Genomic DNA, 56298 nt, shown 5'->3' with positions numbered 1-56298 from the left:
TGTCCAGATAGTCCAGTATCATGTCCGAGAGCTCCTTGATGTTGTAGTACTCTTCGCCAGCGATGTTGTAGACCTCGCCTGGCTTGAAGTTTTCAACAATGTTCGCCAGTGTTCGGACGGTATCCCCGATGTAGGTGAACGAACGGTGGTGGTTCTCGTAGACGTGATAGGGGTTGTCGTGCAGTGCGTGATAGCAGAACTTCGCGATGACGCTCCGGTACTCGCTGAACTTCTCGCCGGGCCCGTACGTGTTGAAGAAGCGGACCCGAATGGTCTCGTTGCCGTGTCGATCCGCCGCGTTCAGGATTTGCTGTTCGTTGACCCACTTTGAGATTGCATAGTCATTGAGCTGCCGAGGACCTTCCTCCAACGGTACCGCCTCGTCCATTATATCGTCGTAGTCACCGTAGACCTCACTGGATGAGGAGAAGATCATCCGGAACCCGTGTTCCTTCTGCAACCGAAGCATATGTTTGGTCCCGATAGCGTTCGACTGCCACATCGTCTCGTAGAAGTCTTCACCGTTCTTCCGACCGAATTCCGCCGCCAAGTGGTAGACGTAATCGAAGGAGTGGTCCTCAAAGATCGACGCTAACTGTCGATATTCACTGACGTCGCACTTGTAGTACTTCTCGCGTTCGCTCCACGGGAGGTCCGCGACCCACACGTCGTGGCCGCGTGACTCCAACTCTTCAGTAAGTGGTGCTCCAACTGCGCCCAGGCCGCCTGTGACTAGGATAGCTGCCATGTGTAATTGTCGTGATTCGAGTATTATATCGAAAGCGGTTCAATCATGCTGAGATATCTGGTCTCGTGTCTCACCTTTAGCGGTGGCTTCGTCGATAATCCGTTCAGCAGATTGACCATCACCGAAGGGATTCTCCCAGTGGTGGTCCTCCTGTAGCATACTGGACGATTCGGATACTATCGAGTCCGGGTCCGTCCCGGCGAGGGTGTTCGCCCCGACATCAACTGTCTCGGACCGTTCCGTATTCTCTCGTAGTGTTACGCAAGGAATCCGCAACACACAGGCCTCCTCCTGTACGCCTCCGGAATCGGTCAAGATAAGGCTTGCCTCCGCTTCGAGCTGGAGGAAGTCCAGGTAATCCTGCGGTTCGATCAGTGTGATGCAGTCGGGAATCTCCAGTCCGAACTCGTCGATCCTGGATTCAGCCCGTGGATGGATTGGATAGACGACCTCAACGTTATGTTCCGCGGCAGCTGCCGCGACTCCCTCAAGGAGACCGCGAAACCGTTTCTCGTCGTCAACGTTCTCCGCACGATGGGAAGTCATGAGGAAGAACTCCTCGCCTTCTAATCCGAGGTCGGAGATGACGGTGCTCTTCTCGCGAGCGAGTTCCCGATTCCGATATAGAGCGTCGACGATTGTATTCCCGGTCACCGAGATATTCTCCTCAGGTCGTCCTTCGTCGAGCAGATATTCGCGACTTTGCTCTGTGGGTGCGAACAGGTAGTCGGAGACGTGGTCAGCGAGGACCCGGTTCGTCTCCTCGGGCATCCCTCGGTCGAAGCTCCGAAGGCCGGCTTCTACGTGCGCCAGTTCGCAGTCGAGTTTGCTGGTCGCGATAGCGCCAGCAAGCACGGAATTGGTGTCACCCTGGACGAAGACGACATCGGGTTCCTCATCGAGCAGCACCTCTTCAATCGCGATGAGCATCTGGCCGGTCTGTTCACCGTGGGAGGCTGATCCGACACCAAGGTGATAATCCGGTTTTGGGAGTTCGAGCTGCTCGAAGAACACGGAATCCAGCGAGTCCGAGTAGTGCTGGCCCGTGTGGATGAGAACGAACGATTGACCCCGCTCTTGACACTCCCGGATGAGCGGTGCCATCTTGATGATCTCCGGTCGTGTCCCGAGTATAAACGCAAGATGTGATGAAGATTTATTCATGTGTTCCATCCATGTGTGTACTCAACGAATGCAGCATAATCGCAGTAAATCCAGAGAAGACTCCGAGGAGGATAAGGAATACTGAGACGAGAGCCAAACCCAGAGGGAATGTCTGTGACGTAAGGTAGTTCGCCATCGTCCAGTATCCGAAGCCAGAACCGACTAGCACCATAATGACTGCAGGAACACCCAGGAATTTGATGGGATGATCCTTTTCCACAGTCCGGAGAATTGTACTGATTAACCGAACTCCGTGCGTGACTGGATTCTGACTGTGCCCGTTCTCCACATCGTAATTTACAATAGTGGGCATCTCCTCGATGTGGAAGTCTTCCTTGTGAATATGGTAGAGAATATCTAGGCTCGCATCCATGTCGTCACCGAGATTGGCGTCAGCCAACGTCTCGATGGCATGGGGATCGTAGGCCCGGAATCCACTCTGGGTGTCGCTGACCCAATCTGCTGGATTCAACGTACCCATACTAAGGTTCGACATCACGTTGATCGCGCCGATCCCGAACCGCCTGTAGGCAGGAATGGCACTCCGGTTCTCACCGGCAAACCGGCTCCCGATAGCAACGTTCGCCTCCCCCTCGGTCACCTTCTCGGCGAGGACCGGGATGTCACTTGTATCGTGCTGGCCGTCGCCGTCGATGATGACGAGGCAGCCGACGTCGTGGAGCTCCGCGGTCTCGAACGCGGTCTGGAGTGCTGCACCGTAGCCTCTGTTCCGTTCGTGGGCAACAACGGTCGCACCAGCTTCTCGCGCCCTAGCAGCCGTCTCGTCGCTACTCCCGTCGTCGACGACGATCACCGAGTCGGCCATCCCCTGGGCATCTTCAACCACCGACGCGATTGTGTTCTCCTCGTTGTACGCTGGGATGGCGACTAGCGTCCCCACGTCAGCATCAAGGTCGGTCGGAATGGCCCGTTTGATGTACCCCTCGTCGGCCACTGAACTCCGCTCGAAGTCCACGCGCTGGCCAGTGTTCTCGACGAAGATGAGACCCGAGAAAGCAAGGGCACGAGCCGCTGCAGCGAGGCGATGACACGCACTGAGCTCCGATGAGGTAGCGTCGGTTTCCATGTCGACGGGGATGTAGTGGACCCCTTCGATGTTGGTTAGTTCGAAGAGCCCGGACTCACCGCCTTCTGGCGTCGTAATTAGGACGGGATAATCGGCGCTCTTAGCACGCATGACGACACGTGCGACTTCGTCCACGTTCTTACTTGTCGCGACAACGCCGACAGCGGGTTTGTTGTAACCCTCAGTCGGCGTGTCGATCTTGACCGGTAGAGAAATATCAGATCCGTTTATAACTGCTGATCGGTTCTCTTCACCGGCCTTGGAGTCGTCTGTCTGTTCCCCGCTTGAGCCGCTCATTGTTGCCTCACTTGTGTCTGGTGAATCCTTTGCTTGAGTATCTCCCTTGAACTCTTGTTCGAGACCGAATCTGCTGTGTAATCCATAGTTGGGAGCCAGCTCGTCATTCCGTAGATGGATGTCTCATTTCCCCACCTCGATTCCCCAGACCCGTTGCCGTACGATGATTCAGACATACAGTATCCCATGCCCCCGTGAGTGGACCGATGCGTCCGGCCCTTGAGGTATCTGTATAGGCTCTCGTTTAAATCTCTTCCCACCATCGGTAATTGTTGCGTGAGTGTCACTCTTGGTCTAGTCGTCTCCTCGCGTCCCTATCCCCGTTTTGCGACGAATATTCGGTCTATTATTAAACCCAACCCATTACTAACTTCTTACATCGGGTAACAACTCCTGTTGGCTGAAGTACGTTTCGGTTGCAACCCCGACACCGATCGACCAGTAAACTGGGTGAATCGAAATCGTTACTGCTGGCGCTCTCACTGGAATCGCACTGGATACACCATCCCTGCTCTATCTCGCATATTTTTGTCGCTCAGTCCTGTAATATTCCGGTAGCTTAATCCGGGAACTGTTCGATGGCTACTGTGTGATGCGTTCACAAGGGGAGGAAACGCGTATCGCTATCTGTAACGCCTGCCAGCAACCGATCGGAACCCGGTCTACCGGCCCCGATGGCGAACTCTACCATCGGCGCTGTATGGTCCGCCTGAAGTAGCTCACGGCCACGGTCCGACATCGCAACCATCCATTTTTCGCTGCCGATTCCACGCCGAGCTGCTGGCTTAATACCCCTGCTACTCCCGGCGGTAGGCCCTTCGTGACAGCACCCACTCTACGTACCATGACTGGTGGTTGGGATTCCTCGTCGAGACAGCAGACGACTCCCGGGTCCTTCCAGGGGCGACAGCGGATACGGGACGACGAGTGGTGGTGGTCGGCGAACAGCTACCTCCGCTTCTACGGGATGGTGTTCCTCATCGGGACGAAGACGGCCGACGCGATCACGACGGCTGTCGGGCTCCGCTACGTCCCCTCGATCGTCGAGCGGAACCCCTTCGCCGACGCCGTCTTCGCCGACAGCGGCACGCTCGCCGGGCTGGCGTTCCTGAGTTTCCTGACGGTCATCATCACCGTCCTCACGACGGAGTGGCTGGCGCTGATAATCCATCGCCGCCTCCGGATGGACCGCCTGGCCCTCCTCTCGAAGGCCTTCATCTACGGTAGTCTCTCGCTGCTGTTCGGCGTGATCGCCATCAACAACAGCCTCTTGATATCCCAGCAGATCCAGGTGTACTTCGCCGACCTCCTCACGCTCACGGTCTAACCCGGAGGCATTGACTCTGAATCGGGATCCGCTGCGTATTCATCGCCACCGACGACCCCGAGGCGAGAGCCGAGGCTGTCGTCCGCTTCGAGACGTATCGGGATGAAGCCGACTTCGTAACCCGGCTCAGCGATTCAACGTAATGGGGATCGAGCAGCGGCCCGATTCGGGTGATCGTCGACTGGATTGCGATAGCAGAACGGGTCCTACGACTTGCTCTACTGCGACGGATCAACGATGTTGCTGCTCTGGAAGACAGACCCAGCGACTCAAAATGGGTGTGGAATTACATTTTGAACAATAATTTCCCATCTAACCATTTCAGATGGTTAGTAAAGGCGTTCACATTGTTCGAATGACGTGTTCTGGCGGGTAATTTCGTTAAGATTACTCTGTGGGATAGAACGATTCTGGTGCTTTATGCCACTCTCTCACATGCCGACTCACGTCCCCAAATGGGGATGGGAGCGCCGCTCCGGCGCAATGATACGAAACAGGGGGGAGTCAACTATGGAACGACGAGATGTCTTGAAGACGGTCGGTACGATCGGCACAGCAACTGTAGCAGGTGGGATAGGTGCCCTCGCATTCTTCGGCGGCTCAGCCGCAGCCAAATCGACGCTCGAAGTCCATGAACCGGAGGCTGTCACGACCGACGACGGCACGATAGAACGTGTCTCCTTCGGGGGCAGATTCAAGTTCGAATGGGATGGCCTCGATCAAGACGCCAACTACGGCTGGTACCAGACCGAAACACGCGTCCGCCAGCAGGGGGAAAGCGAGTTCAGCAGCTGGCGGAGCCATGGTACCGACTACGGCCAGCTCGGTGCTAGTTGGGGTGGCGGAAATGACTACACCCAAGATACGGGCACTGACGGATACTGGCAGTTCAAGTTCGGTGCCTACCACGACAACGAGGATTACGTCCTCGCCGGGAGTGTCCCTGACAACATGCGCCCGGTCGAGAATCCCTACGACACGTCCGTCTTCAATACCGACGAAGACGGCGCCGAGAAGGACACGGTCGTCGAGTTCCGATACACGGGACGTGTCTACAACGGAGAACCCGGTAACGGGGGGACCCGTCTCCAGGAAGACGTCGCCACCGGCGAGATGATTATCACGGTCGGGAATCGTGCCGCCACAGCCACCACGTCTGGATCTGTCCGCGGCAACGTCGACGCGGACGAATCGTAATTGGCCCGTCCAGTAACCAGCCTGGCTGCTATCTACTTTTTTGCTTGCTCCACGGAAGGAGGACAGACACCAGATGCGAGATGTCGAGACGACGCCTATCGACCAAAATCGGTTCGGAAAGGATCGAGATAGGGTGGGGTGGGGGTGGGGATGCAAACTGGTCCAGGGGGGTCGGACCAGTCCGATCCTATCGGGAACTCGATCGATGGCGTCGCGAGCCAACCGACCCACCTCGAGACGATCGAGTCCCAGTGTGGAGAGGCATACTCTCCCTTCCGGTGCCCATCGCTTGATGGACACCCGAACCCTCTCGTCACACCCTATTAGTGTTTTACCCTCTTTCGAACGGGCGTAAGAAAGGCGTCGATGTATACCGTTCGCCCGAGTACGGCGTTCTCTCCCCGCGAACATCCACGGCGATGGTTCTCGTATAGAATCGTCGACAAGACGGTGAACCGCCTCAGAGTCAAGTCCCGAGGCACTCGGCCTGCCCTGCCTGTAGAAATCAGCGTCCAGGTTTTTATTATAGGTACTGGCGTACAACTGGATATGGACCCGACGCAAACGCCGCCGGAACACGCGGGGGATGGCGAGTTCCAGCCATGGCTCGCCCTCCAGAAGGCGACCGACGAGAAGCGGGCGAACCTGCTTGCGGACGTCGTCGGGCATCCGAAGGGCGCACCCAGCGTCGCGGAACTCGACTACATGAACCCCGACCTCGGTGAGGATGCCATCCGCAAGCACATCCAGATCCTGCGGGAAGTCGGCGTCATCGAGGAGTTGGTGGTGGAGCCGGGCGACCGGGTGCGCGGCTACCCCTACAAGTTCTACACGCTGACCGACGACGCCCGCGAACTGTTCGACCGGAACGACCTGTTCCCTCGGGAGGCGTGGCAGCGACAGTACGGCCGCGTCGAGAAGTCCGCCGAGATCAGCCAACTGGAGGAGATGCCTCGTCCAGAAGATGTGCCGGCCACGTGAAGATTGCAAAGGAACGCGAACACCCACACGAAGCAGTTCTCGTCGGCCGTCGATTGCACCGCTGGATGGATGTACACTGTACCAAATGTGGATGGTAGTCTTCTGGCTGGATTCCGTTCCACGAATGGGAACCGAGTAGCGAAGCGAGGGGTTCCAGGCTATCCAGGGTCCTGGAATGCGCCGGTCGCCTCCCCATCAGCGTAACTCAAGGTGGAGCCCCCGACCTCAAGGAGTGAACGGAGTGAGCGAGTAGGTCGGGGAGGAAACCGACATGGTACGACACAACCTATACACTCCGACCGGACGACTCCCGAGCGTATAAGTAACGTCGGCCTGTCTCTGAAGTATGGATGTGCGTCGAACGGCCGTCGTGAAACTCGCCGTTTCTGACGAGCAACGCGACGCACTCCACCGAACCGCCGAGCAATACCTGTACTGCGCGAACCGAACCGCCGACTACTGTTGGTCGGACACCTCCTACACCGAGTGTAAGACCAATAAGCGGGAGGTTCGTGACGCGATCTACTCCGACCTCCGCAAGGAGACAGACCTACAGGCACAACTCGTCCAAGCCGCAATACGTCGCGCCGTCGAAGCCATCAAAGGCGTTATAGAACGCTGGAAGAAGGGACAGCGCGTCTCCCGTCCAACGTTCACCGCCGAGACAATGGACTACGACACCCGAAGCGCGACATTCTACCGAAAGAAGGTGTCGCTGGCAACCGTCGAGGGGCGGGTCGAACCCACGTTCGTTCTCCCGGCCGACAGCCCGACTCCTTACGAACGGTACGTCCTTTCCGAGGACTACGAGTTCCGCGAGAGTACGCTTCGGTACGACGCGGCCACCGACGAGTTCTACCTCAACATCTCGACACGGCGGGTTGACGGCGACGACGCAGAGGTTCCGGCAGATACCGGGCCCCCCGACCAAACGGTCCTCGGTATCGACCTCGGCGTCAACAGTCTTGCTGTCTCCTCAACCGGCACGTTCTGGCAGGGTGACGAGTACGACCATTGGTGCCGTGAGTTCGAGAAGCGACGTGGAGAGATGCAACAGCGCGGCACGCAAGCCGCTCACAACGCATTGCTTCGCCTCGGCAAGCGCGAAGAAGCGTGGCGGAAACAGTACATCCACACCGTCGCCAATGAACTCGTCACGGAAGCCGTCGACCATGACTGCGACGTTATCGCGTTCGAGGACTTAACCGACATCCGCGAGCGACTGCCGCAGGCGAAGTGGCACCACGTCTGGGCGTTCCGACGCCTGTTCGAGTACGTCTCCTACAAAGCACCTGAGAAGGGTGTCTCCGTGAAGCAAGTTGAGCCGAACCACACGTCTCAACGCTGTTCTCGGGCTGACTGTGGGTTCACGCACGACGCGAACCGCGACGGCGAACATTTTGAGTGCCAGAAGTGCGGCTACGAGGTGAACGCGGATTATAACGGTGCGAAGAACATCGGGCTCCGGTACGCCCGGAAGCGGATACACAGCCTCCGTTCCTCGCCCACGTCGGGGAGCGGAGACGCAGAAGTAGACCTGCGTATAAATGGTGGGACGTTGAACGGCGAGAGCCACCGGCCTATCGCCGGGGACTGATTGCCGGGAGTCCACATCAAAGCCCCACCCTCAAGGACCGAGGCGCGGAGCGCCGAGGGAGTAGGGTGGGGTAGTTTACGCGTCCTGAAGCCTCTCCCAGCGAGCCCGGAGGGGCTGGAGCCCGGGCATCTCGAGATGCACCCAGACGGCGACCGCGAGGACGAGCAGCCCGGCTTCGAAGACCCCGGTCGGTGTGAGCGCCCCGTCGACCAGCATCTGCAGGATCGTGTAATCGGCATCGTCGTACGGGAACGTGGCCGCGGGCCAGAGCAGGAAGACCAGTTCTGCCCATTCCCCACGGAGCAGAGGATACAGTGCGTCACCGCCGAGGTGGGTCAGGTAGCCACAGCCGAACGCGGCGCCGACGAGCGGGCGATCGTAGCGGCGTGCCACCACGTACACGAGCCCGACGAGGAGCACACTGACGAAGATGGAGTGACTGAACGAGCGGCCGTTCGGAAGGACGTGCAGGTACCACGCGAACGGCTTGTCGATGAGGTCGGGAAGTTGCGTCCCGACCGCGACGGCGACGAGCGTGCCGAACGTCTGGGGCGTCTGGTATCGGACGTCGGTGAAGAACGTGAAGACGAGATAGCCGACTGCGAGGTGGCCCCAGGGAAGCATCAGCGAGTGCTCGGGGAGCCGTCGAGAAAGCCTCTTTGGAAGGTCGCTTCAAGGACCGCTCTGAACTTCGGGTCGCTGAACACGAACGGCGAGTACATGCCGACCGCTGGCAGTGGCGCCCTGAGCGATCGTCCACTGCCATCCCCCGACGACGCGGATGGGTGGACGCCCCTTCTTCACCGTGCCACGCGTGGGGAACGGGATCGAGTCGCGCCGCGCCGCATCGGTCAATCGGCACTACTGTGAAGCCGGAACTGACTCCTCAGCAGTACTCAAGGCAGTTCTCCCGTTTTGCTCGCACGAGGTTTGCTCGAATCGATTCTAGACACATAGACCTGTGTGTGAATATCTTCCAGTGGAAGGCGTAATCGACGGCCACTCCCGGTTACCTGCCATAACTAACCACCGGCCGTCTTTCTGGGACCGGCACGTCGATCAGTATCCCATTCCCGTTCGACCGTCAGATAGTGGCCGAAGGTGTGGTGGCGTCTCTACGCTGCATCTCCAGTGGCCCTGTTTGTACCACCGGGACCCGACCTGACCAGATCGACGTCAGTCACAGTTGACTCTGGGCGTTCGCTCGCTATCCCGTGGTCACAGCGTTACAGCGCGGAAGCCCACCCCTTCAGGGGTGGGTAGCTAACAAAGCTATGCTCTCAGTGCCAGCAGCTCTCGAAGAGCTCGCCTGGGCGCTGATCGGGAACGTTCTCACCGGCAGCTAGATATGTCGGGTTCACGATATCTGTAACATCACTCGAAATATCTTTATATAATAGCTTCATACTATGTTACACCGTGCTTCGGCGCATCGAACTCGAGGTGCTCGCCTCCGTCAATCGCGGCGACACGATCTCCGAGCTCGCGACGAAGCTCAACCACAGCGAGAGCTACCTCTCTCGTGCCGTCGGCGACCTCGTCGAGAAAGGGCTCGTCTACACGGAACGCGATGGCCGGCGAAAACGAGTCGTCCCGTCGGATGCTCGCGCCGTCGAACTCTATCAGGACCTCGTTCGCCAGCACTCCCACATCGGCTTTCCTGAGCTGCTGACCGGCAAAGCACTCGAGGTGCTGTACTACCTCGACCAGCCGCGGACCGTCTCCGAGATTGCCGACCGGAGCGACAACTACCGCAACACAGTCAACCGAGTTCTCAAGCGGTTTCGCGACCGGGGTCTCGTCGGGACAGACGACGGTCGCTATGACTTCAACGCCGACTTCAACCGCCTCTACGAGTTCGCACGTGAACTCGCACACCATCTGCATCGCCACCGCCTCGAATCAGTCACCCCGAAGGGCACGATCCTCTGGGAGGACTACGACGAATTCCTCGCTCAGACCGAGACGGAGATCGACGCGGCGGGGTTCCACGAAACCGGCCTCGCTCGATTCGCGGCCTTCGACCTCCAGTTCTTGCTCACCGGCCACCGCTACTACTTCTACTCCGAAGAGCTCGACGCAGTCTCGCCGGCGGAGCTCTGCTGTCACACCCTTTTGATCGACGACGGCAGCCGCCACCGCTCGTACTGTCTCCTCCTGCTCAGCCACGTCGACGTCGACGAGGAGGATCTCCGGGAGCAGGCGGTGAAGTATGACCTCGAAGACGAAATCGACGCCTTGCTCCGCTACCTCGAGACCCACGGCGAGGTCGACGACGACCGGCTCCCGGAGTGGGACGAGTTCCAGGGGCTGGCGGCTGACTACGAGGTGGCACTACAATAATGAGACCAACATTCGGAAGCGAGTACATCGAGAACGAATTCCAGCGAATCGGGGACGGCCTCTCAGCCCCACTTACGGTCTACTTGATCGGAGGTGGTGCGATGTCGCTGCGCGACCTCAAGGGGGCGACGAAAGATATCGACCTGGTCGTCCCGGATGGCGACGCATATGGTCAGCTGTGGGCCGTCCTGATGGACCTCGGATATGTGGAGGTCCAGCCGCTGGATCCAGATTACCGGGCGCTGGGGGCGACGAGCTGCGTCGAGAACGACGATGGATGTCGCCTCGACATCTTCAACCAGCAGGTCGCGAACAAGCTCGTGCTCACCGACGGCATGCAAGAGCGCAGTGAACCGTTCCTCGACACGGATCGACTGACGGTCCGGCTGGTCGGCAACGAGGATATCTTCCTGTTCAAACTGATCGCAGGCCGAGACGACGACATCGAGGACATGAATATGCTCGTGCAGACTGGTCTCGACTACGACGTCGTCCGAGCTGAACTCGAAGCCCAGATCGAACGCCTGGGTGACGATCAGTTCGCTACGTTCGCGAACGAGGCCCTGGTCGAACTCGAAGAACGGTACGGGGTGACCACGCCGATCGAAGACCGCATCCAAGAGCTCACGGATAAGTACTATCGGGGAATCGAAGTCCTCCAGTCACTCGACGAGCCGATGACCGTTGACGAACTGGCCGTGGAACTGGAGCTGGATACCGACGAGATTCACGACCGGATCGCGTATCTCTCAACATTCGACCGGGTCCGTCAAGATGGCGCCACAGTCCGTCCCGTAGAGTAGCTCAATCGCTGCCCTACGTAGAGGGAAGGCGGCCATCTAGTCGGGGAACGCGGCCCTGTTTGATCTCATGATCGACGTGACGTCGGTGTTTGCAGCCGCCTTCGGGTGAGCGCTGCTACCAGTCGAGACAGGTACACGACCCGTCGATGACGTCGACTTCGTACCGGTTCCCGGACGCGGACTGTACCTCGTAGCGGCCACCTTTCGAGAGTAGTGAGACGTCTATCGTTTCGGCGACGGCACGTTCCCTGCGGGGCTCAAGATATCCTGCCATTAGAGCAATTGTGGTCCCGAGGATACCGGAAATGTAATCTCCCACGGAATCAGCCATTGGGGACGAGTGCACTCCACATATACAGGCTAGTTTGCGAGATGCTCTTGGTGCTGTCAAGGCCTGGAACTTAGAGAACGAATCGTACGATTCATACGACGGACGAGCGGCGGTTGATAATGCTTTTTCTGGGTTTACATTCACGGCTCGGGGCGTCCGCTCGCTATCCCGCGGTCACCACGACGCCGGGTCGTCGATCGCCTGGAACGTGAGCGTGACCTCGCTTCCGCGTGAGGTGGTCTCGGCGATATGCATCGACCCGCCGTATTCGGTGACGAGCGAGTCGACGAGATAGAGCCCGATCCCGTGGTTGCCGGTCACCTCGTTCTCGTTGATACCTCGCCGCACGGGCTCGGCGATCCCAGGGCCGTTGTCCGCGATGGTGACGGTGACGCGGTCACAGCGTCGCTCAGCGGTGACCTCGACGCGGGGCGTCTCGGCATCGTTGTGCTCGATGGCGTTGTGCAGGACGTTCTCGAAGGTGTATCGGAGCAACCCGTCCGCACGGACGACGAGGCCGGCTGGGACCTCCGCCCTGATCTCGGCGTCCTCGAACGACTGGGCCAGCGACTTGAGCTCGGAGTTCAGCGCATGAGAGAGGTCGACCGGGTGCTGGGACAGCTGCGACGAGAACGACGCCACGAGGACTCGCACGTTATCGACGAGTTCAGCGGCGTCCTCGCTTTGATCGAGGATCGTCTCCAGTGCCGGGTCGTCGATGTCGTACTCCTCGTCGAGCAACGCTGCGTTGCCCTTGATGATCGCGATCTTGTTGAGGACGTTGTGGCGGAGGAGTTGATTGAGGAACTCGATGCGGTCCTGTTGTCGCTCCAGGCGCGTCGACTTCCGGGCGGCCTCGATGCTCTGGCCGCGACTGTAGCCGACGAGCAGGCCGGCGATGCTGCCGAACCCCATCATGAACAGGAGGAGCTGGAGCCCGGTGGTCAGGGAGGTCTGTTTGACGACGATGATGCTGCCGATGAAGCCGCCCAGCGAGAACAGACCGAACAGCGTCCACCGGAGCATCTCCGAGTACACCCGCACCGGGTACGTACTGCGATGGACGACACCCATGATGGTGATGATGAGGGCGGCGGGCAACCCGACGAGCAACGCGTCGACCGGGTCGATCGCCAGCCAGTACCAGGTGAACAGGGTGGCGCCGACGAGCAGCAGGCCGACCAGCACGATGATCGCCTCGACCATCGGCCGCGTGAGGCTGCCCAGCCGCGTGTCTATCCGCATGCTGGCCCCCTGATACCCTGCCATTGGACTGGAGTTGAAACTAATAGGTAATAAAATGTCCCTCCTGTTGATGGTTCTGCGTCGATGTCAGGACAGTCCGCACGACAGCGGTACCTTTGAACCCACCCTCCAGCTACGATTCCGGAACGGCCAAACAAATTATAACTAAGTAATAAATACCTACACTGGTATGGATGGGTGGCGGCGGCAAGTTATCAATGGGTCTGCGCTCGTCGCGCTCTTGGGGTTGGTGTACGTGATCGGGGGTGTCGCCCTCTGGGTGACCGAGCTCGCTCCGAACGCCGGGTCGACACACCAGGCGCTGTACGAGCTTACGATGCACGTCCTCTTCGGGGGCGTCATCCTCGCACTCGGCGTCCACGTCGAACGCAGCGAACTCCTCCCGGAGGAACGGTTCTCGGTGATGGTCTGGTGTTACGGTGGGTTCACACTCATGTTCCTGCTGAGCACCTGGGGGCATCTCGGGGCGATCCTCGAGGGGCTGTTGACCGTGGGGTTCGTCAGCGACTTCGTGATCTTCACGAGCCTCGGCGGCGCCTTCGGCGTCATTGCTGGCGTCAACCGCGGCCGGGCGACGAAGAACAAGCTCCTGGCCGACCGGAACGAGGAACAGCGAGAGACCCTCGCGTTGCTGACCCGACTCGTGAGTCACGACATCCGCAACGACATGGCGATCATGGACGGCTACGCAGAGATCGTCGCCGAACACGTCGACGAGGAACTCTACGCGATGGAGGTCATCCAGACGCGGATCGACGATACGATCGAACTCCTCGAGGACGCCAGCACCCTCGTGAAGACCCTCGACGACGACCGCGAGTTCGAACCCGTCGACCTCTCGGGCATCCTCAGCTCGGAGGTGCGCTCGCTCTCGGAGACACATCCCGATGTCGACCTCGACACCGAGATCACCAACGGGCTCGCTGTGACGGCGGATTCGCTCCTTCGCCAGCTGTTCTCGAACCTCCTGAGCAACGCCGTCGCCCACAACGACACCGACGACCTCACGGTCTCCGTTCGCGCCGCGCGCGAGGGAGCCTGGGCGATCGTCGAGATCAGCGACAACGGGAGCGGCATCCCACCCGAGGTTCGAGAGGAGTGCTTCGGACTCGGCGAACGAGGCCCCGAGAGCGAGGGCGACGGAATCGGTCTCTACTTAGTCTCGCGACTCGCCGAGATCTACGGCGGCTCCGTAGACCTCGAGGAGTCACCAGTTGGGGGCGCACAGTTCCGGATCAAGCTCCCGACGACCTCCAACTGACGGCTGGGTTCGAATCGATCGGCATCCGCTTCTCCAGGCAGCGATCACGCGTGTACGTAGCGCGATAGACGGCACGAGTGCGCTTGCTGCTCCAGCGTCGAGGAATGCTCCCGGTCCACCTCAGAACTTCCAGCAGACGTGGTGGATGGCCGCAACCGACGTTTCACTCGTCGCGCCGCTCGCCGCCATCGGTCGTCGAGAGGCAGCGTTCGGCGTCGTCCACGGCGTCGCTCGCGCGTTCGCTATCGACGCCGCCGGGTGAGAACGTCGCCGCCTCGAACGTCTCGGTGATGGTGCGCAACGCGGCCCTGCGGTCCTCGTCGAGGCTCTCGCTGGCGGCCTGATAGACCTCCCAGTGGGTCCGTGAATCGGCCATTCCGAGTGCCGACCGGACGGTCGCGAACGCCAACTGGACGGCCGTCGAGGGCGCCTGCTCGAGCTGGGCGCGGGCCGCGGCCAACCCGCCCGTCTCGTCGGCCACCGCCGAGGCCGGCGGATCCACCTCCGCGACGCCGTCGCCACCGGCCTCTGCTTCGTCCGCTCCACCACCGAAGCGACGCCAGGCTGCGTACACCCAGAACGCGGCGTTCAGCAGGAACAACACGCCCAGGAACGTCATGAGAATCGGGTGGCTCGCCCACAGCGACTGGAGGGTCTGCCCGACGGTCGGCATCCCGAGTGACTCCGAGAGGTCGCCGAACCCGGCGAAGCTGTCATCCGACCGCGGCTCGATCGTCACGTCGGTCTGGCTGCCGTTCAGGTTCCCCCCGTTACTGGGATAGCCCACCACCGCCTCCTGGCGTGAGGCGGGCCGGTCGACAGTGATGCTGTAGGCGCCGTTGGCATCCGTCGTTGCGAGCCGGCTCGAGCCATCCGCCTCGAGCCGCACCGTCTGTCTGGCGACCGGCTCACCGTCGGCCGTCTCCAGTCGCCCCGAGACGTGTGCCCGGTCGTCGTCGTAGTCGACTTGCGCCGAGATCGATGTCGCCGTCGCCGACACCGAGAGCGGCTGGGATTCGTTCGACGGGGCCAGCGCCGTCCCCGGGGCGCCGCCGTGGACGCCGAGTGTCGCGTTCCCGGCGGGGGCCGCGGCTGGGAGCGGCCCCGTGACCTCGAACCGACCCTCGCTATCGGTCCGCGTCGTCCCCACCACCTCGTCCTGGACGCTGATGTTGACCGTGACGTTTTCGGGCTGTTCACCGCCCGCCGTGAGTGTCCCGGTGGCCGTGACGTTCTCGCCGTATGCGGCCTGCGTCGTCGCGTCCTCGACCTCGAGTGTCGTCGGCGTTTCGGCGACCGAGAGCGCCGTCGTCTCGTTCACCCCCATATACCGCGAGGTGTTGCGGGGGACGTACCGGACGGACAGCGTCGTCTCACCGGTCTCGATAGCTGTCGGCCGATACGACACCGACCAGCGGCCGTCCTCGTTCAGCGACGTGTTCGCCTGGAACCCGGCCGCGTCTTCGACGACCACCACACCGTCGGTGACCGCCGACCAATCGCCCGTCCGGACCAGCCCGGAGACGGTCGCGGGACTGGCGTAGGACGCCTCGTCGTCGCTATCGACCGCGAGCTCGACGGGCTCGAGGGAGGCGGACTCGGCCTCCGTGGCGGTGTCGTTCACGCCCGCGGCCGTTCCCTCGATCTGTTCGGCCGAGCGCGTCAGGTTGGCCGACGAATCGTCGTCGAGGGCACGGAGGCCACCGGAGACGTTCTCGCTCAGTTCGTTGATCCGGTTGGCCTGCCGACGCATCTCTCGGGCCCGCGCCCGGGCGCGATCGTCGTCACCGGCCTCTCTGGCCGCCTCGTACTCTTGGCGGGTCTCGTTGAACGCCTGCAGCCGTTCGGCGAGTTCCTGCTGGTCGTTCCGGGTCTGATTGAACGTCTCGGCGTCCCGTTCGGATTCGTTGCTCGTCGTCTCCCGCTCGACGGTCACGTACCGTTCCAGATACGATTCGTACTCCGAATCGAGGTCCTCGCAGGCGTCGTAGTTCCCGACCGTGATGCCCTCGGTACAGTCGGCGTGGATCTCCCCCATCCGCCCGCCGAACCAGCGTTCGAGCTCCTGCAGGTCGCTGTCGTCGTCGGCCTCGTCGGGGTTCTCGTGTTGGGGGCCCTCTGACGGCTGGGCGACTGCCAGGCCTGCCCCTCCGAGCACCAGTATCATCACGAGAAGGACGACACCGATGCGTCCGATCCCGTCGAGGTTCCGCACGATATCCGTGTTTCCGGAACGCAGACTCATAAAACAGTTGCTAGCCAGGCCACTCGCCAGGGGCCGTCCTCCATCTCTGCGGACCGGAGACAGCCGCTATACCCGAATACAGGGACGTCTGTTCGTCTACCGGGTCGGTGTCGGCTGGCTGCCACCAAGCCCGACAGCGGCTCTTCACCTCCCTAGAGCAGGCTTCGCTTCTGCACCAGCTCGAACGCCGACCCGGCCTGCGCGGGAGCGGACAACAAACCTTCAACACCCCGACCCCCGAAGTGATGGCCAGTGCAGCCGACTCGTCGGTTCTGGGAGACGCTCGCGGTCGCCGGGGTGCTCTGTGCGGCCGCCGTCGCGTTCGCCCAGCCGCTGTTGCTGCTGGCGCCGGCCGGGATCGCCGCCTGGTTGCTCGCCGCACAACTCGGCTTCGTCTACGCCGTCGGCCGCCTCGATGACTCACTGGCTATCGGCCAGACGCTCGACCGCGAGGCGGCCGCGACCGGCGACCCCGTGACGGCGACGCTCACCGCGAGAGGTGACGCCCCCGGTCTCCGCACCACCGTCACGGCAGCCACGAGCGCTGGTCTCGATGCGTCGGGCGACCGCGAGATCACTCTCGGTGAGTCAACGTCGTTTACGGTCGAATCCGATATCGCCGGCACCCATCACCTCGCGGTCCCCGAAATCGAGGTCCGTGACCCCCTCGGGCTGTTCCGTGAGCGGTTCGAACGAGGCATCCAGCGATCGCTTCTCGTCGAGGCACGCCGACCCAGGAACGTCCACGTCGGCCAGGGCGGCCGCTCCCAGCCGACCACCTTCGGCGAGCACAGCGTCAAGGCAGCCGGGCCGGGGCTCACGCCGACGGAACTCAGAGAGTACGTCGCCGGCGAACCCGCTTCCAACATCGACTGGAAGGCGACCGCACGCCTCTCGAGACCGTACATCCGGAAGTACGAGGCGGAATCGAACCAGACGACGCTCTTCGTCGTCGACGCTCGCTCGAGTCTCGCGACCGGCCTGGCGGGCGAGACCGCCCTCGATTACCTCCGGACGGTCGCGCTATCGAACGTCACCGCCATCCAGCGGATGGGCGACCCGCTCGGCTGCTACGGCATCGACGACCACGGCGTCCATCGATACGTCTCGCCGACCAACTCCGCCCGCGGGTACGACCTCACCAGACGACGACTCCGCGGTCTCACGGCCTCGACCGGTTCCTCGCGGCCGCGCCGCACAGCCTCCATCCAGCGTCGACCGACCCAGTACGACACCGAGACGCGATTCGGCCGACTTCTCGATCCGTACGCGACGGCCCGGCCAGCGACCGACCCGGAATCGAACCCGTTGCAGACCGCCGTCCGGTCGGCAATCAAGACCCTCCCCGAGTCGGCACGGATCGTCCTGTACACCGACGATACCGACCGCTCGGGGATCCGCGAGATCGTCAGGGAGGTGCGGCGCAGCGATTACTTCCTGGAGATCTTCCTGGCGCCGACAGTCCTGTTCGAACCGGATACGCTCGCCGACCTCACGGCCGCGACCGAGCGCTACCGCGACTTCGAGCGGTTCCGACGCGAACTCGCCAACCTCGATCACGTCACCAGCTACGAGGTCGCCCCGCAGAGCCGCATCGAGACCGTTCTCGAACAGGAACGCTCTACTGTCGCCGACTAACCGAGAACCAGAGACGCAGGCGCCACCTCAGTTCGAACGAGGTGACAATGCCCACTCCGGGGGTCCGTGATTGCAGGCATCGGGCGACCTGATCGCCAGGCCTCCGTCCGGAATCGGCCCTCGGAATCTTTTTCCCGCATTCAGAGCACATCCCTTCCATGCAGGACCAGCGTGTCCTCGTCACGGGGGGCGCAGGATTCATCGGCTCGAATCTCGCGAACGCACTCGCGGCGGACAACGACGTCATCGCACTGGACGATTGCTACCTCGGGACGCCGGAGAACCTCGATGACAGCGTCGAGTTCGTCGAGGCCAGTGTCCTCGACGACGACCTTCCCACCGACGTCGACGTCGTCTTCCACCTCGCTGCGCTCTCGTCGTACGCAATGCACGAGGAAGACCCGACGACGGGCGCACGCGTGAACGTCGAGGGGTTCGTCAATACCGTCGAGCAAGCCCGTGATGACGGCTGTGAGACGGTCGTCTACGCCTCCACGTCGTCGATCTACGGGAGCCGGACCGAGCCCTCCCCCGAGGACATGGATGTCGCGGTCAACACCGGCTATGAGGCCTCGAAGCTCGCTCGCGAGCGCTACGCGGAATACTTCTCGAACCACTACGAGATGACGTGTGCCGGGATGCGGTTCTTCTCGGTCTACCAGGGCTACGAGGGCGCCGAGGCACACAAGGGCGAGTACGCGAACGTCATCGCCCAGTTCGCCGACGACATCGCCAACGGCGAGGCCCCAGTCCTCTACGGCGATGGCACCCAGACCAGGGACTTCACGCACGTCTCCGACATCGTTCGCGGCCTCGAGCTCGCCGCCGACCACGACCTCGACGGCGTCTACAACCTCGGCACCGGCGAGAGCTACGACTTCCTGACCGTCGTCGACATGCTCAACGACGAACTCGGGACGGACATCGACCCGGAGTTCGTCGAGAACCCCATCCCTGAGGACGTGTACGTCCACGACACCTGCGCGGACGCCTCGAAGATGCGCGCGGAGACCGGCTGGGAGCCACAGATCGACTTCGAGACCGGTATCGAGCGCGTCTGTCGCCCCTACCAGAACGAAGCCCGATAGCTGGCCTCGAACGGCCGCCCCGCGAACCGTTCCCTACACGATACCGAGATCCTTTGCTCTGCGTGTGGCGCCATCCAGCACCGACCGGCCGCTCCTCGCGCTTCGGATCGCGACGAGGCATCCCTGCCGCTCGTGGCGACGGCTGGCGGCGCGAACGCGACGCTCGGGGACAGGTCGCTGACTGGTGAGAATCAGTCGGAGGTGACGGACCGCACGCTGGACACCGAGATCTCGGTGTCGGGTTCGGGCCGAGCGTTCCGGACGGCTGTCGCCTGGGCGTTCGGCAACAGCGCCATCGCCTGACTGTAGGGGACCCAGCGGAACGCATCGTGTTCCTCGCTCAGCTCGACGTCTCGATCGGCCGTCTGGCACCGATAGTAGACCGCCATCCGCCCAGCGTCATCGTCGTTCCGCCAGGTGTTGGCGTGGACCGTGTCCTTGACGGCAACTTCGAGCGCTGTCTCCTCCTGCAGCTCTCGCTGCAGCCCCGGCACGATGTCCTCGTCGGGACCGAGGCGACCGCCCGGGAGCTCCCATTCGCCGTCACTTCGCCGCTTTACGACGAGCGTCTCGCCACGTCCCGTGAGCAGGACGCCACGAATACTTACCGTCGCGTTGAGCAACTCTTCGGTCATTCGTCACTCTATTCACACGTATCCAGCATAGTCCTGCTACCTAATTAGCTAGCCGTGCGCCGCTCTGCCAGGCGACCTGGATCTCCCGCATCCTGGCTTGCATCATCGGCTCCCGCCGTATTGCTGCCCTGGAATCTCACCGGCCACCCCGGGCGCGGCGACCGCGCGAACCAGTATAGCTTAGTCGCCGCCTCGAGACGTGATGGCTAACTGATGGCACTCGTGTCTGATCGACGACTCACGCATACCGCCCTCGCGGTGGCCATCGTTACGGCTGCCCTGGGGTACGCACTCGGCGTGATCGGCTTCGGCGTCGCCGCCATCGTCGCCATCGTCGGCGTGGTCACGTCGGCCGTCTACGCCTTCGGCGTCGGCCAGCTCCTGTTCGCCGTCCTCGCGACGACCGTCGCGGGCGGCCTCCCGGATGCACGCCTCCTGGGCGGGCAACTCGGCCTCGGCGCGTTCCTCCTGTTCGCGCTCGTTGAGCCGTGGCCACGACGGACGGCGGCCATCGCCGCGCTCATGTTCGGTCTCGCCGCGACCGGTCTCGCGACCGTCTACGCTCTCGAGACGCTCTGGCACGGCGCTGTCTTGCTTGCGGCCATCTACGCCCTTACCGCCTACACGCTCCATCGATACGAACTGGTCCGCCTCGACCTGATCACGGAGGCCGACGCATGAGCGACCAGCAACCAGCACCGGCGATCGACCGATCCACCAGCCAGTCGGCTGCCGACCCCGAGACCGCCGAACTGACCGCCCGCATCCAGGAACTCGAAGCACAGAACGAACAGCTTCGACAGGAGGTCGCCGCCGCGACGCGCGCCCGCTACCGCCGAAGTGCCCTCACGATGGGCGCCGTCGGCGTCCTCGCGCTCGTCGGTGCCGTGGTCTTCCCAGACGTCCGAACCGTCCTCGTCGCCCTCGGCGGCACCGGCGTCTTCGCCGCGATCCTGACGTACTTCCTGACGCCCGAGCGGTTCGTCGCCGCCAGCGTCGGCGAAGCGGTGTACGCGACGCTCGCCGACAACGAGGCCGCCATCATCGACGACCTCGATCTCCGAGGCGACCACCACATCATTCCTGCCACAGGCGGTGCAGCCCCCGCGCGCCTATTCGTCCCCCTCGACGACACCGTCGACGTCCCCGAGTCGACAGCCCACGTCGCCCCGTTCGCCGTCGAGGACCGCCTCGGGCTGTTCCTCCAGCCGACGGGCCTTCAGCTGTACCAGGCCTTCCAGGAGGCCGCGGGCACGCTTCCCGAGGAGCCGGCCGCACTCGGCCGGTCTATTGGAGACGCCCTCGTCGAGCAGTTCGAACTCGTCGACGGTGTCGACGTCGACGTCGATGCCAATGCAGATGCCGGCGCCGGCCGCGCCATCCTCGCCGTCGACGGCAGCGTCTACGGCCCGCTCGACCGGTTCGACCATCCCGTCGCCTCACTGTTCGCGACGACGTTCGCGGTCGAGCTCGACGAACCCGTGACCGTCACCGTCTCCGAGAGCGACGCCGACGGTGAATGGCGGGTGACCTGTCGCTGGGGTCGCCCCGAGACGCTGGCCGACGGTCCGCGCGAGTCGGCCTTCCAGTTCGATAACCACTCTGGGGATGGAGCTGCAGCATCGACCCACGAGTGACCCATTGCGAGCGGACGCCCAGTCCTGACGGGGCATCGGTCGAAGAGAGCGCGTCCAATCTCGCCGGGCGCGTCGGCCTCGCGGCAGAGGCGGTACCTTGGTAAACGTCGGCCAAGAAGCATGCTGCAATGACCTCCAGACGGCGACTCCAGTTCGTCCAGGGGCAGGTGGCGTGGATGCTTGCCTCGCTGGTCGTCCTCACGATCGTCGGGTCGCTCTCCCTGGAGCTGTTCTTCGTCCTCTCGCTTATCGGCTTCCTCGTGATCGTCGAACTGACGTCGCCGATCGCCGTTTCGCCCGAATGGCGACGCCGCCTCCCCTGGTTCATCGCCGTCGGCCTCCTCGTGTTCGGCTACATCGTCATCCGGCGCATCCTCGAGATCCTGCCGGAGGGGGTGATCTAGGTGCGCTACGACGTCCCGACGGTCATCGCCGCCGCGCTCGTCGTCGCGGTCACCGTCACGTTCGTCTTCGGTGGTGCGACCTCCGCGGCTGCCTTCAACGCCTTCAACCCCAACTGGGATGGGACGAGCGAACTCCGGTCGATCGCCGACGACGAGGGTGCCGAGCCCATCATCGTCCGGAACACCACCGAGTACGACGACTACGGCGACGGTGACGTCGCGTTCGTCCTCGCGCCAGAATCGGCCTACAGTGGCGCGGATTCACAGCGCATCCGGCGATTCGTCGAGAACGGCGGCACGCTCGTCGTCGCCGATCGGAATAACTCACACGGGGCGGCACTTCTCGATTCGGTCGGCGCCACCGCCCGCCCGGTCGGACCCACCCTCCGGGACGAACGCGAGAACTACCGCAATCCAGCCATGCCGGTCGCCAACGACGTGGGCAATCACTCCCTGGTCGAGAACGTCTCCGCGCTGACGCTCAACCACGGCACCGCGGTCGCCCCCAACGGTGCGACGGTGCTCGTCGCGAGCTCCGAGTACAGCTATCTCGACCGCGATGGCAGCGCGTCACTCGGCGCCGACGAGACCGTCCAGTCGTATCCTGTCGCGACCGTCGAGTCGGTCGGCCAGGGACGCGTCATCGTCGTCGGTGACCCGAGCGTGTTCATCAACGTGATGCAGGGCCAGGCGGGCAACGAGGCGTTCACGCGCGCGCTGGTCGCCGACGCCAATCACACCCTCGTCGACGTCTCGCAGTCCTCGCTGCCCCCACTGGTGGCTGCCGTGTTGACGATCCGTGACTCCGCGCTGCTGCAGGTCGGCATCGGCCTCGGCGGACTCGCCGCGGTCGCCCTGACCGGGCGCCGACTGCGCAATCGCCGTACACGAGACCCCGAAACGCCCTCGGCTACCGATGCCAGCGCGCTCACAGCGGGCCTCAAACAGCGATATCCCGCGCTCGAATCTGCCCCACTCGAGAAAGTAACCACGGGGGTTATACGTAATCCAGACGAACGCGACGACAATGAGTGAGCCGGCCGCGCTGTACTCGGCGATCCGCGACGAGGTCCAGACGGTCCTGCTCGGCAACGAGGACATCGTCGAAGGGCTGACCGTCGCGTTGCTGACAAACGGCCACGTCCTCCTCGAGGGCGTCCCCGGGATCGCCAAGACGACCATCGCCGTGCTGTTCTCCGAGGCCACCGGGTTGACCCACTCCCGGATCCAGATGACGCCGGACATCCTGCCCGCGGACATCACGGGAACGAACGTGTATCGGGAGAGCACGGGCACCTTCGAGACGCGGAAAGGCCCCGTGTTCGCGAACGTCGTGCTCGCCGACGAGATCAACCGCGCGACGCCGAAAGCCCAGAGTGCGTTACTCGAGGCGATGGCGGAGCGCCAGGTGACCATCGAGGGCGAGACACACGCGTTGCCGTCGCCGTTCCTTCTCATAGCGACGCAGAACCCCATCGAGATGGAGGGGACCTACACGCTGCCGGAAGCCCAACGCGACCGCTTCCAGCTGAAGCTGACGATGGGGCTGCCGGACCGGGAGACCGAACGCGCACTCCTCGATCGCTTCGACGCCACCCCGGAGCTGGCGGCGACCGATATCTCGCAGGTCGTCTCTCCGGACGATATCCTGGCGGCGAGGGACGCCGTCAATGACGTCCACGTCGCCCCCGAGATCAAACAGTACGTCCTCGATATCGTCGCGGCGAGTCGCTCCCATTCGTCGGTCGAACACGGCGCGTCGCCGCGAGCCTCGCTCGCGTTCCTCAAGACCGGGAAAGCACGGGCGGCGATCCACGGCCGCGAGTACGTCATCCCCGATGACATCAAGACACTCGCACATCCGGTGTTGCTCCACCGACTCCTGTTGAATGCGGACGCCGAGATCGGTGGCGTCGACACGGCCGAACTCGTCTACGAGATCGTCGACTCCGTACAGACGCCGGACGGCCTCGATCAGGACACCCCGGGGGACGCCTCGGCCATCTCGGACGGCGGCAACGGTTGACCTCCTCTCACCCCTAAAGGGGTGGGATTCCCCGACGGGGATATTCAGGTTGCGCGTTTCCTCGGCCCTCAAAGACGCTTTCGCGTGGAGCGTCAGCGGTCGCCGCTCGGTTACGACCCCGAGCGTGCTTTCCAGCGCATACAGCCGGGTCAACGCGGCCTTCCTCCCCGGTCACGCCGGGCGACTGCAAAGCAGACGGTGGAGTGTTCAGTCCACGAGGCCGCACGGTTCGCCTCACCCGAAGTGTTAGGCCGTGCATGGGTCTCCCTCCCGTTGACGGATGTTCTCGGCGGCGTTCAGGTCGGCATGACGACCACGGTCGCATTCGGAACACGAAAAATAGTCACCGTCACGTGTTCCGTCGGCACCACATGCCGAACAGCGCTGACTCGTCTCGAACGGATCAACTACCTCGACGCGAATCCCGGCCCGTTGGGCTTTGTAGGTGATGAACTCCTGAAGCTGGTGGAAGTGTCACGAGTGAACGCCGCGCCAATCGCTTCCCGCTCTAATCCCCTCTACGTCCTCGAGTTTTAGAACAGGATTCTCGAACTGTTGTGCCCAGTCGATGAGGCGACGGGAGGCGGTGTGGTTGAGGTCACGGATCCGACGCTGTTCTTTGTTACCCACGCGGTTGCGTGCGCGAAGCGCACCCGCCTCTTGGAGCGACTCGCGTAGGGAACGATATTTGCGCCGAACGTATTTCGCCTCACGACCGGACATAAGCAACGACTCACCGCGCTCGGCGTCTGCCGCCAGCAGATGGTTGTGGCCAATATCTACGCCGATCGCTGTTCCGTCGCCTAACTCGGCGTCGGATTCGACGGTGAACGTACAATACCAGTCCTCGCCACGGCGATACACCTGCAATCGGGACTTGTCAGCGTCGCCGTCCACGAGACGGGCAACGTCGTCGGCGATGTCATCGTACACATCGATAGGGGTGTACCACCACCCTGAGATACAGGGGAACCCGACGACGACCGATCCGTTCTCAGTGCGATCAATCTCCCAGTTCTGGTTGTTGATCGCGAACGGTTGGCTGGCGTGGTACTTGACGGTGCCGTCCTTGTTGTAGTCAGCTTTGGCTTCGCGGATGGCCTGATTCTGGATGGCGGAATACAGGTCGTTGTTGATGCTAGCCGTGGTCACACGCATGCCAAACTCACCGGCTTCCCAGCCGTCGATGCAGAATTGCTTGGTGTCGCGGTACAAGTGGGTGGCGCGTTGGCACTCTCTGCGCCGCTCACGGGATGGATTGTGAAACGTCGTGGTGACAGCTCTCGTGACCACGGGAACAACAGTATCTGGCTCGGAATCGCATATAAACCGTGGGAATATCAGACCGGTCGTGGCCGGTGGTTTGTCCCCGATTTGTCGGCTTCATCCCACGGCTAAAGCCGTGGGCTTTCGCCTTGCTTCTACTGTAAGCAATACCGCTTCGATGCCAGCCGTGGCTGCAGCCGCGGGCGGCAGTTCGGGCCGCCTCAGCTGGTGTCGTACTTGTAGGTCGCCTCGTCGGGGTCGATCCCGAAGTCCTCGGGCGTCTCCTCGGGGCCGGTGTCGGGTTCGTCCTCGGCGGCGACCTTGAACGCCTCGCGGAGGTCGGCAGGCATGCTGAATTCGTCGGTGCCGATGCGCATCGGGACGGCCTCGGGGTCCAGCGACTCCTTCTTCTGCTCGAGGCGGTCCTGGAGCATCTCGGGGAGCTCGTCGGGGGAGACACCCTCGAAGCCGAACTGCGCGAGGTACTCGTGGCTGCTCGTCAGCGAGTAGACGTGGTCGAAGCCCTTCGCCTCGGCGCTGTCGATCAATCGCTCGACGACGTGCGCCCCGACCCCCTGTCCCCGCCAGCCGTCGAGGACGCCGATGGAGGTGAGCTCGCAGACCTCCTGGTCCTCGTCGGCGTGGATGCGGATCCGGCCGAACCCGGCACGCGCGTTCGACTCCTCGTCGACCGCGATGACGTAGTCCCGCGAGCGGAAGGCCGTCTCGTCCAGACCCATCGCCTCGATGTGGTCCAGCAGCCAGGCCTCATCGCGGTTGCGTGCGTCCCGGACGTACATACGGGGGCCTTTGGAGGGCCCACGCAAAACCGTTCCCCCTCAGCATGGAAACGATAAACCTGTTCTTAATTAAATCGCGTACGAAACCTACTTGCCGCCGGGTGCGAACACGTGGCATATGGAATCACTGGAGGAGTTCGACGAGGTCGTCCACGAGCCCGACCGGGAGTTCGTCGAGTCGACCAACGTCTGGCAGTTCATGCAGGAGTACGACATCGACGACTACGACGAGCTCATCGAGCGGACGACGGGCGACGTCGACTGGTTCTGGGACGAGCTTCCCGACTACATGGGCATCGAGTGGTACGAGGAGTACGACGCGGTCCGCGACGACACCGAGGGCCCGCAGTTCACCGACTGGTATCCGGGCGGCGAGCTGAACGTCGCGCACAACTCGGTCGACCGCCACGCCGCCCGCGGCGAGGAGCGCCGCAACAAGGTCGCCTGCATCTGGGAGGGCGAGGACGGCGAGACGCGGAACTTCACGTACCACGAACTGCAGCGGCAGTCCAACCAGGTCGCCAACTACCTCGACGCCGTGGGCGTCGGCAAGGGCGACACCGTCGCGACGTACATGCCGATGGTCCCGGAGGTCATCTCGATCCTCTACGGCTGCTTCAAGGTCGGCGCCATCGCCGTCCCCATCTTCTCGGGGTTCGGCGTCGACGCCACCGCGACGCGCATCGAGGACCCCGAAGCGGACGTCCTGTTCACGGCGGACGGCTTCTACCGCCGCGGCGACGAGGTGAGCCTCAAGGAGCCCGCCGACGAGGCCATCGAGGAGGCCGACCACGACGTCGAGAACGTCGTCGTCTATCGGCGCTTCCCGGACTCCGACCCCGCGATGACCGACGGCCGCGACGAGTACTGGACGGACGCGGTCGACCAGCAGTCCGACGACTTCGCAACGCGGGAGCTCGCCTCCGACGACGAGTGCATGCTCCTCTATTCGTCGGGGACGACGGGCACGCCGAAGGGCATCGTCCACACCCACGCCGGCGCCCAACTGCAGGCAGCCAAGGAGGTGTACTTCGGGTTCGACCTCAAGCCGAGCGACCGGTTCTTCTGGGTCTCCGACATCGGCTGGATGATGGGGCCGTGGACGCTCATCGGCACCCACACCTTCGGCGGGACGATGGTGATGTACGAGGGGGCGCCGGACCACCCCGAGCCGGACCGCTTCTGGGAGCTCATCGATCGCCACGACGTCACGCAGTTCGGCATCTCGCCGACCGCGATCCGCGCGCTCCGCAAGCAGGGCGACGAGTGGGTCGAGGGTCACGACCTCTCCAGTCTCCGCCTCCTGGGCTCGACCGGCGAGCCGTGGGACCCCGAGTCGTGGCTGTGGTTCTACGAGGAGGTCGGCGGCGGCGAGGCGCCGATCATCAACATCTCCGGCGGTACCGAGATCTTCGGCTGCTTCCTGATGCCGATGCCCATCCAGTCGCTGAAACCCTGTACGCTGGGCGGCCCCGGCCTCGGGATGGACATCGACATCGTCGACGAGACCGGCGAGTCGATCCGCGAGACTCACGAGCGCGGATACCTCGTCGCTCGGGATTCCTGTCCCTCGATGACGAAGTCGCTGTGGCAGGGCGACGACCGGTATCTCCACGAGTACTGGTCGAGCTTCGAGGACCCACCGATGTGGGACCACGGCGACTGGGCCCAGAAGGACGAGGACGGCTTCTGGTTCCTGCACGGCCGCGCCGACGACGCGCTCAACGTCGCCGGCCGGAAGGTCGGCCCCGCGGAGATCGAGGGCGCGCTCATCGAACACGAGGCTGTCAACCAGGCCGCGGCGGTCGGCGTCCCCGACGACACTACCGGGACGGCCGTCGTCACGTACGTCGTCCTCGAGCCGGGCTACCAGGTCAGCGACGCTCTTCGGGAGGAGCTCCGCGAGAAGGTCGGCGAGGAGCACGGCAAGCCATTCCGTCCGCGCGAGGTACTGTTCGTCGACGAGTTCCCGAAGACCCAGTCCGGGAAGATCATCCGGCGCGCCATCGAGGCGACCTACACCGGCGAGGACCTCGGCGACATGTCCTCCATCGAGAATCCAGACGCACTCGAGGAGATCGAGAACGCGCGCTAGGCGACGGGAACTATACGGAATTCGGCCCGGTCGGTCGCTGTTACGTCAGGCGCCGCTGGTTACGGGTTTGAAAAAATCGGGCTGCCGGTGCCAGAAGGGTGACGGGATATTGTTGTCTTGGGCGTTGCCTCGTCGTCGACATCGTCGTTGTATGCGCGATAGACTGTTTCGTCACCTCCTTGAACTATGGTATGGTGTGGCGTAGCATTAACCTTGTGGCCGTACGGGTGAGTTACGACTGCTGGAGTGTCGCCTATTCTGGAAAAATGGTGCGTCGCGTGTCGCCGGCAGCGTGTTGATGGAGTTCCAAGCCGATACGGCGCGGAGGTGACGGCTCTCTCATCGTCACCTCCGACACACCATGATAGAGGTTGACAAACAAAGTGGGTTCTGCCCGCATTTGCAAGCCGAACATCAGCTCACCCGTTCCAATCCTCCTAATCCAGCTTCGAGGTTCTCCTCGTCACTCGAGTAGCCGCCCGTGCTCGTCGATCTCCCCGCGGACGATCCGCGTCGACGAGATGGGTTCGCCGTCCTCGGCGAGGACGTGGTCGACGACGATCGGTTCGAGCGGGTCCATGCCTCGCTCTTCTCGTCGTCGATTGATGTCGTCGACGAGGTCGTCGGTCTCCGGCGAGACGACCAGTCCGTCCAGCGAGGGGTCGTCGTCCGCGAACCCGTACTCGTCGTCGAACTCGCGTATCTCGAAGTCACGGTCCCACTCGTCGAGGTCGTTGAGCAGTTCCGGTACGGCCTGCTTGCGCTCCTCAAAGGGTGGGATCGGCCGCGGGTCCGGACGCCGCGAATCGATCGCGAATCTATCGCTTGCGAGCCCGACGACGACCCCGTCGTCGCCGCGTGCCAGTGCTGCAGCAAACATCTCGCGGTGGCCGTCGTGGAGCGGGCCGAACGTCCCGGCGACTGCGACACGCATACCGGACATAGGGACGGAAGCCACATAGAATCCAGTATGTAGTTGAAGGTCTGCAAGGACATCCCATCCTTCGAATATCTGGCGTGAAACAAGTCGCTCAGGTCGAGCAGGCTACATCGAACACCGCCGGAGTGAAACACTGCTCAAATCTCGCTTATTAGCGATCTTTCCATGTATTTCTCCTCGTAATCGTCGGGTGAATGGCCGCCTTCATTTATGTACGTCAGCATCGATTCGAAGCCAGATGATCGGGGGGAACGAAGCGCGCGGCCAAGTGATGGTGATCGGAGCCCTGCTGATTGCTGTCCTCTTCGTCGGACTGGCAATCGTCCTTAATGGAGCGATCTATACGGAAAACCTCGCCACACAGGAGGCTACCTCGACGTCAGATGCGGTTGACTTCGCGACGAATGCGGAAGAACGGCTCTCACTCGCCGCCCGAAACGCGAACTGGAATGAGGATGACCACTCATACCAGGAGCGGCAGGACAAGGTTCACGCGTCAGTTGAACGATGGGACGTCCGCGCTGGTCGAGAGAGTGCAGTCCGGGGACGATCAGCCTCGATCCAGGTCGGTGGAATGACAGAGGGCGTGCGCGTCTCCCAGCACACGCCTGGTGACTTCATGCCGGCTGACGACTCCCTGGATCAGTACCTCCTCGATTCGACAATCGATCCACTTGGACTGGGTGACCGGACGAACTGGCTCATCGCCCCGGATGTTCACACCCGCGACCTCAATGTGACTGTCAGGCGTGACGAGCTAAAAGGGGTCGACCAGAGCTTCTTGGCGGATATGAGTGACCTGGTCAACGAGTTACTGACCGGAAGTGACGTCTTCTGGATCCAGATCGATGACGGCGAGACGACCTGGAAAGTCTATCTGTTCGAAATAAACGAGACTGGTGAGATCGCGACGGTCGTGACGACTGATGATGAGACCGAGCCTGATAGTGTCTGCCGCGTCACCGGAGACTGGGCGACCATCGATTTCGAGAACAGTGAACTGCGCGGCGACACAACCGTTGATTGCCCGGCGCTGTCGTTCTACGACGAGCTTGGTGCCCACAATATGTACTGGGTGGGCGGGGACGAAGTCCATGGGTCCTATCACTTCATCGCCGACAACTCTCAGTCGGAATTTCGTGATAACCTGAGGTCTGAATACGACTCCTTGTTGGAGAGTGCCTTCAACGATTTACTTGATACCTTGTCTCTCTCCGAGTTCGTCCGGGACTTGCTTGGCGAGGATGGTTCCCCGGAGCCGTTCACGACAAGTGCAGTCTACAACACCTCCCTCTTGTTCACATATGACGACGGCGATATCCGGTATGAACGTGATATCACTGTCACTGGCGGCTGAATCGTCCTGGAGGGTGGAGGAAGAATCCAGCCGAAGCACATCAGATTAGGACTGCTGCTCGACGGGTTCTCAGTCCCCTCCAAACAACCCCCCATCGCTCGCTGTCCTTCCAGTCCCTACACGCGCTCGTCGAGGAACTCGACGATCTCGGTGTAGGCCTCGATGCGGTTCTCGCGCTTCGAGAGGCCGTGGCCCTCGTCGTCGAAGATGAGCTTCCGGACTGGGACGCCCTGGCCATCGGCTTCTTCGGCGATCTGTTCGGCCTCGCCGACCGGGACGCGCGGGTCGTTGGCGCCGTGGAGGACGAACAGTGGTGCCTGGATGCGCTCAACGTTGTTGATCGGCGAGATGGACTCGAGGAACTCGCGGTCGTCCTCGAGGGAGCCGTACTCGGCCTCGCGGAGCGCGCGGCGCCACGACCCCGTGTTCTCGAGGAACGTCACGAAGTTCGCGATGCCGACGACGTCGATGCCCGCAGCCCAGATGTCGGGGTACTCCGTCAGCGCGGCGAGCACCATGAAGCCGCCGTAGGAGCCGCCCTTGGCGACGATGCGGTCGCCGTCGATCTCCGGGCGCGCGGCGAGCCACTCCGCGGCGGCCTCGATGTCGGCGACGGAGTCCATCCGCTTCTCGACGTCGTCGAGATGGGTGTACTCGCGGCCGTAGCCGGTCGACCCGCGGACGTTCGGCTCGAAGACCGCGTAGCCGTGGGCGAGCAAGTACTGCTTGACCGGCGAGAACGACGGCCGGCGCTGGCTCTCAGGGCCGCCGTGGATGTCGATGACGACGGGTGCGCCGGCCTCCGGGACGTCGTCGGGTAACGAGAGATACCCCGGAATTTCGCGATCGTCGAAGGTGTCGTAGTGGGCGAGGTCGCTCTCGACGAACGACGCTTCGGGGATGCCCGCGGTCGAGGCGTGCGTCCAGCGCTCGGCGTCGCCGGTCTCGACGTCGACGACGTAGACGTTCGTGTTCACGGTGTCCGCGGTGACGGTCAGCGCGAACCGCTCGGCGTCGTCGTCGAACGCGACGCCACCCGAGACACCTGCCGGGATATCGGGGGCTGGGTACTCCTCGATGGTCGTCGGGCCAGCGAGTTCGCCCACGGTCAGTTCGGTGTAGCCGTCGACGTTCCGCGAGTAGACCAGCCGGCCGGTCTCGTCGTCCAGCGCGATGCCGTCGAGGTTCCAGTCGCCGCCCTCCTCGACGACGTCGATGTCGCCGGTCTCGGCGTCGACGCGGGCGAGGTACAGCGTGTCGGCATCGAGGTCCGTACAGCAGTAGAACGCCTCGCCGTCGGGCGCCCACGAGAGGCTGCTGTAGCGGATCTCGCCCTCGGAGTGGTCAGTCAGATGCGTCAGCTCGCCGGACTCGACGTCGAGGACGTGGACGTCGTGGTCGAAACTGGAGTACGCCTCGTGGACGAGCAGCCGCGAGTCGTCGGGACTCCAGCCGCCCAGCGAGAGCCAGCCATCGCCCTCGACGATCAGCTCGGCGTCGTCGCCAGTCTCCTCGCGGCCCTGGACGTAGACGTCGAAGACGGACTCGTCGCGGCGGTTCGAGGCGAACGCGATGCGCTCGCCGTCGTGGCTCCAGCCGCCCCAGCGGTGCTTGGCGTCGGTCTGGGTGAGGTTCGTGACGACGCCGTCGTCGTCCAGTCGGAACAGCTGCTGGCGCTCGTTGCCGCCCTCGTCCATCCCGAAGGCGAGCTCCTGTCGTTCCGGCGACCACGAGGCGAAGGTGATCCGCTCGTCATAGAAGGTTCGCTGGTCGGGCCACGACCCCGGTTCCTCGAGGGTCCACACCTGCGGCGTGCCGGTGGCGTCGAGCCGGAACGCCAGCGTGCCGTCGGGCGCGAACGACGCCCCGAACGCGCTCCGGACGTTCAGATACCGTTCGATGTCGTACACGTCTCCTCGATGTGGCGCCTGACCTAATAGCGATTCGCCCGGTCTTTACCTCCTCCCACGGCTGAAGCCTGTGGGCTTCCGCTCGCGACGTGTCAGTTGGGTCTACCTCGGTCGTTCCCCCCTCCCTCGTTCCTGTAACTGTGGCCTACCAGCAGTGCGACGATGTTGACGACGAGGAGTTTTGTGAACCCGGCGAACGACAGCGACGCCGCCTGCAGCAGCGGCAGGTACGACAGCGGCAACAGTGCCGCGAGCCAGAACGCTGCGCCCCGGACGAGGCCGACGACCTCCGCGATCGCCCCTCGAACCACGCCGTAAGTGTCTGGTAGGAGTCTCTTACCACCTTCGGTGCTCATGCAACGTTCTGGTAAGTACAACGTACTGGTTTAGCTGTTTTAACCGGGTATCTCGGTATACGACCGATTCGATTCGAGTTAGGTAGTGCTCATATTTATCTAATTAGTAATTGCTTAACAGCCGATATCGAACGTCACCCGTCGATCGATCCGCGGCGGTTCGGCTTCCGCGCCCTTTTTGCCACCGGCCGTCGTCGAGGGTTCCATGCGCGTCGCGGTCGTCGTCAGGAACCCGCCGCCGAAGTCAGAGCGTACCGGGGCTCTCAGGCTCCGGCGGCTCGCCGCAGCCCTCGCCGACCGCGGCCACGAGGTCACCGTCTACTGCGTCGCCTGGTGGGAGGAGTCCGGGCGTCGCCTCGAGTTCGACGACCTCCAGTACGAGGCGGTCACCTTCGACTCGCCGGCGCTGTTCGTCTCTCGCGTCCCGGGCCTGCTCTTCCGAGACCGACCGGACGTGGTCCTCGTCTCCCCGTCGCCGCCCGGGACTGCAGTGGCCGCATCCGTGGGCGGCACGCTCGCCCGGGCGCCAGTCATTTGCGACTGGTACGGCGACGAGCGCGGCATCGACGACTCGCGAGTCACCAAGTTCGCCGCCAAGCTCCCGACCAGGGTCGTCACGCCCTCGGAGCTTCACCGCACGCGCGTCCGCGAGTGGGGCGCCAGCGACGCGGCCGCGACGGTCGTCCCCCAGAGCATCGACTTCTCGGTGATCGAGTCGACCGAACCCGCCGACTACCGCGACGTCGTCTACGCGCGGCGCCTCGACGCCGACGCCAACCTCGAGAGCCTGCTGCTGGCACTGGCGGAGCTCCGCGGACAGACCGACTGGACGGCGACGGTCATCGGCGACGGCCCCGAGCGCGCCGACTACGAGCGGCAGGCCCGGGACCTTCACCTCGGCGACCGCGTCGAGTTCGTCGGCGAGTGCGACCGCGCGGAGCGCGTCGCCATCTACCGCGGCGCCCAGACGTTCGTCCAGACCGCCAAGCGCGCTCACTTCGCCGAGGAACTGCTGTGGGCGCTGGCCTGTGGCTGCGTCGGCGTCGTCGAGTACCAGGGCGACTCCAGCGCCCACGAACTCGTGGAGCGCCGCGAACGGGGCATCCGCGTCACCGACATGGAGAACCTCGACGACGCCATCGAGGACGCCTGGAGTCGGGGGTTCCGCGACGTCGACAAGGAGTTCCAGCAGTTCGACCACGACGCCATCACCCGGCGGTACCTCGAGCTCTTCCGGGAGTGCGGCGTCGAGGTGTAGGCGACCACTACGAATCCAACGAAATCAGCAGTTCTTCCTCGTCTGCTGCATCGGTATCGAGAGGCTTGTTTTCCGGATAGTTTCAAGTGTGGTTGGTATTAACACTCGGGCATGGGCTGGAAAGAGGCCGAACGGGAGTACACGGACGAGGTAATCGGGGAGACGACCATCCCGCGGCTGTTCTTCGACGCCGTGGAGCGGTACGACGACGGCGCCTGCCAGATGTACAAGGGCGGCGTCTACGACCGGGCACTCGTCGCTGGCGACGTCGTGCCCGCGGCGCCGCACGGCGGCTACGCCGAACTGAGCTACCGCGAGGTCGGCGATATCGTCGGGCGGCTGGCGGCCGGGTTCCGCGACCTCGGCGTCGAGCCGGACGACCGCGTGAGCATCTACGCGGACACCCGCATGGAGTGGGCCCACGCCGACCTCGCGCTGATGACGACGGACGCGGTCGTCACGACCGTCTACACGGAGTCGTCGCCCGAGCAGGTCCAGTACCTGCTGAACGACCCCGGGGCGACCGGCGTGGTCGTCGAGAACCGCGAGCTCCTGGACAACGTCGCGGCGGTCGAAGACGAGGTCGACGTCGAGTTCGCGGTGCTGCTCGACGACGACGAAGCGACGGACGTCCTCGAGGCGGACGTCTACACGCTCGACGAGGTGTACGACCTCGGCGACGCGGACTACGACCCCGAGGCCGTCGAACGCTGGGTCGACGACCAGGACTGGGAGGAGCTCTCCAGTCTCGTCTACACCTCCGGGACGACGGGCGACCCGAAGGGCGTGGAGCTGACCCACAAGAACTGGCGGACCTGCCTCAACCAGGTCCGGAAACGCATCGGGCCGCGGCCGGACAAGCCCGAGGACGTGCCGACGCTGGAGGCCGGGAAGACGTCGCTGGCGCTGCTGCCGCTCGCGCACGCCTTCGAGCGGTCGAACCACTTCCAGAGCCTCGGCGGCGGCGTCACGCTGGCGTACGCCGGCAGCACCGACACCATCGCCGAGGACATCCAGCAGGTCCAGCCGAACTTCGCGGCGGCGGTCCCGCGGGTCTTCGAGCGCATCTACAACGGCATCCGCGAGCAGGCCAGCGAGTCCGGCCTCAAGAAGCGCATCTTCGAGTGGTCCGTCGACGTCGCCCAGGAGTACGACCGCGCCGACGACCCCGGGCCGTTCCTCGAGGCGAAGCTCTCGGTCGCCGACCGGCTCGTCTTCTCGACGGTCCGGGAGGCCCTCGGCGGCAACATCGAGATGTTCATCTCCGGCGGCGGCTCGCTCTCGGAGGAACTGGCCCGGCTCTACCGCGTGATGGGCGTCACCATCATCGAGGGGTACGGACTCACCGAGACCGCGCCGGGGCTGACGTTCAACCCGCCCGAGGACATCCACGTCGGGACGATGGGCGCCGCGCTCTGCGACGTCGACCTCCGGCTCGACCCCGACGTCGTCAGCGCCACCCAGAAGGAGGCGGTCGACGGCGAGGTCGGCGAACTGCTCGCGAAGGGACCGAATGTCTTCCGCGGCTACTGGCAGAAGCCCGAGAAGACCGACCGCGCGTTCACCGACGACGGCTACTTCCGGACCGGCGACATCGTCTCGCGGGATGCCGACGGCTACTACAGCTTCGTCGACCGCCGGAAGAACCTCCTCGTCCTCGATACGGGCAAGAACGTCGCGCCCGAACCCATCGAGGACGCGTTCTCGACGTCGCCGCGGGTCGACCAGATCATGGTCGTCGGCGACGACGAGAAGTTCGTCGGCGCGGTCATCAAACCCAACTTCGAGGAGCTGTGGGACTGGGCCGACGACGAGGACGTCGACGTCCCGCGCGACCCCGAGGCCGCGACCCGAGACGACCGGGTCCGCGAGTGGGTCGCCGAGGAGGTCGACCGCGTCAACGAGACGCTCGGCCACCACGAGCAGATCAAGGAGTTCCGGCTCGTCGCCGAGGAGTGGACCGCGGACAACGACCTGCTGACGCCGTCGATGAAGAAGAAGCGACGGAACATCCGCAGCGCCTTCCAGGACGACATCGACGACATCTACGGTCGCGGGCCGAGAGCCGACGCCGGAACCGGACAGGCGGCGACGGACTGACCCCGTCGTCCCCTCGTCGCCCTATCTGGTCCGCATCCGCGCCCGCAGCGCGTAGTAGGCGACGGAGATGCCGAAGGCGACCACCAGGGCGACCACGAACGGCACGAGGAGGTCGACGACGACGCTGTCGGTGACGCCGAGTGACTGCCACAGTCGATAGAAGATCCCGAACAGCACGGCGATCAGAACGGCGCTGGCCAGCGTCGACTTCCATTCTACCATGAACGGGCCGTCTCGCGCCTGGGATAAGGTTCCTGTGCCTCCGTCGGGCGCCCTCAGTCGCGGTCCCGGAACCGCTCGGGGTCGTCGGCTGCCGCGACGGTCCGCACCGCGGCCACGTTCTCGGCGACGTCGTGGACGCGGACGATGTCCGCGCCGCGCTCGGCGGCCACCGCGCTCGCTGCGACGGTCGCCGCGAGCCGGTCCTCCGTGCCGTCGGCGCCGACGCGGTCGAACATCGACTTCCGGGAGTGGCCGACCAGGACGGGACAGCCCAGCGCCCGGAACTCGTCGACGCGACCCAGGAGCTCGAAGCTCTCCGTCGACGTCTTCCCGAAGCCGATGCCGGGGTCGACGATGATCTGCGAGCGGTCGAGGCCGGCCTTCTCGGCCAGCAGGACGCGCTCGACGAGGGCGTCCAGGGCGTCCGCGACGACGTCGTCGTACTCGACGTCCGCGTCGGGGTCGACCGGCGCGTTGATGGAGTGCATCACGACGACCGGCGCGTCGTACTCGGCGGCGACCAGCCGCATCTCGGGGTCCTCGAGCCCCGAGACGTCGTTGAGGATGTCCGCGCCCGCCTCCATGGCGGCGCGGGCCACCTCGGCCTTCCGTGTGTCGACGGAGACCAGCGCGTCGACGTCCGCGAGCGACTCGACGACCGGGACGACGCGGTCGAGCTCCTCCTCGACCGGGACGGGGTCGGCGCCCGGTCGCGTCGACTCCCCGCCGACGTCGACGATATCGACGCCGTCGGCGACCATCGCCTCGGCCTGCTCGATGGCGTCCTCGGTCGCCGCGTAGCGACCGCCGTCGTGGAAGGAGTCGGGCGTCACGTTCAGGATACCCATGACGGCTGTGCGGTCGGCCCAGGGGAAACCGTCGGTCTCGGGGGCCCGCTGGATGCCCAGCGCTCCGCGGAGCTCTCCGGCCAGCGACTCGAGTCCGTACGGGCGGTCCTCGAGGGCATCCGTCAGTCGGTCGAACGCCGCCAGCGTCCCCGTGAGGACGACGTCGACGTACTCCTCGTCCTGCTCGGCGACGGCGGAGACGGCGCACTCCCCGCCCACTCGCGGCATCTCCGCCTCGAGCGCCCGCGCCTGCCGGGGCTGGACGCGCGTCTGTAGTACCCGGTGGACGCCCTCGTTTCGCAGCCGCCGGACGGCCGGCTCGGCGACGTCCGCGTCGGCGAGGACCTCCCGCGCCCGCTCGAGGTCCGGGACGCGCTTGGGCACCTTCAGCCGGGTCCAGCGGCGGCGGGCCTCCGCGACGGTGAACAGCGACCCGGTGACGACGACCGCGTCGTCCGGCCCCGCGGCCTCGATGGCGGCGCCGACCGTGTCGGCGACGTTACCCGACGCCACCACCTCGTCGGCCCGACCAGCGGTCTCGAAGGCGGTCGCCAGCGCCGCTGCGGACTCGGCGCGCTCGTTGTCCGGTTCGCAGGTGTACGCCCGGTCGGCGTCCGGGAGCGCGGCGATCATCTCGCCGTGGTCCTTGTCGCACATCGCGCCGAAGACGACGTGCAGGTCGCCGTAGTCGAAGGTCTCGAGGGTCGCCTCGAGTCCCGCACAGCCCCCTGGGTTGTGCGCGCCGTCGAGGACGACCAGCGGGTCGCGGTCCATCACTTCGAAGCGTCCCGGCCAGTGGGCGTTCCGGAGCCCGCGCGCGAGGTCGTCCTCGGAGACGTCCTCGATCTGCCGCGCCAGCGTCGCCGCGACGCCGGCGTTGCGCGCCTGGTAGGAGCCCAAGACCGGCAGCCGGGTCTCCACCTGCCAGCCCCAGTCGTCCTCCACCTCGCGTTCGATCTTGACGGCCTGTTCGAGTCCCTCCCGTCCGTGGTCGGCTACCGTGACAGCTGCGTCTTCGCCCGTCCCGACCAGCAGCCGGTCGTCGACGACCTCGTCGATGGCGTCGAGTGCCTCGCCCTCGGCGGCCGTCACCAGCGGCGCGTCTCCCGGGGCGACGGCGGCCATGTCGCGAGCGATCTCCGGGACGGTATCGCCGAGTACGTCGGCGTGTTCGAGGGTGACGTTCGTGACGGCGCTGGCCTCGGGGGCGACGGCGCTGGTCGCGTCGTACTTCCCGCCGATGCCCGACCTCGAGGACGGCGACGTCGACGTCGGCGCGAGCGAACGCCCAGATGCCGAAGGCGGTGACGCCCTCGAAGAAGGTCGGCGAGGCCCCGGCGGCGGCCTCGTCGGTGGCGTACTCCTCGATCGCCTCGACGTACTCGACGACGGCCCGCTTCGAGACCTTCCGGCCGTTGACGCGGACGCGCTCGCGGAGGTCGTCGAGGTGCGGCGAGGTGTAGAGCCCGACGTCGAGGCCGGCCTCCCGGAGGACGCTCTCGACCATGCGGGCGGTGCTGCCCTTCCCGTTCGACCCGGCGACCTGGACGAACCGGAGCTCCGACTGCGGGTCGTCGAGATGTGCGAGGAGTCGCCGCGTGGACTCGACGCCCGTCCGCGGCGAGTACCGGCGGAGGTCGAACAGGAAGTTCGCCGCCTCGTGGTACTCCATATCCGTGGCTGTGCGGGGAGCGGTAATCGTGTTTCGCTTCTGGATGCTGGACGAAGACATTTATCAGCCAGCCCAGTAGTCACGCCGATGCGTCGGAGAGAGGTCATCGCACTCGGGGTCGCCACGTTCGCAGGCTGTACCGCAGCCCCCGAACCTCCCGACGGCCCCCTGTCGGCGCCCAACGTCTACGTCGGCCACCGATGGACGGGGTCGGCCCACCGCCTGACCTTCGAGTACGGGACGACGCTCACGGAGCGGAACACCGAGACGCTGTACGTCCTCGACGAGGACTCGCGCGAGGAGTTCGTCTGGGTGTCGCGATCCGGGCCCGCGGCTGCGTCGTTCCCGCTGGAGCCAGGCGACTCGATCACCGTCGGGACGGACCGGGAGACGCCGCTCCGGATCGTCTGGACCGCACCCGATGGCCCCCACTCCGCGACGCTCGACGTCGTCAACCGGCGCCCGAAGCAGGGTGACTCGCCGTGAAACGGCGGCGATTCCTCGCCGGGGCAGGGGCGGTGACGACCGGCCTCGGCGGCTACGTCGGCGCGCGACTCGCGAACGTCCGGCGATACGCGCCCCGGGAGACGGTCGACGACTCGTTGCCGCCCGGCGAGCGTATCTACGAGGCGGCCCGACTCCTCCACGTCCTCGACCACCGGGCGGTGTCAAGAGTGACCGTCCTCGACGATGGCACAAACGCCGACCCGTACCGCCACGCACGCTACCGGCGCGACCAGCAACGGTCCCGGCACCGGTATCTCGAAGTCTACACCACGTACGCAATGCCGCCCGGGATGCCGCCGGCAGTGTTCCCGCACACGACAGCGCAATCCCACCACGCCCGGGCGAAGAACGTCGGACCGTCCGACCCGCCGTTGACCTCTGTATGGTACTTCTCCGCCGGGACGCTCATTCGCGATCCGATTGCCGAGACGCCGTCGAGTCCCGACGACCATGTAGAGTTGACCGATGAGCACGGTCGAACCAGCCGCTACGTGCCGAACGACGGTGACTGGATCGGCCCCTCCACGCGCAGTGAGTACGTCCTCTCGCCGGACGTCAACTGGACGCTCGCACAAGAGACCGACGAGACGGTCACTTACGAGATCGCCGGTCGTGAGGCGTACGCGAAGGTGCCGCCGATCCTGGTGCGGCCGACCGAGGACTGCTCGATCACAGCGACGATCGACCGTGAGACCGGCCGGTTGCTCGAACTCGACGACCACCGGGCCGTGGAGCCCCCGCCCGAAGCCCTCCAGTTCGAGGACCGTTCGAACGACGACGCCGAGCGGCGGTACGAGTACCGCATCGTCACCGAGTTCGACCGGTACGGCACGGCCACGGCCCGGGAGCCGAAGGGGGTTCCCCGGCCGTCGACCCGGGGGCGCCTCGAAGAACTGTGGGCGAACCTGCGGACGTACTGAGGCCCGTTCCAGCGAGATTGGACCCGAGGACAAGGTTAATCCCCGACCTGGTGAATGGTACCCATATGTCCGACATCGACGTCCGCCAGCTGATGACCGCGCCAGTGCTGACGGTCGACCCCGAGACGGCGGTCGAGGAGGTCGCCGACGCCATGCTCGAGGAGGGAATCCGCTCGATCGTCGCCATCGACGACGACTGCCAGCCCATCGGCATCCTCACCTCGACGGACTTCGTGAAGATCGTCGCCGAGGGGACGCCGAAGGACACGACCACCGTCGGCGACCACATGACCACCGAGATCGTCACGACGGACCCCGACCGACCGATCCCGGAGATCGCCAGCGAGATGGTCGAGCGCGGTATCAGCCACTTCCCCGTCGTCGACGACGATGGTGAGGTCATCGGCATCATCTCGGCGACGGACCTCACCGATTTCATCGCCGGGATGGCCGTCCGCGAACCGAGCGAGTGACATCACTTACACTAGTTACATTTATTCCGCTCCGGACGTACTGACGGACATGCCGATCGACATCGAGCGGTTCGATTCGAGTTCGGCGGAGGATCTCGAGGAGCCGAGCAACCCCGAGACGGTACTGCTCTTCCTCATCGAGAACGACGACAAGGCGTTCACGGCCGCGGAGATCGCCGAGGAGACCGGGATCGATCGGAACTCCATCGGGACCGTCCTCTCGCGCCTCGAGGACCGCGGGCTGGTCCGACACAAGGGCGAGTACTGGGCGCTCGGCGACCCCGAGCGGATCCGCTCGTTCGGCACCTACCAGCGAGCGACGCGTCGCCTCAACGACCGGTTCGGGGAGGAGGACCCTGAGAGCTGGCGCGAACACGCGCCGGACGAACCGCACCCGAACGTCGACGGATGAGCTTCGACCGCGGGGACGTGCTGTACGGGGACGACCCGTTCAAGGGCGAGGAGTACGCCTGGCCGTGGCTGGTCGTCAGTGACGAGTCACACCCCTACCACGGGGAACAGTACATCGTCCTGGCGCTGACGACCCGGACTTGGCACGACGATCTGGTCGAGATTCCGGAGGCGGCGTGGCTAAGAGGTGGCACGCCGGAACGCAGCCGCGTCATCCCCTGGAGCGTCGAGACGCTCGAGCACGACGACGTCCAGCACTGGCAGGGATCCCTCGAGAGCGAGGTCGTCGACTCCACGGTAGCGGAACTCGTCGACTACGTCGACGCCGAAGGTCGGTGAACCCGGTCAGTAGAACTCGCGGTCGACGCCCTGGACCGCCTCGATGCGTTTCTCGATCGGCGGGTGGGTCGCGAACACCTTCTCCAGGGCCGAGCGCTCGCCGCCGAAGATGCAGAGCGCCGAGACGTTGTCACTGACGTCGTTGTCGGTACGCTCGCCCGCGGCCGCGATCTTCCGGAGGGCGCCGGCCATCGCGTCGCCGCCCACGTGGCGGGCGGCGTCGGCGTCGGCGACGTACTCGCGGTACCGCGAGATGGCGAGGACGAACACCATCGCGACCATCTGGACGACGATGCCGGCGACGTACGCCAGCAGGAAGTTCCCGATACCGCGGTCGTTCGTGAACAGGATGGCGAACTGGACGGCGAGGCCGAGCATCGACGCGATGGACTGGCCCAGCACCATCGTCACGACGTCGCGGTTGTCGATGTGCGCCAGCTCGTGGGCGAGGACGGCCTCCAGTTCGTCGCGGCCGAGGGCCTCCATCAGTTCCGTCGAGACCACGACGACGCCCGCGCCGCGCCGGCCGACCGCGAAGGCGTTCGGCACGCCCATCTCGGCGACCATCAGCCGCGGCTTCTCGAGGTCCATCTCGTCGCTGAGGCGCTCGACGGACTCGTGGACGCCGCGATACCGGTCCTCGGGCATGTCCTCGGCGCCGACGCTCCACAGCGCGACCTTCTTGCCGACGACGTACTGGAAGCCGACGAACAGGACGGTCCCGATCCCGATCAGGACGGGGCCGGCGCCCATCGCGAAGGCGACGAGCGCGAGGAACGCGTAGAAGGCGAACAGGACGCTCCCCACGACCGCCATTCTGGCTTTCAGGCCTGCGTGTCTCATTGTATCCAGAGGATTGGCGAGTACTGGTGAAATTGCTTCTGGCGCTCGTGCTAGCAGGGGTCGTGCAGAATCGACCGATTCCGACCGAAAAGCTTCAGCCGATCGGCGAAGAACCCGCGGATATGACGGAACGGAGCCGCGAACGGGACGAGGAGCCTCGCTCGGAGAGGGAACCGATCGAGACGGTGTTCGGGGCCGCGTTCGGCCCCTTCGGCGCGACCGTGCGCAGCGTCTTCGGCGCGAACCGCGTCGCGTTCTCCCTCGCGTTCGGCCCCGGCGTCTCGCGTCCCGACGACGACGACGACGAGACGACGGACGGGCTCGACGGCGCGACGACGATCGAGATCGAAGACACGGGCGACGAAGGTGAGAACGAGGCGGAGAACGCGAGCGGCGGCACGAATCCCGAATCGGCGTCGGGATCGGAGTCGGACGCTGGCGACGCTTCCGAGTAGTTCAGTCGACGTCGATCGTCTTCGGCTCCTGGTCGGCGCGGTTCGCCTGCTCCTTGAGCTCGTCGACGAGGAGCTTGACGTTCCGCTGGTTGGACTTCCAGGCGGCGTCGAACAGCGTCCCGAGGACCGGGATGGACCCGCCGCCGACGTCGATGGAGACGTTCAGCATCATCTTCAGCAGCGTCTGGTAGGAGACTCCGAGGCGGGCGGACTCGGCGACGATGTACAGCGAGACGAGCCCGGTGACGACGTCGCCGGCGATCGGCGCGGCGCCCATGATCGGGTCGAGCCCGATGCGGTAGTCCGTCCCCGGGACGCGGACCGCGTCGTCCAGGAGGCGGGCGACCAGCCGCATCCGGTCGACCGCGGCTTGGTCGACGCTGTCCGGCAGATCCCCTTGGAAGTCCTCGAACTCGGAGGCCAGCTCGTGTTCTGACATGCGTCCGGACTTGGTGCCGTGGAGGGATAAAGGCGGAGCCCGCAGGCGCAAGGGGAAATCAGTAGGAGACGACCTCGAGGTCTGGAACGCGTTCGAAATCGCTGACGTTCCGCGTCACGACCGGCCGGTCGTACACCAGCCCGGTCGCCGCGATCATCACGTCGGTCGTATCGACCGGGGTACCGGCCTGGACCAGTTCAGCGTTGATTCGACCTGCGGTCATCGCACAGTCCCTGTCGAAGGCGAACTCGTCGATATCGGTCAGGAGATTCTCGACCGCTCTTCGTTCGCTTTCGCTCGCATCGGCCAGCTGGATCCCCTCCCAGAGCTCCATCACGGTCACCGAACTGACAGCTGGAGCTCCGCTGGCATCCAACTCTTCGACGCGGTCAGTGACCTCCTCACGACCGCGAAGGACGTCGATGAGGAACGTCGAATCCAGTATCATAAAATCGCAGCGCGGAAACCCACGGCTTCAGCCGTGGGAGGAAGCGTGTCCGCTCCAGTACAATGTTCCTCGGTACTAGCAAGACCGACTCCTCGGTCCCGTTCCAACCTTTAAGTACGATAACGCAGCCAACGGGCGGTGTGACGGTCGTCCGGAACATCCAGGTGAAACTCGACGTGCCAGCGGACGCTCACAGCGTGCTTGATGCGACGTTCGAGCAATTTCGCGAGGCTGCTCAGTACGTTGCGGATTACGGATGGGCCGACGACCCTTGCGACATCACCACTGACCAACGTGTCCTCAACGCTGCAACCTACGATGAGGTACGCGCACAGACCGACCTCCACTCGAATCACGTCCAATCGGCGCGGCGGCTCGCTGCCGAAGCTCTTGCCAACTCTCAGGACCGACTATTCGAGGGGGCCACGACGAGTAAACCCACGTTCCGCGGGTCGGTCGTCGTCTACGGCCACCGCACCATCACGTACAATGACGAACACTGCACACTCGCTACTGTCGATGGGCGTGTTCGTGCCGACTATGTCACGCCCGCAGACGAGACAGGGACGCCGTTCGAAGAGTACTGGGACCGTGAGGAGTGGGAGCGCAAGGAAGCGACGCTGCACAAGCGGAACGGTGAGTACTACCTCCATGTTGCCATCGAGAAGGAGCCGGAGACGGACGTGTCGACTGTTGAGAACGGAGTGGTTCTCGGCGTCGACCTCAATGTGGATGGCTCTCTGGCCGTCACCAGCACAGGACAGTTCCTCGGCAACGCCGACTTACTGAATCACAAGCGTCGCGAGTACGAACGGCGACGCGGGCGCCTCCAGCAGACAGGGACGCGGTCGGCCCACCTCACCATCCAGCGCGTCGGTAATCGGTTCGGGCGATGGAGCGACGACTATCTCCATCGGGTCTCGAAAGCCATCGTTCAGGAGGCCCGTCAACACGACTGTGCTGCGATTGCATTCGAGGATTTAACGAACATCTGCGAGAGGATCTCGAGTGCCTCGAAGTTCCAGCAGTGGGCCTTCCGGACGATCCAGCAGTACACCGAGTACAAGGCCGAAGAACACGGCATTCTGGTGGCCACAGTCGCCCCCGCCTACACGAGTCAGCGCTGCAGTCACTCGACCTGTGGGTTCACCCACGAGCACAACCGTGACGGCGATGAGTTCGAGTGCCTTGAATGCGGGAAGGAACTGCACGCCGACTACAATGCCGCCCGAAATATCGGGTGGCGATTGCTCCAGGGCTGGCACACGTCTGGCCCTGGAGGGGCCGACTGTCAGGTGGCCCTGAAGTCAGGGACGCTGCACGCGAACGGCGAGTTTACGCCTGCCACCGACACGGGTGGTCAGAGCGGGAGTCCACTGACAAGCCCACCCCTTTAGAGGTGGGTACCTGACCCATCGAACTCGTTGACGAACCGATCGACCCGTTCGCGGTGTGTCTCGGAGCGTCCTTCTCGGCGCTCCTCGATGATCCCCTCGAGTTCGTCGGCCGTCTCGTCGTCGAGAGCGCCGTAGTATTCCGAGAGCGTGACGCCGCCGGTGAGACGCCGGACGACGTCGCTGAAGCTCTCGCCCTCGCGCTTGTGGGCCTTGAGTTTCTCGTAGGCATCGTCCGCGAGCGATATCGTCTTCGTCCCCATATAGCCGTGTACGTGTACGTACACAGATAAGGTTTCGGCGGGACCGTGATCAATTGCCGCGCAGCGCGTCCTCGCGCTGGGTCGCCTCCAGCGTCTCGTCCTCGACGTCCGTCGCGACGACGGCGGGCTTGTAGGCGCCGCCTTCGAAGAGGTCGTGATCACCGACGCTCGATTCCACGAACCGGGTGAACGCGCGCCGCTCCGGCGGCAGGTGGCCGAAGAGGATCTCCTCCTCGACGAGGTCGTAGACCGGGATGCGCGGCGTCAGCAGCGTGTTCTCGCCGACGACGCTGTTCTCGCCGACGACGAACCCGGAGGTCACGCGACAGCCGGCGCCCAGTGCGACACCGTCCTCGACGACGACCGGCGCGGCCTCGACGGGTTCGAGGACGCCGCCGATGAGCGTGTTCGCGCCGAGCTTGACGTCGTCGCCGATCTGGGCCGCCGAGCCGACCGTGTCGCAGGAGTCGACGAGCGTGCCGTCGCCGACGTACGCGCCGATGTTGACGAACGACGGGCTCATCATGATGGCGTCGCTGCCGACGTAGGCGCCGCGACGGACGACGGTGCCGTCCGGGGTGTTCCGGGTGCCGCGCTCGGGGAGGTCCGAGGTGTCGCGCAGCGGCAGGACGTCGTGGTAGTCGACGCCGCCGTGGCTGTGCGTCTCGATGTCGCGCAGGCCGAAGTTCAGGAGGATGCCCTGCTTGACCCACTCGTTGGCCTCCCACTCGCCGTCGCGCTTCTCGGCGGCCCGGACGTCGCCGGCCTCGAGCGCCTGCAGGAACTCCTCAAGGACGGCCAGTTCTTCCTCGCCGACCTCGTCGGCGGTCAGTCCCTCGTCGTAGCGCTGCTGCAGTTCCTCGACGTCGTTCTGGAGTGTGCTCATTACCTCGGGGGACGAAAACGCGGACCTTGGCTCTGTTGGATTCTTCGCTCCGGGACGGAATCACTCTGAATCGGCGGACCGGACCGACCACGCATCGGGAAGGCGGACCTGGCCGTCCTGGATGGCGCCCAACTCCCGGACTGCGACGTAGACGAGCCACGACCCGAAGAACACCGTGGGCGTCAGGAGGAGGTGCCAGAGGACCGACTCGCTACCGTCGACCCCGAGCAAGCGCAGCGCCGTCCCCGAGCGCTCCAGGGGGTACAGCAGCGCGGGGTGGACGACGTAGATCCCCACAGCCGATTTCCCCCACGACGGCAGTGCTGTGTGCTGGCCGAGCCCTGGTCGCGCCAGGAGGAACAGGAACAGCGCGATCGAGAAGAGCGCGGTCCCGATCGTGTAGCTCGCGGTGTAGACGCCCTGAGTGACCGTCTCGCCCGTCAGCACGTACCCCAGCACGTACCGCTCCACGACGTTCAGCGCGGCGAACGCGCCCGCCGCACCGAGGTAGAGCGTACTCCGGTCGGCGTCCGGGCGCCAATCACTCGCGCCGAGGTGGTAGCCGAGGCTCGTGTAGAAGAACCCGAAGAACAGCGCGTCCCGGTGCTCGATCGGGACGTCGAGGAACAGCCCGTAACTGGACGCCAGGAGGCCGACGACGTGCAATCCGAGCGAGACCGGGAGCAGATACCGGGTCCCGTCGACCCTGTCGAAGCCGTAGATCAGGACCAGCGAGTACCCCAGCGCCGGGAGGAACCAGAGGATCTCCGAGACGGAGTTGCCGAAGTAGAGCAGTTCGAGCGGCGAGACGAATCCGGCGAGCTCCTGGGTGCCCGTTCGGACGACGCTCCCCGCATCCGCTCCTCTGTCTGCGAGCGCTCCCGCGAGGAAGACAGGTGCGGCGAGGAGCAGGCCGAACACGTACAGCGAGGCGAGCGTCCGCACCTGCTCGACGAGGAACTGCCGCGTGTTCCGATCGGCCGTCTTGGCGGCGAACAGGTAGCCGGACGTCAGGAAGAAGAAGGGGACGGCGAACCGCGCCGTCGAATCGATCGCGAAGTTGGCCAGGTTGCCGTACGCTCCCAGGCCGCGGAACGGGTCCGTGTGAATCGCGACGACGAACGCCATCGCGACGATGCGCGTGGCGTCGATACTGTGGATCCGTTCTGTCACTCCATTGAATAATCTGGGGTCCGTGACGTAGCCTTTTCGGACCGCGCAAGTCACGAACGGTAACCACTCTCTACCGATACGAAAGCCGAATACGACCGATTCACTTCGGCTCGGCGCACTCGCCGGCCACCTCGACGCTCTCCGGGGTGACCCGGACCGTCCCGTCGAACAGTGCGCAGGTGTCGACGTTCCAGGCGAGTTGCCCGCGTCAGTCCTCGCCGAAGACAGTCACCTCGTGTCGGCCGGCCGACCCGACCGTCACCTGGGCGCTCCGGGCGACGCCGCTGTCGATCCGGTTGGACGCCTCCTCGTGCGTCGTCCCCTCGTCGTCGACGACCTCGACGTCTACGGACACCGGGCCGTCGCGGTCGTTCTGGACGGTGAGGTCGAGGTCGCCGTTCTCCTCGTTGCCCACGAAACCGGTGCAACCGGTCAGGGACGCGGTCGTGGCGACGCCGAGGAAGTGCCGTCGGTTCATACCGCGCAGTCGAACGTCCGCCCGATAAAACCACTCGCGCAGCGGTCGGCTACAGCGCGTCCGCGAAGTCGTACCAGCCCGCCTCGCGGCCGGCGAGCCACTCGGCGGCGTCGACGGCGCCGGCGGCGAACACCCGCCGCGACTCGGCGCGGTGGGTCAGCGTCACGACCTCGTCGTTGCCCGCGAGCATGACCTCGTGTTCGCCGCGGACGTTGCCCGCCCGGCGGACGTGGACGCCGACCTCGGACTCATCGCGCAGGTGCTCGCCTTCGCGGCCGTGGGTGCGGTCGAGACTCTCTTCCCGCGCCTCGTCGACCACATCCAAGATGGTGTTCGCAGTGCCGCTCGGGGCGTCCCGCTTGCCGTTGTGGTGGGTCTCCGTGAGCTCGACGTCGTACCCCGGCAGCGCCTCGACGCCGGCCTCGACGACCTGCAGCAGCGCCTGCACGCCGCGGGCGAAGTTCGAGGCCTTCAGGACTGGCACCGACTCGCTGGCTTCTCGAAGCGTGGACATCCCCTGCTCGTCGAACCCGGTCGTCCCGACGACGTAGGGGACGCCGGCCTCGGCGGCGAGCGCCGCGTGCTCGCGGCTGGCGTCGGGGACCGTGAAGTCGATGGCGGCGTCGGCCCCCTCCAGCACCTCGGCGAGGTCGTCGCTGGGGTGGACGTCGACGCTCTCGATCGTGGCCGCCTCGGTGGCGACGCCGACGACGTCGTGGCCGCGGTCGCTCGCCTCCGCGACGATTTCGCCGCCGGTCCGGCCCGTCGCGCCGATGACGACCAGCCTCATTCCAGGTCGGCGAGGACCTCGCGCAGTCGCTCGCGGTTCTCATCGGTCATCGGGTTGAGCGGCGACCGCATCGTCGAGGAGTGGACGCCCCGGATCTCCATGGCCTCGTTGATCGGGATGGGGTTGGACTCGACGAACAGCGTCCGGAATAGGTCGCCCATCTCGTACTGCAGTTCGCGTGCGCGGTCGAAGTCGTTCTCCAGGGCCGCGCCGACGAGCGCCACCGTCCGCTCGGGCTCGACGTTCGCCGCCACGGAGATGCAGCCGGTGCCGCCCTGCGCGATGACCGGCAGTGTCAGCGCGTCGTCGCCGGAGAGCACCGAGAAGTTCTCCTCGCGGGTCCGCTCGACGACCTCGTTGATGCGGTTGAGGTCGCCGCTGGCGGCCTTGTAGCCGACGACGTTGTCGTGTTCGGCCAGCGAGACCGCGGTCTCGACGGCGATGTTCCGGCCCGTCCGGCTCGGGACGTTGTAGACGATCTGCGGCAGGTCGACCTCGTCGGCGATCTGCCGGAAGTGGTGCTCCATGCCCTCGGGTTGGGGGCGGTTGTAGTACGGCGAGATGAGCAGCAGGCCGTCGGCGCCCGCGTCAGCGGAGCGCCGCGAGAGGTCCAGCGCCTCGCGGGTGTTGTTCGAGCCGCTGCCGGCGATCACCGGGACGTCGTCGACGGCGTCGACGACCGTCTCGACGACCTCGATGTGCTCGTCGTGGGTCATCGTCGCCGACTCGCCGGTGGTGCCGACCGGGACGACGCCGTCGACGCCGGCGTCCTCGAGCCGCTGGGCGTGGTTCCGCAGGGTGTCGTGGTCGATGCTCTCGTCGTCGTGGAAGGGCGTCGTCATCGCGGGGAAGACGCCCGTGAACGTGTCGTGTGTCATTGCTGTGGGATTCGGTGGGTCGCTGCGTTCGGGGGCTGTGCGTCCGGTGTCGACCTGCGACGGGGGCGCCACGCCCGCCGGAGATCGGCCTACGGACGTTTGCCTTTCGGAGAAGCGGGCCCGTCGACGTGCTCGCGGGTGTGCGTTCCCGGCCGACCGTCGAGCACGTGACGTCGCATATCTGTGCAGGTGTCGCGAACCGACTTAGGCGTTTTGAGTCGCGCGAGTCGCGCCGGGTCAGGCCGTCGCCGAGGCTCGCGGGGCGGTCCACGAACCCACTCTTCGGAGGACCGATCGGTGCGGTAAGGGGAACTTAGCGCCCGGACGCCGCCACCGGCCGACCGAGAGCGGAACCCTTGTTATCGGCCGCCCCCGTGTACCGGCAATGAGTCTCGCCGCCTCGCCCGCCGTCAAGCGGCTCGCCGACTGGGACGCCGACCGCCTGGAGCGGCTCGCCGCCGAGCACGGCACGCCGCTGTACGTGATGGACCACGACCGGATCCGCGAGAACTTCGCGCGGTTCGACGCGGCCTTCGACTTCGCCCACGTCATGTACGCGGCGAAGGCCAACACCGGCCGCGCGGTCGTCCGGACGCTGTACGACGCGGGCGCGGACGTCGAGTGCGCCGCGGCGGGGGAACTCCACCGCGCATTGGAGGCCGGCGTTGCTCCCGAGGACCTCCAGTACACCGCGGTCAACCCGCCGGACGGCGACCTCGACTACGCGGTCGACCTCTGGGAGGACACCCCGGAGCTGACGATCACGGCGGGCGCGGAGATGACGCTGGACCGCCTCGAGGCCCGCGGGTTCGACGGGCGGCTGGCGCTGCGGGTCAACCCCGGCATCGGGACCGGCCACCACGAGAAGGTCGCGACGGGCAAGGACGCGAAGTTCGGGCTGCCGTACGATGCGGTCCCCGACGTGGTCGCGGACGCGAGAGAGCGCTTCGACTTCGTCGGGCTGCACGCCCACGTCGGCAGCGGCGTCCTCTCGGGGGACCTCGACGACCACCGGCGGGCCCTCCAGAAGGTCGCCGACCTTGCCGAGCGGGTGGGCGACCTGGAGTTCCTCGACCTCGGCGGCGGGTTCGGCGTCCCCTACCGCCCGGAGGAGCCGCCGCTGGACATCGAGGCGGCGGCGGAGATGGTCCGGGAGGTGACCGCGGACGTCGACGCGACCATCGCCCTGGAGCCGGGGCGGTACCTCGTCGCCGACGCCGGCGCGCTGCTGACCCGGGTCAACACGGTCAAGGAGACCCCGGAGACCCGCGTCGTCGGCGTCGACGCCGGGCTGACGGCGATGATCCGGCCGGCGATGTTCGACTCCTACCACCACATCCGGAACGTGACGGGCGGGGACCGCGAGCCGGTCGCGTCGAGCGTCGGCGGGCCGCTGTGTACGAGCGCGGACGTGTTCTGTACGGACCGGCCGATCCCGCGACCGGAGGCCGAGGACCTGCTGGCGATCGGCAACGTCGGCGCCTACGGGATCAACCTCGCCAGCCAGTTCCACTCCCAGCCCAGGCCGGCGGAGGTCGCCCTCGAGGGCGACGACGAGCGCGTGACGCGGCGACGGGAGACCTTCGACGACCTGACGAGACTGGAAGACGAGGCTCCCGGTAGTGGGGAGTAGGCGAGGTCAGTCGCCCCGCCCGATGGAGACGGTCCCGTCGCCGGCGATGCACACCTCGCGACCCTCGTAGGTGAACTGAAGTTCGGAACTCGGGAGCACTCCCTCTTCGGTCATGAAGCCGCACACCAGGTCGGGATCGATGGCGTTCCCGAGCGGCTCGAGGTCGAGCGCGTCGGTCTCCAACTCCTCGGCGATGCGAGCGACGACCCTGTCGATCACCACGTCGTCCTGGGCGCTCATTGGGTTACGATTCCGGTCTACGACGTAGAGGTATATCATAGTACGACACGGTACAACCCATCAACATCACCGTACCGGGGCCGTCGAATCCGACCGGGGGTGCTCCGGGAAGGTTACCGGCCGGTAACCACGGGTTTTCGGGAGCGTAACGTTTGTAAGCTTCGAACAAATGAAAACTAACGTTTTCTGATGCACCTAGGCAATATATATCTATACGACACGCCGAAATAAGTTCGGGAGAGTCAGATGGCCTCGAAACTCGAAGCTGTCGACTCCCTGATGGAGCTGGGGATGACGGAGTACGAGGCGCGGTGTTTCGTGGCGCTCACCCAGCTCTCCGAGGGGACGGCCAAGGAAGTGAGCCGGATCGCCGACGTGCCCCAGTCGCGAGTCTACGACATCGCGGACGAACTCCACCAGATGGGCGTCGTCGACGTCCAGGAGTCGGAGCCACGGAAGTATCGCGTCTTGCCGGTCCAGCGGGCCCTCGAGCGCCTGCAGCGGGAGTACGACGCCGCACTCGAGACCGCGGCCGACCGCCTCGAGAGCCTCGAAACCAGAAGCACCAGCCCGGAGGGCGTCTGGGAGATCGCCGACCAGCGGGACATCCTCGATCGCCTCCAGACGCACTTCGAGGCCGCGAGCAAGGAGATATTCCTCCTGGTCGCCGCGGAGCAACTCCTTGACGAGGCCGTCCTCGAGACGCTGCGCGAAGCTTCCGGCCGGGGCGTCTCCATCTACGTGGCCGTCCCGAACGACGACACGGAGGAGACCGTCCTCGACGCCGTCCCGGACGCGGCCGTCTCGGTGACCGACCTCCCCCTCCAGTCGCTGGCGGTCGAGGGTCGCCAGCCGGGCCGGCTGGCCCTCGTCGACCGGGAGACGGTCGTCCTCAGTTCGCTCCAGGAGGGGCTCGTCCCCGGCGAGAGCGAGGAGACCGGGCTGTGGGGGACCGGCGCCGGTCACGGGCTGGTCGTCTGGCTCCGGCCGATACTCGAGACCCACCTGGAACACGAGGAGTTCGCCTCGCCCTGAGATGACATCCCTCCGTTACTCCCGCCGCCGTCGGCGGCCGAAGGAAACTCCGAGCAACGGGATAGAAGGCTTAACACCGGACCTACCGTGCGTTCATTGATGGCAAGCGACAACGTGGCCGGCGAACGGTCGACCGGCGACGGAGCCGACGAGGAGCTGCCACCGGGCGTTGTCTTCGACGTCCTCGCCGACGAGCGGAACCGCCTCGTCCTCCACCTGCTGCGGGCCCGCGGCGGGACGACCGCCGTGGACGAACTCGCCGCCCGGCTGGTCGAGTACGACGCCGAGACCGGCCGGAATCTGCTGCCCACCGAGTCCGAGCGGGGCGTGGCCTCCTACCTCCACCTCGTGGTCGTGCCGACGCTCGCAGAGCACGGGCTGGTGACGTACGACCGGCGGGACCGCGCGGTCACCTTCGCCGCCGGAGCAGAAGAGCTCGAGGCGTACCTCGAGTTCGCCAGGGAGCGAGAACCCCCGCGGATCGCGCGGTTCGTGGCGGACGCCAGGCGGACGGAGGAGTAGCCCCTACAGTTCGTCGACGAGGTCGGACCCGACCCCGGTGTACCCCTCGGGGGTCAGCGCGTGGAGCTCCTCGCGGACCGACTCGTCGACGTCGAGGTCGTCGAACAGCTCGCGGAAGTCCTCCATCGTGGCGCGCTGGCCGCGGGTGAGCGCCTTGATGCGCTCGTAGGCCTCGGTGTCGCCCTCCCGCCGGAGGATGGTCTGGACGGCCTCGCCGACGACCTCGGGGTTGGCCGCCAGCTCCTCCCGCATGACGGCCTCGTTCGGCGTCACCTTCGAGAGCCCCGCGGCGGCCTTCTGGTAGCCGATGAGACAGTGGGCGAACGCCGCGCCGATGTTGCGCTTGACCGTCGAGTCCGAGAGGTCCCGCTGGAGCCGCGAGGTCGTAATGTAGTCGGCGAGGAACGTCAGGTCCGAGTTGGCCTTCGTGAGGTTCCCCTCGCTGTTCTCGAAGTCGATGGGGTTGACCTTGTGCGGCATCGTCGAGGAGCCGGTCTCGCCCTCGACGGTCTCCTGGCCGAGGTAGCGGTCGGAGACGTACAGCCACATGTCGAGGTCGAGGTCCCGGAGGACGTTGTTGACGCCGCGGAGCGCGTCGAACAGCGCCGCGAGGTCGTCGCAGGGGTTCACCTGCGTCGTCAGCGGCTCGTGGTCGAGGCCGAGCGAGTCGACGAACGACTCGGAGAACGCCGGCCAGTCGACGTCCGGGTAGGCGGCGTGGTGGGCGGCGTAGGTCCCGGACGCGCCGGCGAGCTTCCCGGAGAGGTCGTCGGCCGCCGCCTCGACGCGGCCGAGCGTCCGGCCGAGCCGCGAGGCGTAGACGGCCAGCTCCTTGCCGTAGGTCGTGGGAGTCGCCGGCTGGCCGTGCGTGCGCGCCAGCATCGGCACGTCGCGGTGCTCGCGGGCCTCGTCGGCCAGCGTATCGCGGAGTTCCCGTATCGCGGGGGCCAGGACGTCCTCGACGGCCGGCTTCACCAGCAGCCGGTGGGCGAGGTTGTTGACGTCCTCGCTGGTCAGCCCGAAGTGGACCCAGGGCCCCTGGGCGTCCTCGTCGGGCAGGTGCATCCGGACGAAGTACTCGACGGCCTTCACGTCGTGGTTGGTCGCTGTGTACTCCTCGTAGCCCTCCGTCTCGAGGCGCTTGATCACGTCGGCGTCCTCGGCGTCGAACGCCTCGTAGAGGTCCCGGAGGTCCGTGCGGGTCGCCCCGTCCAGCTCTAGCGGCGTCGCCTCGAGGTCGGCGAGCGCCAGCAGGTACTCCACCTCGACGCGCACGCGAGCGCGCATCAGCGCCGCCTCGCTGGCGTACTCCGCGAGCGGTTCCGTGTAGCGTGCGTAGCGGCCGTCGAGCGGGGAGACGGCGTACAGGGGGCCCCGGTCGGTCATACCCGGTGATGGGACGAGCCGTCGAAAAAGGGTGTCGAAAGGCCGGTTCCGGCCTTTCGTCCTCCGAGCCGGACGGGGCGGCCGATTGGTTTTTGCCGCGAGGGTGTGGACTCCCGGCCGTGCGACTCCTCGCGCTCGGCGACTCCTACACGATCGGGACGGGGGTCCCCCCGGAGGACCGGTGGGTGGACCGCCTCGTCGAGCGGCTGCGAAACGACGGCGTCGACGCCGACGCCCCCCAGATCGTGGCCGCCGACGGCTGGACGACCGGCCGACTCGCCGCGGCCGTCGAGCGCCGGTCGCTGGAGCCGCCGTTCGACCTGGTGACACTGTTGGTCGGCGCCAACGACGCCTACCAGGGCCGGCCCGTCGAGGCGTTCCGGACGAACTTCGTCGCGATGCTCGAACGGGCCGTCGAGTTCGCCGGCGGCGACCCGGCGGACGTCGTCGTCGTCACGATTCCGGATTACTCGGTCACCCCCTACTGCGAAACCGAGGGCTGCGAGGACCACGACGAGCGACTCGCGGCGTACGACCGCGCCGTCCGGGAGGAGGCCGACGCCGCCGGGACGCGGCTGGTCGACGTCGTGGACGTCTCGCGGGCCGTCGCCGCCGACCCGTCGCTCGTCGCGGCGGACGGCCTGCATCCGGCGCCCGAACAACACCGCCGCTGGATGGAGGAAGTCTACCCCGTCGCCCGGGCCGTGCTGGACAGGTGAACGCTCCCCGCGGCCGTCGGTTGCCTGCGGATACCCAACGGATCACCACGGATCGATGGCGTGTTTCTTCGGCGGCCAGGACTCCTCGCTGGGTTCGTCGTAGCGGTCGAGCGCTCGCTTCACCCACCCGTAGGTCTCGGCGGGTTCGATGACGGCGTCCATGCCGACGCCCTCGACCGACCGGATGGCGTCGGTGCGGTCCTTGTAGCGCTCGACGAGTTCGCGGCGCTTCGCCTGGGGGTCGTCGGCCGCCTCGATCTCGCGGCCGTGGACGACGTCGACGGCGCCCTCGATGCCCATCGCGGCGACCTCGGCGGTGGGCCACACCGCCGTGAGGACGTTCCGGACGGACTCGCCGCCGCCCATCGCGACGTGGCCGAACCCGTAGCCGCGCCGCAGGACGACGTTGACGATGGGGACGGTCGCGCGGTTGAGTGCGAACGGGAGCTTGCCGGCTGCCCGGGCGACGCCGTCCCGCTCGGAGTCCGGACCTGGCAGGATGCCGGGGACGTCCTCCAGCATCAGGACGGGCAGCCCGAAGGCGTCGCAGAGGGAGGCGAACCGGGCGGCGGCCGTCGAGGCGTCGGCGTCGATGGTGCCCGCCATCACCCGGGGATTGTTGGCGATGACGCCGATCGGGCGTCCGCCGACCCGGGCGAACCCGGTGACGACGTTCCGCGCGAACGCCGGTTTGAGCTCGAAGAAGCTCTCCGCGTCTGTGACGCCCTCGACGACGGCGTAGATGTCGTAGCCCTTCTTGGGGTCCGCGGGCATCACGTCGACCAGCCGCTCTCGAACCGACTCGCCTGGCGGGGCGGGCTCGACGGTCGGCGGGTCGCGGCGGGCGTTGCGCGGCAGGTACGACAGGAACTCGCGGATGCCGTCCAGGCAGGCCTCGTCGTCCTCGTAGGCGCGGTCGGCCATCCCCGTCTCGCCGGTGTGGAACTGCGCGCCGCCGAGTTCCTCCTTCGAGAGGTCGACGCCGAGGGCGGCCTCCACGAGCGAGGGGCCGGCGACCCCGAGCGTCGAACCCTCGACCATCGGCACGAAGTCGGCCATCGCCGAGAAGTTCGTCGGCGCCGCGAACCCGGGGCCCATCATCGCCGAGACGATCGGCACCCACCCCGAGCACTTCGTCTGGGTCCGGAAGATGCCGCCGTCGCCCTG

53 protein-coding genes and 3 pseudogenes (2 of these 56 only partly in view) are annotated in these 56298 nt (G+C 65.2%); 29 read left to right on the top strand and 27 right to left on the bottom strand.

Features of this window, described 5'->3' with window-relative positions; genetic code table 11:
• The 3 genes in view from HWV07_RS06830 to HWV07_RS06820 are tightly spaced (at most 52 nt apart) and all read right to left on the bottom strand, a layout consistent with a single transcriptional unit that may run on beyond the window.
• Positions 1-748 carry the 5' portion of an NAD-dependent epimerase/dehydratase family protein gene (locus HWV07_RS06830; RefSeq protein WP_178333582.1) on the bottom strand. It extends 170 nt beyond the left edge of the window, so only the first 748 of its 918 coding nucleotides appear in the window; its start codon is at positions 746-748; the stop codon falls past the left edge of the window.
• Positions 749-787: 39 nt separating this feature from the next.
• Positions 788-1852 carry a non-hydrolyzing UDP-N-acetylglucosamine 2-epimerase gene (wecB, locus tag HWV07_RS06825; RefSeq protein WP_246279846.1) on the bottom strand — a complete coding sequence of 355 codons (1065 nt, stop codon included), beginning with the start codon at positions 1850-1852 and terminating at the stop codon, positions 788-790.
• 52 nt (positions 1853-1904) lie between these two features.
• Positions 1905-3296 (bottom strand): glycosyltransferase family 2 protein, encoded by a 1392-nt coding sequence (locus HWV07_RS06820; RefSeq protein WP_178333581.1) that lies wholly within the window; start codon positions 3294-3296, stop codon positions 1905-1907.
• A gap of 844 nt (positions 3297-4140) precedes the next feature.
• Here HWV07_RS06820 and HWV07_RS06815 point away from each other — a divergent pair.
• The 4 genes from HWV07_RS06815 to HWV07_RS06800 all read left to right on the top strand — a co-directional run bounded on the left by HWV07_RS06815 (position 4141) and on the right by HWV07_RS06800 (position 8398).
• Positions 4141-4623, top strand: coding sequence for a DUF5658 family protein (locus HWV07_RS06815; RefSeq protein WP_178333580.1), 483 nt, complete (start codon positions 4141-4143; stop codon positions 4621-4623).
• A gap of 510 nt (positions 4624-5133) precedes the next feature.
• The gene (locus HWV07_RS06810) at positions 5134-5820 is read left to right on the top strand and encodes a hypothetical protein (RefSeq protein ID WP_178333579.1); all 687 of its coding nucleotides are present in this window, start codon (positions 5134-5136) and stop codon (positions 5818-5820) included.
• Positions 5821-6369: 549 nt separating this feature from the next.
• Positions 6370-6801, top strand: a complete 432-nt coding sequence (locus HWV07_RS06805; RefSeq protein WP_178333578.1) for a helix-turn-helix domain-containing protein — start codon at positions 6370-6372, stop codon at positions 6799-6801.
• Between the two features lie 346 nt (positions 6802-7147).
• Entirely contained in the window at positions 7148-8398 is a 1251-nt protein-coding gene (locus HWV07_RS06800; RefSeq protein WP_178333577.1) for an RNA-guided endonuclease InsQ/TnpB family protein, read from the top strand.
• Between the two features lie 75 nt (positions 8399-8473).
• Here HWV07_RS06800 and HWV07_RS06795 read toward each other — a convergent pair whose 3' ends face one another.
• Positions 8474-9022: a metal-dependent hydrolase gene (locus HWV07_RS06795; protein WP_178333576.1), complete on the bottom strand. Its 549-nt coding sequence runs from the start codon at positions 9020-9022 to the stop codon at positions 8474-8476.
• A 795-nt stretch (positions 9023-9817) separates the two neighbouring features.
• Here HWV07_RS06795 and HWV07_RS06790 point away from each other — a divergent pair.
• Positions 9818-10741, top strand: coding sequence for a helix-turn-helix transcriptional regulator (locus HWV07_RS06790; RefSeq protein WP_178333575.1), 924 nt, complete (start codon positions 9818-9820; stop codon positions 10739-10741).
• Positions 10741-11544 (top strand): DUF6036 family nucleotidyltransferase, encoded by an 804-nt coding sequence (locus HWV07_RS06785; protein WP_178333574.1) that lies wholly within the window; start codon positions 10741-10743, stop codon positions 11542-11544. The genes HWV07_RS06790 and HWV07_RS06785 overlap by 1 nt, the downstream gene beginning before the upstream one ends.
• A 13-nt stretch (positions 11545-11557) precedes the next feature.
• Here the strand turns inward: HWV07_RS06785 and HWV07_RS06780 are convergent.
• Positions 11558-11806: pseudogene (locus HWV07_RS06780) on the bottom strand (hypothetical protein); the annotation flags it as partial.
• Between the two features lie 243 nt (positions 11807-12049).
• Entirely contained in the window at positions 12050-13144 is a 1095-nt protein-coding gene (locus tag HWV07_RS06775; protein WP_178333573.1) for a sensor histidine kinase, read from the bottom strand.
• 166 nt (positions 13145-13310) lie between these two features.
• Here HWV07_RS06775 and HWV07_RS06770 point away from each other — a divergent pair, with 166 nt between their 5' ends.
• Entirely contained in the window at positions 13311-14402 is a 1092-nt protein-coding gene (locus tag HWV07_RS06770) for a sensor histidine kinase (protein WP_178333572.1), read from the top strand.
• A gap of 163 nt (positions 14403-14565) precedes the next feature.
• On the opposite strand, the gene HWV07_RS06765 is transcribed toward HWV07_RS06770, so the two are convergent.
• Positions 14566-16617: a transthyretin-like family protein gene (locus HWV07_RS06765; protein ID WP_178333571.1), complete on the bottom strand. Its 2052-nt coding sequence runs from the start codon at positions 16615-16617 to the stop codon at positions 14566-14568.
• A gap of 282 nt (positions 16618-16899) precedes the next feature.
• Here HWV07_RS06765 and HWV07_RS06760 point away from each other — a divergent pair, with 282 nt between their 5' ends.
• Both HWV07_RS06760 and HWV07_RS06755 read left to right on the top strand, forming a co-directional pair.
• A complete protein-coding gene (locus HWV07_RS06760; RefSeq protein WP_178333570.1) occupies positions 16900-18285 on the top strand; it encodes a DUF58 domain-containing protein in 1386 nt (461 codons plus the stop codon).
• A 158-nt stretch (positions 18286-18443) separates the two neighbouring features.
• On the top strand, positions 18444-19373 hold the full coding sequence (locus tag HWV07_RS06755) for an NAD-dependent epimerase/dehydratase family protein (RefSeq protein WP_178333569.1): 930 nt from the start codon (positions 18444-18446) through the stop codon (positions 19371-19373).
• 191 nt (positions 19374-19564) lie between these two features.
• On the opposite strand, the gene HWV07_RS06750 is transcribed toward HWV07_RS06755, so the two are convergent.
• Positions 19565-20008: an NUDIX hydrolase gene (locus HWV07_RS06750; RefSeq protein WP_178333568.1), complete on the bottom strand. Its 444-nt coding sequence runs from the start codon at positions 20006-20008 to the stop codon at positions 19565-19567.
• A 213-nt stretch (positions 20009-20221) separates the two neighbouring features.
• Between HWV07_RS06750 and HWV07_RS06745 the strand changes: the two genes are divergently transcribed.
• The 5 genes from HWV07_RS06745 (at position 20222) to HWV07_RS06725 (ending at position 24075) form a co-directional block, all read left to right on the top strand.
• The gene (locus tag HWV07_RS06745) at positions 20222-20689 is read left to right on the top strand and encodes a DUF8163 family membrane protein (protein WP_178333567.1); all 468 of its coding nucleotides are present in this window, start codon (positions 20222-20224) and stop codon (positions 20687-20689) included.
• Positions 20686-21645 (top strand): DUF7982 domain-containing protein, encoded by a 960-nt coding sequence (locus tag HWV07_RS06740; RefSeq protein ID WP_178333566.1) that lies wholly within the window; start codon positions 20686-20688, stop codon positions 21643-21645. The genes HWV07_RS06745 and HWV07_RS06740 overlap by 4 nt, the downstream gene beginning before the upstream one ends.
• Positions 21646-21773: 128 nt before the next feature.
• Entirely contained in the window at positions 21774-22049 is a 276-nt protein-coding gene (locus tag HWV07_RS06735; RefSeq protein WP_178333565.1) for a DUF8044 family membrane protein, read from the top strand.
• The gene (locus HWV07_RS06730) at positions 22050-23084 is read left to right on the top strand and encodes a DUF4350 domain-containing protein (RefSeq protein WP_178333564.1); all 1035 of its coding nucleotides are present in this window, start codon (positions 22050-22052) and stop codon (positions 23082-23084) included.
• A complete protein-coding gene (locus HWV07_RS06725; RefSeq protein ID WP_178333563.1) occupies positions 23077-24075 on the top strand; it encodes an AAA family ATPase in 999 nt (332 codons plus the stop codon). Before HWV07_RS06730 ends, HWV07_RS06725 begins: the two co-directional genes overlap by 8 nt.
• A gap of 246 nt (positions 24076-24321) precedes the next feature.
• On the opposite strand, the pseudogene HWV07_RS06720 reads toward HWV07_RS06725, so the two are convergent.
• Both HWV07_RS06720 and HWV07_RS06715 read right to left on the bottom strand, forming a co-directional pair.
• Positions 24322-25368, bottom strand: a pseudogene (locus tag HWV07_RS06720) (RNA-guided endonuclease TnpB family protein).
• A gap of 194 nt (positions 25369-25562) precedes the next feature.
• Positions 25563-26141, bottom strand: a complete 579-nt coding sequence (locus HWV07_RS06715) for a GNAT family N-acetyltransferase (RefSeq protein ID WP_178333562.1) — start codon at positions 26139-26141, stop codon at positions 25563-25565.
• A 118-nt stretch (positions 26142-26259) separates the two neighbouring features.
• On the opposite strand from HWV07_RS06715, the gene HWV07_RS06710 reads away from it, so the two are divergent.
• A complete protein-coding gene (locus tag HWV07_RS06710; RefSeq protein WP_178333561.1) occupies positions 26260-28236 on the top strand; it encodes an AMP-binding protein in 1977 nt (658 codons plus the stop codon).
• A gap of 463 nt (positions 28237-28699) precedes the next feature.
• Here HWV07_RS06710 and HWV07_RS06705 read toward each other — a convergent pair whose 3' ends face one another.
• A complete protein-coding gene (locus HWV07_RS06705; RefSeq protein ID WP_178333560.1) occupies positions 28700-29170 on the bottom strand; it encodes a phosphopantetheine adenylyltransferase in 471 nt (156 codons plus the stop codon).
• A gap of 244 nt (positions 29171-29414) precedes the next feature.
• On the opposite strand from HWV07_RS06705, the gene HWV07_RS06700 reads away from it, so the two are divergent.
• Complete coding sequence (locus tag HWV07_RS06700) at positions 29415-30533, top strand: DUF7261 family protein (protein ID WP_178333559.1); 1119 nt, start codon at positions 29415-29417, stop codon at positions 30531-30533.
• Positions 30534-30649: 116 nt separating this feature from the next.
• Here the strand turns inward: HWV07_RS06700 and HWV07_RS06695 are convergent, their stop codons facing one another.
• Together HWV07_RS06695 and HWV07_RS06690 are read right to left on the bottom strand one after the other, a co-directional pair.
• The gene (locus HWV07_RS06695; RefSeq protein WP_178333558.1) at positions 30650-32443 is read right to left on the bottom strand and encodes a S9 family peptidase; all 1794 of its coding nucleotides are present in this window, start codon (positions 32441-32443) and stop codon (positions 30650-30652) included.
• 92 nt (positions 32444-32535) lie between these two features.
• Positions 32536-32799: a DUF8028 family protein gene (locus HWV07_RS06690; RefSeq protein WP_211694237.1), complete on the bottom strand. Its 264-nt coding sequence runs from the start codon at positions 32797-32799 to the stop codon at positions 32536-32538.
• Positions 32800-33004: 205 nt separating this feature from the next.
• On the opposite strand from HWV07_RS06690, the gene HWV07_RS06685 reads away from it, so the two are divergent.
• The gene (locus HWV07_RS06685) at positions 33005-34057 is read left to right on the top strand and encodes a glycosyltransferase (RefSeq protein ID WP_178333557.1); all 1053 of its coding nucleotides are present in this window, start codon (positions 33005-33007) and stop codon (positions 34055-34057) included.
• Positions 34058-34168: 111 nt separating this feature from the next.
• Positions 34169-36157: an AMP-dependent synthetase/ligase gene (locus tag HWV07_RS06680; protein ID WP_178333556.1), complete on the top strand. Its 1989-nt coding sequence runs from the start codon at positions 34169-34171 to the stop codon at positions 36155-36157.
• 21 nt (positions 36158-36178) lie between these two features.
• On the opposite strand, the gene HWV07_RS06675 is transcribed toward HWV07_RS06680, so the two are convergent.
• Both HWV07_RS06675 and folP read right to left on the bottom strand, forming a co-directional pair.
• Complete coding sequence (locus HWV07_RS06675; RefSeq protein WP_178333555.1) at positions 36179-36379, bottom strand: hypothetical protein; 201 nt, start codon at positions 36377-36379, stop codon at positions 36179-36181.
• Between the two features lie 53 nt (positions 36380-36432).
• Positions 36433-38899 (bottom strand): annotated as a pseudogene (gene folP / locus HWV07_RS06670) (dihydropteroate synthase).
• Positions 38900-38986: 87 nt separating this feature from the next.
• On the opposite strand from folP, the gene HWV07_RS06665 reads away from it, so the two are divergent.
• The 5 genes from HWV07_RS06665 to HWV07_RS06645 all read left to right on the top strand — a co-directional run bounded on the left by HWV07_RS06665 (position 38987) and on the right by HWV07_RS06645 (position 41549).
• Positions 38987-39385 (top strand): hypothetical protein, encoded by a 399-nt coding sequence (locus HWV07_RS06665; RefSeq protein WP_178333554.1) that lies wholly within the window; start codon positions 38987-38989, stop codon positions 39383-39385.
• Positions 39382-40326: a hypothetical protein gene (locus HWV07_RS06660; protein WP_178333553.1), complete on the top strand. Its 945-nt coding sequence runs from the start codon at positions 39382-39384 to the stop codon at positions 40324-40326. The genes HWV07_RS06665 and HWV07_RS06660 overlap by 4 nt, the downstream gene beginning before the upstream one ends.
• A 65-nt stretch (positions 40327-40391) precedes the next feature.
• Complete coding sequence (locus HWV07_RS06655; protein WP_178333552.1) at positions 40392-40799, top strand: CBS domain-containing protein; 408 nt, start codon at positions 40392-40394, stop codon at positions 40797-40799.
• A gap of 49 nt (positions 40800-40848) precedes the next feature.
• Complete coding sequence (locus HWV07_RS06650) at positions 40849-41211, top strand: MarR family transcriptional regulator (RefSeq protein ID WP_178333551.1); 363 nt, start codon at positions 40849-40851, stop codon at positions 41209-41211.
• Positions 41208-41549, top strand: coding sequence for a type II toxin-antitoxin system PemK/MazF family toxin (locus HWV07_RS06645; protein ID WP_178333550.1), 342 nt, complete (start codon positions 41208-41210; stop codon positions 41547-41549). Before HWV07_RS06650 ends, HWV07_RS06645 begins: the two co-directional genes overlap by 4 nt.
• A 6-nt stretch (positions 41550-41555) precedes the next feature.
• On the opposite strand, the gene HWV07_RS06640 is transcribed toward HWV07_RS06645, so the two are convergent.
• Positions 41556-42392: a M48 family metalloprotease gene (locus HWV07_RS06640; RefSeq protein WP_178333549.1), complete on the bottom strand. Its 837-nt coding sequence runs from the start codon at positions 42390-42392 to the stop codon at positions 41556-41558.
• 122 nt (positions 42393-42514) lie between these two features.
• On the opposite strand from HWV07_RS06640, the gene HWV07_RS06635 reads away from it, so the two are divergent.
• Positions 42515-42847 carry a hypothetical protein gene (locus tag HWV07_RS06635; protein ID WP_178333548.1) on the top strand — a complete coding sequence of 111 codons (333 nt, stop codon included), beginning with the start codon at positions 42515-42517 and terminating at the stop codon, positions 42845-42847.
• Between the two features lies 1 nt (position 42848).
• On the opposite strand, the gene HWV07_RS06630 is transcribed toward HWV07_RS06635, so the two are convergent.
• Both HWV07_RS06630 and HWV07_RS06625 read right to left on the bottom strand, forming a co-directional pair.
• A complete protein-coding gene (locus tag HWV07_RS06630; RefSeq protein WP_178333547.1) occupies positions 42849-43286 on the bottom strand; it encodes a DUF4112 domain-containing protein in 438 nt (145 codons plus the stop codon).
• Positions 43287-43344: 58 nt separating this feature from the next.
• Complete coding sequence (locus HWV07_RS06625; protein ID WP_178333546.1) at positions 43345-43734, bottom strand: PIN domain-containing protein; 390 nt, start codon at positions 43732-43734, stop codon at positions 43345-43347.
• 140 nt (positions 43735-43874) lie between these two features.
• Here HWV07_RS06625 and HWV07_RS06620 point away from each other — a divergent pair, with 140 nt between their 5' ends.
• The gene (locus HWV07_RS06620; protein WP_178333545.1) at positions 43875-45131 is read left to right on the top strand and encodes an RNA-guided endonuclease InsQ/TnpB family protein; all 1257 of its coding nucleotides are present in this window, start codon (positions 43875-43877) and stop codon (positions 45129-45131) included.
• On the opposite strand, the gene HWV07_RS06615 is transcribed toward HWV07_RS06620, so the two are convergent.
• From HWV07_RS06615 to dapA, 6 genes are all read right to left on the bottom strand, one after another.
• A complete protein-coding gene (locus HWV07_RS06615) occupies positions 45128-45391 on the bottom strand; it encodes an antitoxin VapB family protein (protein WP_178333544.1) in 264 nt (87 codons plus the stop codon). The genes HWV07_RS06620 and HWV07_RS06615 overlap by 4 nt on opposite strands.
• Positions 45392-45440: 49 nt before the next feature.
• A complete protein-coding gene (locus tag HWV07_RS06610) occupies positions 45441-46277 on the bottom strand; it encodes a 2,3,4,5-tetrahydropyridine-2,6-dicarboxylate N-succinyltransferase (RefSeq protein ID WP_178333543.1) in 837 nt (278 codons plus the stop codon).
• 60 nt (positions 46278-46337) lie between these two features.
• Positions 46338-47450, bottom strand: coding sequence for an acyltransferase (locus HWV07_RS06605; RefSeq protein ID WP_178333542.1), 1113 nt, complete (start codon positions 47448-47450; stop codon positions 46338-46340).
• A 208-nt stretch (positions 47451-47658) separates the two neighbouring features.
• Positions 47659-47928: a hypothetical protein gene (locus tag HWV07_RS06600; RefSeq protein ID WP_211694236.1), complete on the bottom strand. Its 270-nt coding sequence runs from the start codon at positions 47926-47928 to the stop codon at positions 47659-47661.
• A 49-nt stretch (positions 47929-47977) separates the two neighbouring features.
• Complete coding sequence (gene dapB / locus HWV07_RS06595; protein ID WP_178333541.1) at positions 47978-48718, bottom strand: 4-hydroxy-tetrahydrodipicolinate reductase; 741 nt, start codon at positions 48716-48718, stop codon at positions 47978-47980.
• Positions 48715-49596, bottom strand: coding sequence for a 4-hydroxy-tetrahydrodipicolinate synthase (gene dapA / locus HWV07_RS06590; protein ID WP_178333540.1), 882 nt, complete (start codon positions 49594-49596; stop codon positions 48715-48717). Before dapA ends, dapB begins: the two co-directional genes overlap by 4 nt.
• Positions 49597-49981: 385 nt before the next feature.
• On the opposite strand from dapA, the gene lysA reads away from it, so the two are divergent.
• Positions 49982-51229, top strand: a complete 1248-nt coding sequence (gene lysA / locus HWV07_RS06585) for a diaminopimelate decarboxylase (protein ID WP_178333539.1) — start codon at positions 49982-49984, stop codon at positions 51227-51229.
• 6 nt (positions 51230-51235) lie between these two features.
• Here lysA and HWV07_RS06580 read toward each other — a convergent pair whose 3' ends face one another.
• Positions 51236-51469: a HalOD1 output domain-containing protein gene (locus HWV07_RS06580; protein ID WP_178333538.1), complete on the bottom strand. Its 234-nt coding sequence runs from the start codon at positions 51467-51469 to the stop codon at positions 51236-51238.
• A 246-nt stretch (positions 51470-51715) separates the two neighbouring features.
• Here HWV07_RS06580 and HWV07_RS06575 point away from each other — a divergent pair, with 246 nt between their 5' ends.
• Both HWV07_RS06575 and HWV07_RS06570 read left to right on the top strand, forming a co-directional pair.
• The gene (locus HWV07_RS06575; RefSeq protein ID WP_178333537.1) at positions 51716-52504 is read left to right on the top strand and encodes a TrmB family transcriptional regulator; all 789 of its coding nucleotides are present in this window, start codon (positions 51716-51718) and stop codon (positions 52502-52504) included.
• 99 nt (positions 52505-52603) lie between these two features.
• Positions 52604-53026, top strand: coding sequence for a DUF7344 domain-containing protein (locus tag HWV07_RS06570; protein ID WP_178333536.1), 423 nt, complete (start codon positions 52604-52606; stop codon positions 53024-53026).
• Positions 53027-53029: 3 nt separating this feature from the next.
• Here HWV07_RS06570 and purB read toward each other — a convergent pair whose 3' ends face one another.
• Positions 53030-54412 (bottom strand): adenylosuccinate lyase, encoded by a 1383-nt coding sequence (gene purB / locus HWV07_RS06565; RefSeq protein WP_178333535.1) that lies wholly within the window; start codon positions 54410-54412, stop codon positions 53030-53032.
• Between the two features lie 119 nt (positions 54413-54531).
• Between purB and HWV07_RS06560 the strand changes: the two genes are divergently transcribed.
• Entirely contained in the window at positions 54532-55131 is a 600-nt protein-coding gene (locus HWV07_RS06560) for an SGNH/GDSL hydrolase family protein (protein WP_178333534.1), read from the top strand.
• A gap of 42 nt (positions 55132-55173) precedes the next feature.
• On the opposite strand, the gene HWV07_RS06555 is transcribed toward HWV07_RS06560, so the two are convergent.
• Positions 55174-56298, bottom strand: the 3' portion of a protein-coding gene (locus tag HWV07_RS06555; RefSeq protein WP_178333533.1) for an acyl-CoA carboxylase subunit beta. It continues 441 nt past the right edge of the window; only the last 1125 of its 1566 coding nucleotides appear in the window; its start codon lies off the right edge, out of view; the stop codon is at positions 55174-55176.

This window comes from Natronomonas salina (genome assembly GCF_013391105.1).
Lineage (GTDB): Archaea > Halobacteriota > Halobacteria > Halobacteriales > Haloarculaceae > Natronomonas > Natronomonas salina.
The sequence above is the reverse complement of the archived record's forward strand: the minus strand, read 5'-3'. Positions and strand labels throughout refer to the sequence as shown.

What these genes read in the sequence shown, in the direction of transcription:
- wecB (WP_246279846.1), bottom strand. Translation starts at nt 1,852, where the DNA reads ATGGCACCGCTCATCCGGGAGTGTCAAGAGCGGGGTCAATCGTTCGTT.
- HWV07_RS06820 (WP_178333581.1), bottom strand. Translation starts at nt 3,296, where the DNA reads ATGAGCGGCTCAAGCGGGGAACAGACAGACGACTCCAAGGCCGGTGAA.
- HWV07_RS06815 (WP_178333580.1), top strand. Translation starts at nt 4,141, where the DNA reads ATGACTGGTGGTTGGGATTCCTCGTCGAGACAGCAGACGACTCCCGGG.
- HWV07_RS06810 (WP_178333579.1), top strand. Translation starts at nt 5,134, where the DNA reads ATGGAACGACGAGATGTCTTGAAGACGGTCGGTACGATCGGCACAGCA.
- HWV07_RS06805 (WP_178333578.1), top strand. Translation starts at nt 6,370, where the DNA reads ATGGACCCGACGCAAACGCCGCCGGAACACGCGGGGGATGGCGAGTTC.
- HWV07_RS06800 (WP_178333577.1), top strand. Translation starts at nt 7,148, where the DNA reads ATGGATGTGCGTCGAACGGCCGTCGTGAAACTCGCCGTTTCTGACGAG.
- HWV07_RS06795 (WP_178333576.1), bottom strand. Translation starts at nt 9,022, where the DNA reads ATGCTTCCCTGGGGCCACCTCGCAGTCGGCTATCTCGTCTTCACGTTC.
- HWV07_RS06785 (WP_178333574.1), top strand. Translation starts at nt 10,741, where the DNA reads ATGAGACCAACATTCGGAAGCGAGTACATCGAGAACGAATTCCAGCGA.
- HWV07_RS06775 (WP_178333573.1), bottom strand. Translation starts at nt 13,144, where the DNA reads ATGGCAGGGTATCAGGGGGCCAGCATGCGGATAGACACGCGGCTGGGC.
- HWV07_RS06770 (WP_178333572.1), top strand. Translation starts at nt 13,311, where the DNA reads ATGGATGGGTGGCGGCGGCAAGTTATCAATGGGTCTGCGCTCGTCGCG.
- HWV07_RS06755 (WP_178333569.1), top strand. Translation starts at nt 18,444, where the DNA reads ATGCAGGACCAGCGTGTCCTCGTCACGGGGGGCGCAGGATTCATCGGC.
- HWV07_RS06750 (WP_178333568.1), bottom strand. Translation starts at nt 20,008, where the DNA reads ATGACCGAAGAGTTGCTCAACGCGACGGTAAGTATTCGTGGCGTCCTG.
- HWV07_RS06745 (WP_178333567.1), top strand. Translation starts at nt 20,222, where the DNA reads ATGGCACTCGTGTCTGATCGACGACTCACGCATACCGCCCTCGCGGTG.
- HWV07_RS06740 (WP_178333566.1), top strand. Translation starts at nt 20,686, where the DNA reads ATGAGCGACCAGCAACCAGCACCGGCGATCGACCGATCCACCAGCCAG.
- HWV07_RS06735 (WP_178333565.1), top strand. Translation starts at nt 21,774, where the DNA reads ATGACCTCCAGACGGCGACTCCAGTTCGTCCAGGGGCAGGTGGCGTGG.
- HWV07_RS06725 (WP_178333563.1), top strand. Translation starts at nt 23,077, where the DNA reads ATGAGTGAGCCGGCCGCGCTGTACTCGGCGATCCGCGACGAGGTCCAG.
- HWV07_RS06715 (WP_178333562.1), bottom strand. Translation starts at nt 26,141, where the DNA reads ATGTACGTCCGGGACGCACGCAACCGCGATGAGGCCTGGCTGCTGGAC.
- HWV07_RS06710 (WP_178333561.1), top strand. Translation starts at nt 26,260, where the DNA reads ATGGAATCACTGGAGGAGTTCGACGAGGTCGTCCACGAGCCCGACCGG.
- HWV07_RS06705 (WP_178333560.1), bottom strand. Translation starts at nt 29,170, where the DNA reads ATGCGTGTCGCAGTCGCCGGGACGTTCGGCCCGCTCCACGACGGCCAC.
- HWV07_RS06700 (WP_178333559.1), top strand. Translation starts at nt 29,415, where the DNA reads ATGATCGGGGGGAACGAAGCGCGCGGCCAAGTGATGGTGATCGGAGCC.
- HWV07_RS06690 (WP_211694237.1), bottom strand. Translation starts at nt 32,799, where the DNA reads ATGAGCACCGAAGGTGGTAAGAGACTCCTACCAGACACTTACGGCGTG.
- HWV07_RS06685 (WP_178333557.1), top strand. Translation starts at nt 33,005, where the DNA reads ATGCGCGTCGCGGTCGTCGTCAGGAACCCGCCGCCGAAGTCAGAGCGT.
- HWV07_RS06680 (WP_178333556.1), top strand. Translation starts at nt 34,169, where the DNA reads ATGGGCTGGAAAGAGGCCGAACGGGAGTACACGGACGAGGTAATCGGG.
- HWV07_RS06675 (WP_178333555.1), bottom strand. Translation starts at nt 36,379, where the DNA reads ATGGTAGAATGGAAGTCGACGCTGGCCAGCGCCGTTCTGATCGCCGTG.
- HWV07_RS06665 (WP_178333554.1), top strand. Translation starts at nt 38,987, where the DNA reads ATGCGTCGGAGAGAGGTCATCGCACTCGGGGTCGCCACGTTCGCAGGC.
- HWV07_RS06655 (WP_178333552.1), top strand. Translation starts at nt 40,392, where the DNA reads ATGTCCGACATCGACGTCCGCCAGCTGATGACCGCGCCAGTGCTGACG.
- HWV07_RS06650 (WP_178333551.1), top strand. Translation starts at nt 40,849, where the DNA reads ATGCCGATCGACATCGAGCGGTTCGATTCGAGTTCGGCGGAGGATCTC.
- HWV07_RS06645 (WP_178333550.1), top strand. Translation starts at nt 41,208, where the DNA reads ATGAGCTTCGACCGCGGGGACGTGCTGTACGGGGACGACCCGTTCAAG.
- HWV07_RS06640 (WP_178333549.1), bottom strand. Translation starts at nt 42,392, where the DNA reads ATGAGACACGCAGGCCTGAAAGCCAGAATGGCGGTCGTGGGGAGCGTC.
- HWV07_RS06635 (WP_178333548.1), top strand. Translation starts at nt 42,515, where the DNA reads ATGACGGAACGGAGCCGCGAACGGGACGAGGAGCCTCGCTCGGAGAGG.
- HWV07_RS06630 (WP_178333547.1), bottom strand. Translation starts at nt 43,286, where the DNA reads ATGTCAGAACACGAGCTGGCCTCCGAGTTCGAGGACTTCCAAGGGGAT.
- HWV07_RS06625 (WP_178333546.1), bottom strand. Translation starts at nt 43,734, where the DNA reads ATGATACTGGATTCGACGTTCCTCATCGACGTCCTTCGCGGTCGTGAG.
- HWV07_RS06615 (WP_178333544.1), bottom strand. Translation starts at nt 45,391, where the DNA reads ATGGGGACGAAGACGATATCGCTCGCGGACGATGCCTACGAGAAACTC.
- HWV07_RS06610 (WP_178333543.1), bottom strand. Translation starts at nt 46,277, where the DNA reads ATGAGCACACTCCAGAACGACGTCGAGGAACTGCAGCAGCGCTACGAC.
- HWV07_RS06600 (WP_211694236.1), bottom strand. Translation starts at nt 47,928, where the DNA reads ATGAACCGACGGCACTTCCTCGGCGTCGCCACGACCGCGTCCCTGACC.
- dapB (WP_178333541.1), bottom strand. Translation starts at nt 48,718, where the DNA reads ATGAGGCTGGTCGTCATCGGCGCGACGGGCCGGACCGGCGGCGAAATC.
- dapA (WP_178333540.1), bottom strand. Translation starts at nt 49,596, where the DNA reads ATGACACACGACACGTTCACGGGCGTCTTCCCCGCGATGACGACGCCC.
- lysA (WP_178333539.1), top strand. Translation starts at nt 49,982, where the DNA reads ATGAGTCTCGCCGCCTCGCCCGCCGTCAAGCGGCTCGCCGACTGGGAC.
- HWV07_RS06580 (WP_178333538.1), bottom strand. Translation starts at nt 51,469, where the DNA reads ATGAGCGCCCAGGACGACGTGGTGATCGACAGGGTCGTCGCTCGCATC.
- HWV07_RS06575 (WP_178333537.1), top strand. Translation starts at nt 51,716, where the DNA reads ATGGCCTCGAAACTCGAAGCTGTCGACTCCCTGATGGAGCTGGGGATG.
- HWV07_RS06570 (WP_178333536.1), top strand. Translation starts at nt 52,604, where the DNA reads ATGGCAAGCGACAACGTGGCCGGCGAACGGTCGACCGGCGACGGAGCC.
- purB (WP_178333535.1), bottom strand. Translation starts at nt 54,412, where the DNA reads ATGACCGACCGGGGCCCCCTGTACGCCGTCTCCCCGCTCGACGGCCGC.